The 55,898-nt window shown below is 72.1% G+C and carries 52 protein-coding genes, 1 pseudogene and 1 riboswitch (2 of these 54 only partly in view); of the genes and pseudogenes, 21 read left to right on the top strand and 32 right to left on the bottom strand.

Going from position 1 to position 55,898, the window contains the following annotated elements:
- The 4 genes from AB0I54_RS17900 to AB0I54_RS17885 all read right to left on the bottom strand — a co-directional run.
- Positions 1-4,487: the 5' portion of a hypothetical protein gene (locus AB0I54_RS17900; RefSeq protein WP_363296921.1), read on the bottom strand. It extends 217 nt beyond the left edge of the window; the window shows 4,487 of its 4,704 coding nt (coding positions 1-4,487); the start codon lies at positions 4,485-4,487; its stop codon lies off the left edge, out of view.
- A gap of 84 nt (positions 4,488-4,571) precedes the next feature.
- Positions 4,572-5,450, bottom strand: coding sequence for a hypothetical protein (locus AB0I54_RS17895; RefSeq protein ID WP_363296920.1), 879 nt, complete (start codon positions 5,448-5,450; stop codon positions 4,572-4,574).
- A 52-nt stretch (positions 5,451-5,502) separates the two neighbouring features.
- Positions 5,503-7,029, bottom strand: a complete 1,527-nt coding sequence (locus tag AB0I54_RS17890; RefSeq protein WP_363296919.1) for a hypothetical protein — start codon at positions 7,027-7,029, stop codon at positions 5,503-5,505.
- A 104-nt stretch (positions 7,030-7,133) separates the two neighbouring features.
- Entirely contained in the window at positions 7,134-7,841 is a 708-nt protein-coding gene (locus AB0I54_RS17885; protein ID WP_263206442.1) for a GntR family transcriptional regulator, read from the bottom strand.
- Between the two features lie 159 nt (positions 7,842-8,000).
- On the opposite strand from AB0I54_RS17885, the gene AB0I54_RS17880 reads away from it, so the two are divergent.
- Genes AB0I54_RS17880 through AB0I54_RS17860 form a run of 5 tightly spaced genes read left to right on the top strand, consistent with a single transcriptional unit; the run spans position 8,001 to position 12,456 of the window.
- Complete coding sequence (locus AB0I54_RS17880) at positions 8,001-9,320, top strand: MFS transporter (RefSeq protein ID WP_363296918.1); 1,320 nt, start codon at positions 8,001-8,003, stop codon at positions 9,318-9,320.
- Between the two features lie 5 nt (positions 9,321-9,325).
- Entirely contained in the window at positions 9,326-10,147 is an 822-nt protein-coding gene (locus tag AB0I54_RS17875) for a putative hydro-lyase (RefSeq protein WP_363296958.1), read from the top strand.
- Between the two features lie 34 nt (positions 10,148-10,181).
- Positions 10,182-10,940: a 5-oxoprolinase subunit PxpA gene (locus tag AB0I54_RS17870; protein ID WP_363296917.1), complete on the top strand. Its 759-nt coding sequence runs from the start codon at positions 10,182-10,184 to the stop codon at positions 10,938-10,940.
- A complete protein-coding gene (locus AB0I54_RS17865) occupies positions 10,937-11,590 on the top strand; it encodes an allophanate hydrolase subunit 1 (protein ID WP_363296916.1) in 654 nt (217 codons plus the stop codon). The genes AB0I54_RS17870 and AB0I54_RS17865 overlap by 4 nt, the downstream gene beginning before the upstream one ends.
- On the top strand, positions 11,587-12,456 hold the full coding sequence (locus tag AB0I54_RS17860; protein WP_363296915.1) for a biotin-dependent carboxyltransferase family protein: 870 nt from the start codon (positions 11,587-11,589) through the stop codon (positions 12,454-12,456). Before AB0I54_RS17865 ends, AB0I54_RS17860 begins: the two co-directional genes overlap by 4 nt.
- Positions 12,457-12,460: 4 nt before the next feature.
- Here the strand turns inward: AB0I54_RS17860 and AB0I54_RS17855 are convergent, their stop codons facing one another.
- From AB0I54_RS17855 to AB0I54_RS17835, 5 genes are all read right to left on the bottom strand, one after another.
- Positions 12,461-13,309, bottom strand: coding sequence for an SGNH/GDSL hydrolase family protein (locus AB0I54_RS17855; RefSeq protein ID WP_363296914.1), 849 nt, complete (start codon positions 13,307-13,309; stop codon positions 12,461-12,463).
- Positions 13,306-14,517, bottom strand: coding sequence for a glycosyltransferase (locus AB0I54_RS17850; protein WP_363296913.1), 1,212 nt, complete (start codon positions 14,515-14,517; stop codon positions 13,306-13,308). The genes AB0I54_RS17855 and AB0I54_RS17850 overlap by 4 nt, the downstream gene beginning before the upstream one ends.
- Positions 14,514-15,641 (bottom strand): glycosyltransferase family 1 protein, encoded by a 1,128-nt coding sequence (locus AB0I54_RS17845; RefSeq protein WP_363296912.1) that lies wholly within the window; start codon positions 15,639-15,641, stop codon positions 14,514-14,516. Before AB0I54_RS17845 ends, AB0I54_RS17850 begins: the two co-directional genes overlap by 4 nt.
- Before the next feature lie 139 nt (positions 15,642-15,780).
- Positions 15,781-17,199 (bottom strand): HEAT repeat domain-containing protein, encoded by a 1,419-nt coding sequence (locus AB0I54_RS17840; RefSeq protein WP_363296911.1) that lies wholly within the window; start codon positions 17,197-17,199, stop codon positions 15,781-15,783.
- 301 nt (positions 17,200-17,500) lie between these two features.
- Positions 17,501-17,893, bottom strand: a complete 393-nt coding sequence (locus tag AB0I54_RS17835; RefSeq protein ID WP_363296910.1) for an ankyrin repeat domain-containing protein — start codon at positions 17,891-17,893, stop codon at positions 17,501-17,503.
- A gap of 348 nt (positions 17,894-18,241) precedes the next feature.
- Between AB0I54_RS17835 and AB0I54_RS17830 the strand changes: the two genes are divergently transcribed.
- Together AB0I54_RS17830 and AB0I54_RS17825 are read left to right on the top strand one after the other, a co-directional pair.
- Positions 18,242-18,436, top strand: a complete 195-nt coding sequence (locus AB0I54_RS17830; protein ID WP_235455802.1) for a hypothetical protein — start codon at positions 18,242-18,244, stop codon at positions 18,434-18,436.
- Positions 18,437-18,476: 40 nt separating this feature from the next.
- Positions 18,477-20,069, top strand: coding sequence for a hypothetical protein (locus AB0I54_RS17825; RefSeq protein ID WP_363296909.1), 1,593 nt, complete (start codon positions 18,477-18,479; stop codon positions 20,067-20,069).
- Positions 20,070-20,079: 10 nt separating this feature from the next.
- On the opposite strand, the gene AB0I54_RS17820 is transcribed toward AB0I54_RS17825, so the two are convergent.
- A complete protein-coding gene (locus AB0I54_RS17820; protein ID WP_363296908.1) occupies positions 20,080-21,588 on the bottom strand; it encodes a PLP-dependent aminotransferase family protein in 1,509 nt (502 codons plus the stop codon).
- Positions 21,589-21,690: 102 nt separating this feature from the next.
- On the opposite strand from AB0I54_RS17820, the gene AB0I54_RS17815 reads away from it, so the two are divergent.
- The 4 genes from AB0I54_RS17815 (at position 21,691) to AB0I54_RS17800 (ending at position 25,216) form a co-directional block, all read left to right on the top strand.
- On the top strand, positions 21,691-22,344 hold the full coding sequence (locus tag AB0I54_RS17815; protein WP_363296907.1) for a hypothetical protein: 654 nt from the start codon (positions 21,691-21,693) through the stop codon (positions 22,342-22,344).
- Entirely contained in the window at positions 22,341-23,108 is a 768-nt protein-coding gene (locus AB0I54_RS17810) for a glycerophosphodiester phosphodiesterase (protein WP_363296906.1), read from the top strand. The genes AB0I54_RS17815 and AB0I54_RS17810 overlap by 4 nt, the downstream gene beginning before the upstream one ends.
- A 60-nt stretch (positions 23,109-23,168) precedes the next feature.
- Complete coding sequence (locus AB0I54_RS17805; protein WP_363296905.1) at positions 23,169-24,563, top strand: MFS transporter; 1,395 nt, start codon at positions 23,169-23,171, stop codon at positions 24,561-24,563.
- Between the two features lie 278 nt (positions 24,564-24,841).
- On the top strand, positions 24,842-25,216 hold the full coding sequence (locus AB0I54_RS17800) for an RNA polymerase-binding protein RbpA (RefSeq protein WP_003977404.1): 375 nt from the start codon (positions 24,842-24,844) through the stop codon (positions 25,214-25,216).
- Positions 25,217-25,356: 140 nt separating this feature from the next.
- Here the strand turns inward: AB0I54_RS17800 and fxsA are convergent, their stop codons facing one another.
- The 4 genes from fxsA to AB0I54_RS17780 form a co-directional block, all read right to left on the bottom strand.
- Positions 25,357-25,920 (bottom strand): FxsA family membrane protein, encoded by a 564-nt coding sequence (gene fxsA, locus AB0I54_RS17795; protein ID WP_363296904.1) that lies wholly within the window; start codon positions 25,918-25,920, stop codon positions 25,357-25,359.
- Positions 25,921-25,998: 78 nt separating this feature from the next.
- Positions 25,999-26,793, bottom strand: a complete 795-nt coding sequence (locus AB0I54_RS17790; protein ID WP_363296903.1) for a polyprenol monophosphomannose synthase — start codon at positions 26,791-26,793, stop codon at positions 25,999-26,001.
- A 534-nt stretch (positions 26,794-27,327) separates the two neighbouring features.
- Positions 27,328-28,941, bottom strand: coding sequence for an amidohydrolase (locus tag AB0I54_RS17785; protein WP_363296902.1), 1,614 nt, complete (start codon positions 28,939-28,941; stop codon positions 27,328-27,330).
- Between the two features lie 50 nt (positions 28,942-28,991).
- Positions 28,992-29,432: an Lrp/AsnC family transcriptional regulator gene (locus tag AB0I54_RS17780; protein WP_263206489.1), complete on the bottom strand. Its 441-nt coding sequence runs from the start codon at positions 29,430-29,432 to the stop codon at positions 28,992-28,994.
- Positions 29,433-29,700: 268 nt separating this feature from the next.
- Between AB0I54_RS17780 and AB0I54_RS17775 the strand changes: the two genes are divergently transcribed.
- Complete coding sequence (locus AB0I54_RS17775) at positions 29,701-30,141, top strand: hypothetical protein (protein ID WP_363296901.1); 441 nt, start codon at positions 29,701-29,703, stop codon at positions 30,139-30,141.
- Between the two features lie 27 nt (positions 30,142-30,168).
- On the opposite strand, the gene AB0I54_RS17770 is transcribed toward AB0I54_RS17775, so the two are convergent.
- Positions 30,169-31,263: a phosphotransferase family protein gene (locus tag AB0I54_RS17770; protein ID WP_363296900.1), complete on the bottom strand. Its 1,095-nt coding sequence runs from the start codon at positions 31,261-31,263 to the stop codon at positions 30,169-30,171.
- 11 nt (positions 31,264-31,274) lie between these two features.
- The gene (locus AB0I54_RS17765) at positions 31,275-32,378 is read right to left on the bottom strand and encodes a hypothetical protein (RefSeq protein WP_363296899.1); all 1,104 of its coding nucleotides are present in this window, start codon (positions 32,376-32,378) and stop codon (positions 31,275-31,277) included.
- 139 nt (positions 32,379-32,517) lie between these two features.
- Here AB0I54_RS17765 and AB0I54_RS17760 point away from each other — a divergent pair, with 139 nt between their 5' ends.
- Positions 32,518-32,745: a hypothetical protein gene (locus AB0I54_RS17760; protein ID WP_363296898.1), complete on the top strand. Its 228-nt coding sequence runs from the start codon at positions 32,518-32,520 to the stop codon at positions 32,743-32,745.
- A gap of 28 nt (positions 32,746-32,773) precedes the next feature.
- On the opposite strand, the gene AB0I54_RS17755 is transcribed toward AB0I54_RS17760, so the two are convergent.
- Positions 32,774-33,946: an acyl-CoA dehydrogenase gene (locus AB0I54_RS17755; RefSeq protein WP_363296897.1), complete on the bottom strand. Its 1,173-nt coding sequence runs from the start codon at positions 33,944-33,946 to the stop codon at positions 32,774-32,776.
- Between the two features lie 335 nt (positions 33,947-34,281).
- Between AB0I54_RS17755 and AB0I54_RS17750 the strand changes: the two genes are divergently transcribed.
- A complete protein-coding gene (locus tag AB0I54_RS17750) occupies positions 34,282-35,508 on the top strand; it encodes a glycoside hydrolase family 18 protein (RefSeq protein WP_363296896.1) in 1,227 nt (408 codons plus the stop codon).
- Positions 35,509-35,564: 56 nt separating this feature from the next.
- On the opposite strand, the gene AB0I54_RS17745 is transcribed toward AB0I54_RS17750, so the two are convergent.
- From AB0I54_RS17745 to AB0I54_RS17725, 5 genes are all read right to left on the bottom strand, one after another.
- The gene (locus tag AB0I54_RS17745; RefSeq protein ID WP_363296895.1) at positions 35,565-36,224 is read right to left on the bottom strand and encodes a TetR/AcrR family transcriptional regulator; all 660 of its coding nucleotides are present in this window, start codon (positions 36,222-36,224) and stop codon (positions 35,565-35,567) included.
- Positions 36,225-36,300: 76 nt separating this feature from the next.
- Positions 36,301-36,441: an SCO1431 family membrane protein gene (locus AB0I54_RS17740; RefSeq protein ID WP_363296894.1), complete on the bottom strand. Its 141-nt coding sequence runs from the start codon at positions 36,439-36,441 to the stop codon at positions 36,301-36,303.
- Between the two features lie 100 nt (positions 36,442-36,541).
- A complete protein-coding gene (locus AB0I54_RS17735; RefSeq protein ID WP_363296893.1) occupies positions 36,542-37,903 on the bottom strand; it encodes a peptidase C39 family protein in 1,362 nt (453 codons plus the stop codon).
- 186 nt (positions 37,904-38,089) lie between these two features.
- Positions 38,090-39,631 carry an amino acid permease gene (locus AB0I54_RS17730; protein WP_363296892.1) on the bottom strand — a complete coding sequence of 514 codons (1,542 nt, stop codon included), beginning with the start codon at positions 39,629-39,631 and terminating at the stop codon, positions 38,090-38,092.
- Between the two features lie 37 nt (positions 39,632-39,668).
- Positions 39,669-40,625 (bottom strand): hypothetical protein, encoded by a 957-nt coding sequence (locus AB0I54_RS17725; protein ID WP_363296891.1) that lies wholly within the window; start codon positions 40,623-40,625, stop codon positions 39,669-39,671.
- A gap of 250 nt (positions 40,626-40,875) precedes the next feature.
- Here AB0I54_RS17725 and AB0I54_RS17720 point away from each other — a divergent pair, with 250 nt between their 5' ends.
- The 3 genes and pseudogenes from AB0I54_RS17720 to AB0I54_RS17710 all read left to right on the top strand — a co-directional run.
- Entirely contained in the window at positions 40,876-41,496 is a 621-nt protein-coding gene (locus tag AB0I54_RS17720; RefSeq protein ID WP_363296957.1) for a hypothetical protein, read from the top strand.
- Positions 41,497-41,925: 429 nt separating this feature from the next.
- Positions 41,926-43,788 carry an AAA family ATPase gene (locus tag AB0I54_RS17715; protein WP_363296956.1) on the top strand — a complete coding sequence of 621 codons (1,863 nt, stop codon included), beginning with the start codon at positions 41,926-41,928 and terminating at the stop codon, positions 43,786-43,788.
- Between the two features lie 188 nt (positions 43,789-43,976).
- Positions 43,977-44,078, top strand: a pseudogene (locus tag AB0I54_RS17710) (IS5/IS1182 family transposase); the annotation flags it as partial.
- 364 nt (positions 44,079-44,442) lie between these two features.
- Here AB0I54_RS17710 and AB0I54_RS17705 read toward each other — a convergent pair.
- The 9 genes from AB0I54_RS17705 to AB0I54_RS17665 all read right to left on the bottom strand — a co-directional run bounded on the left by AB0I54_RS17705 (position 44,443) and on the right by AB0I54_RS17665 (position 51,861).
- Positions 44,443-45,528, bottom strand: a complete 1,086-nt coding sequence (locus AB0I54_RS17705; RefSeq protein ID WP_363296890.1) for a hemolysin family protein — start codon at positions 45,526-45,528, stop codon at positions 44,443-44,445.
- On the bottom strand, positions 45,525-46,859 hold the full coding sequence (locus AB0I54_RS17700) for a hemolysin family protein (RefSeq protein WP_363296889.1): 1,335 nt from the start codon (positions 46,857-46,859) through the stop codon (positions 45,525-45,527). Before AB0I54_RS17700 ends, AB0I54_RS17705 begins: the two co-directional genes overlap by 4 nt.
- Before the next feature lie 204 nt (positions 46,860-47,063).
- On the bottom strand, positions 47,064-47,537 hold the full coding sequence (locus AB0I54_RS17695; protein WP_363296888.1) for a PH domain-containing protein: 474 nt from the start codon (positions 47,535-47,537) through the stop codon (positions 47,064-47,066).
- Between the two features lie 20 nt (positions 47,538-47,557).
- Entirely contained in the window at positions 47,558-48,406 is an 849-nt protein-coding gene (gene hisG / locus AB0I54_RS17690; RefSeq protein ID WP_363296887.1) for an ATP phosphoribosyltransferase, read from the bottom strand.
- 71 nt (positions 48,407-48,477) lie between these two features.
- Positions 48,478-48,750, bottom strand: coding sequence for a phosphoribosyl-ATP diphosphatase (locus AB0I54_RS17685; RefSeq protein ID WP_007491392.1), 273 nt, complete (start codon positions 48,748-48,750; stop codon positions 48,478-48,480).
- Between the two features lie 33 nt (positions 48,751-48,783).
- Positions 48,784-49,269, bottom strand: a complete 486-nt coding sequence (ribH, locus tag AB0I54_RS17680; RefSeq protein WP_363296886.1) for a 6,7-dimethyl-8-ribityllumazine synthase — start codon at positions 49,267-49,269, stop codon at positions 48,784-48,786.
- 20 nt (positions 49,270-49,289) lie between these two features.
- Positions 49,290-50,612, bottom strand: a complete 1,323-nt coding sequence (locus AB0I54_RS17675; RefSeq protein ID WP_363296885.1) for a bifunctional 3,4-dihydroxy-2-butanone-4-phosphate synthase/GTP cyclohydrolase II — start codon at positions 50,610-50,612, stop codon at positions 49,290-49,292.
- Positions 50,609-51,259, bottom strand: a complete 651-nt coding sequence (pnuC, locus tag AB0I54_RS17670; RefSeq protein WP_363296884.1) for a nicotinamide riboside transporter PnuC — start codon at positions 51,257-51,259, stop codon at positions 50,609-50,611. Before pnuC ends, AB0I54_RS17675 begins: the two co-directional genes overlap by 4 nt.
- Entirely contained in the window at positions 51,256-51,861 is a 606-nt protein-coding gene (locus AB0I54_RS17665; protein WP_363296883.1) for a riboflavin synthase, read from the bottom strand. Before AB0I54_RS17665 ends, pnuC begins: the two co-directional genes overlap by 4 nt.
- Positions 51,862-52,023: 162 nt before the next feature.
- A riboswitch (FMN riboswitch) is annotated at positions 52,024-52,154 on the bottom strand.
- Between the two features lie 254 nt (positions 52,155-52,408).
- Here AB0I54_RS17665 and AB0I54_RS17660 point away from each other — a divergent pair.
- The 3 genes from AB0I54_RS17660 (at position 52,409) to AB0I54_RS17650 (ending at position 54,155) form a co-directional block, all read left to right on the top strand.
- Positions 52,409-52,615 carry a sigma factor gene (locus AB0I54_RS17660; RefSeq protein ID WP_363296882.1) on the top strand — a complete coding sequence of 69 codons (207 nt, stop codon included), beginning with the start codon at positions 52,409-52,411 and terminating at the stop codon, positions 52,613-52,615.
- Complete coding sequence (locus AB0I54_RS17655) at positions 52,525-53,298, top strand: sigma factor-like helix-turn-helix DNA-binding protein (RefSeq protein ID WP_363296881.1); 774 nt, start codon at positions 52,525-52,527, stop codon at positions 53,296-53,298. Before AB0I54_RS17660 ends, AB0I54_RS17655 begins: the two co-directional genes overlap by 91 nt.
- Positions 53,299-53,399: 101 nt before the next feature.
- On the top strand, positions 53,400-54,155 hold the full coding sequence (locus AB0I54_RS17650) for an NAD(P)H-binding protein (protein WP_363296880.1): 756 nt from the start codon (positions 53,400-53,402) through the stop codon (positions 54,153-54,155).
- Positions 54,156-54,172: 17 nt separating this feature from the next.
- On the opposite strand, the gene AB0I54_RS17645 is transcribed toward AB0I54_RS17650, so the two are convergent.
- On the bottom strand, positions 54,173-55,684 hold the full coding sequence (locus AB0I54_RS17645; RefSeq protein WP_363296879.1) for an ROK family protein: 1,512 nt from the start codon (positions 55,682-55,684) through the stop codon (positions 54,173-54,175).
- Positions 55,685-55,837: 153 nt separating this feature from the next.
- On the opposite strand from AB0I54_RS17645, the gene AB0I54_RS17640 reads away from it, so the two are divergent.
- Positions 55,838-55,898: the 5' end (the start) of an MFS transporter gene (locus AB0I54_RS17640; protein WP_363296878.1), read on the top strand. It continues 1,154 nt past the right edge of the window; only the first 61 of its 1,215 coding nucleotides appear in the window; its start codon is at positions 55,838-55,840; the stop codon falls past the right edge of the window.

Below are 55,898 nucleotides of genomic sequence, written 5' to 3'. Positions count from 1 at the left end.
GTGTAGAGGAGCTGGACACCGAGTGCGTCCGACACAGCTCGCTGGAGCTCCAGCAGATACGTGGCGTTGGCTCGTCCGATCGGGTTGTCCAGGAACAGCGTGCCGGCGTGACGGTGCTTGTCCCGGCCCCGGTCGTTGCTCCTGAGCGCGGCCATCGTGCAGTACAGGGCGATGGCGGCGGTGAGCAGCTGGCCTCCGGAGAACACGTCGCCCATCTGGCCGACGGGGACGCGCTCGGCGCGCAGCACGGCGTCGGGCTTGAGGATCTCGACCGCGATCCCCTTGGGCTGGAGTGCCGCGGCGACACCGCGCAGCAGCAGGGACATGCCGTCGCGCCGCAGGTCGGAGTTCTTCTTCACCGCCGCGCGCGTCGCCTCGTCGATGACCTCGCCCAGCCGCTCGGTGAGCGTCGCCTGGTCGGGCTCCTCGAAGCGGATGCGCAGGAACTCCTGACCGGACCACTCGCCCAGCCCCTCGGGCAGCCGGGACAGCCGCTGCGCGGACCGCAGGGTGGCGAGGGCCGACTCCACGAGCCCCCGCAGCCGGTCCACGATCGAGTCCCTGTTGCGCTCCAGCTGCGCCAGCTCGTCCGTGAGGACGCGGAGCCGGGGTGCGAAGGCGTCCGCCCACTTCTGGGCGTGCTCGGGCAGCGCGGAGGCCGGCAGCTCGCGGATCTGCTGACGGGCGGGGGTGCGGACCTGCTCGTAGCGGGTGGAGTTGGCGTGCCGGACCAGGACGTCGCTCGCCTCGCGCACGGAGGACTCGGCGGCGGACAGGTCGGCGGCGCAGCCGCGCAGCGAGCGGCGGGCCTCGGCGGCCGACCGGCGGGCCTCCTCCAGGCTGCCGGGGTACGGCTCCGGTTCTTCCTGCTCCTCCTCCACGGTGTGCTCGCGCAGCAGGTCGCGGAGCATCGCGGCGATCTCGTCGAAGCCGCCTGCCGCGTCCTCGGCGGCCCGGTGGGCCTCCAGCAGTTCGGCGTGCGCCTCGCGTGCCTGGGTCAACGCCTCGGTGCGGGAGGTGAGTTCGGCGGTGGCGGTGCGCAGCAACGCCTGTGCGTGCTCGGCGTCGCGCGGGAGCAGTTCCTCGGGCAGTTCGGTGTGTGCCTCGCCGTCCTCCGGGGCATGCCGCTCGGACTCGCCGCGCAGCCGTCCGAGCTGCTCGCTCGCGGTCGACATACGGGTCTCCAGGAGCTGCACCAGCTCCTCCGCGCGCGCGGCGGCGGCCTGCCGGGAGGGGCCGTCGGATCCGTCGGGCGACTGAAGCAGCTGCTCGGCGCGGGTCCGCACCTTGTTGCTGAGCCGGTCCAGCTCGGCGTGGGCCGCACTCTCGTCGCTCTCGGCGCGGGCCTGTTCGGCGCGCAGGTCGGCACCGACGCCGACCTTCTCGTACACCTGGGAGGCGGCCCGGTAGGCCTCACGGAGCGCGGGCAGGGGGGCCTTGGGCCCGTCCGAGTCGTCCTGGGGAACGTCGTCGGGGGCGCCGGCGATCTCGGAGCGCTCGGCGCGCAGCGCACGGGCGGTGCGCCGGGCGTCGTCGGCGGCGCGCTGAGCGGCACGTCGGTCCTCGTCGGCGGCGCGGGCCCGCTCCAGGCAGATCTGGGCGCGGGCCTCGGACTCGGTGGCCTCGTCGGCGAGTTCGCGCAGTCGGACCTGCCAGCCGGAGCGCTCGCGGAGCCGGAAGGCGAGTCCGGCGAGGGCGTCGGCGGCCCGCCGTGCCTTCTGGGCGGCCTCCTGCCGCTCGTCGCGCGCGTGCGCCGCCTCGGCGGCGGCCTCGTCGGCCTCGGCCCGTACGGTCCGCGCCTCGGCCAGTTCGGCCTCGGACTCCTCGGCGAACGCGCGCGAGATGCGCGCGGCCTCCGCCAGCTCCACGAGCCGCCCGGCCGGACAGCCCGTACGCCAGGAGGCCAGACGGGCCGCCAGCTCCCGGTCCTTGCCGAGCCGGGCGGCCAGCGTCCGGATCTCCTCGTCCCGCTCGGTCGCCCGCGCGCGCAGCGCCTGCCGCTCCTCGTCGGCGGCGTGCTCGTCGTGCATGGCCGGGTTCGGCGGCACCAGGAACACGTCGCCGGCGGACGAGTCGGCGGCCGGGGTGGGAGCCAACAGGGCGGCCGCCGTGCCCACGGCCACGGCGGAGCGCGGCAGCAAAGCCGCCTCGCCGAGCGCCTCGCGGGCACGCGCGTGCGTGTCCGGGTCGGTGATGATCACGCCGTCGACCAGCTCCGGACGGGCGGCGAGCACGCGCGCGTGGTCGGCCGGGTCGACGGCCTGGGCGAGATAGCGCCAGCCGGGCAGCGCGGGGATGCCGTGCTCGCCCAGGAACTCGACGGTGGCCAGCACGTCCGGGCCGGGAGGCAGCAGTCCGCCGTCACCGAGCGCGCCGAGGATCCGGGCGTCGTCCGCCGCGGCGGTGCGCAGGTCGAAGAGCTGGCGTTCGGCGGAGGAGACGGTGTCGTCGAGGAGTTCGCGCAGTTCATCCGCGAAGCGGTCCAGGTCCTCCGGGGCCATGGGGCCTTCGGCGAGGTCGTGGGTGGCACGCGAGCCGTCGGCCTCGGGGGACGAGCCGGTCGCCGCGCCCCCGCCCCGCGCCGTGCCGCCATCGGCTCCGGTCCGCGGGCCGGGCACCCCGGCGCGCGCGGCGCCGAAGGCTCCCGGCAGGCTCAGTAGCTCGCCCAGCCGTTCCTCCTCCGCCAGTGCCTCGGCGAGGCGGCGCTCCGCCTCGTACGTCCGCTCCGCCGCCGTCGCCGCGTCCGCGGCCCGGGCCGCCGTCAGCTCCGCGCGGGCCTCCGCGGAAGCCGCTTCGCGCGCGTGCTCCGTCGCCTTCCGGGCGGCCTCGCGGACCGTGTCCCAGGCGGCGACGGCCGTCTTCTCGGCGTCGCTGGCCGCGAGGGCGGCGCGGGCCGGGTCGGCGTCGGGCGCGCTGTCGTCGAGCCAGCCCGCCCGCACCGCCTCGGCGGTCTCCTGCTCGACCTCGGTCAGGCGCTGGCGCAGATGTCCGGCCTCGCTGCGGGCGCGCTGTGCCTCCGTGGCGGCGGCGGTCGAGTCGCGGTACGCGGACTCGCCGACCTCCTGGAGGGCGGCGGAGCGCTCCTCCCCCTCGTTGGCGAGGGTCTCGGCGCTCTCGGCGGCCGCGTGCAGGGCTCGTACGAGATCCACGGCGGCCTTGGCCCGGGCGGCGAGCGCGGGCGCCGCGTCCCGCTCGGCCTCCTGGATGGCCGCGGCCACGCGGGCGACCCGGTCGGCGGCGGCACGGTGGCGCAGCACGGCCTCGGCGGCCTGCCAGGCGGAGTGCAGCGTGCGCGCGTCGGCCAGCTCGCGCTTCTGCGCGGCGGCGGCCTTCTCTCCGGAGGCCAGCGCCAACGAGGCGTGCCGGTAGGCGAGTTCGGCGGCGATCAGCGCGCTGCGCTCCCGCGCGCCTTCGGAGTGCGTGACGGCGTACGCGGCGGCCGTGACCCGCTGGGCGAGGTCGGCGGCGCGCACCCGCTCCCGTACGCCCCGCGCGGACAGCCGGCGCGCGAGCGTGCGCGTACGGCGCTCGGCTCCCGCGTGGATGTCACGCGCGTGAGAGCGGGCCTGTGCGGCCTCGACGATCCGGCCGAGGAGATCGACCGACCCGGCGGTGAAGTCCCGCTCGGCGATCAGCTCGGCCCGTCGGCCCAGTTTGTTGCCGAAGCCGCCGACCAGGTCGGCGAGCCCGTCGGTGTCACGGGTGTCGGTGACCGCGCGCAGCAGCAGGTCGGTGAAGTCGGAGTCCTTCTTCACCGCGAAGAGACCGGCCGCCTCGCCCTCGTCGGCGTTCATCTCCCGCTGGTAGCGGAAGAGTTCGGGGTCGAGGCCGAGGTCGCCGAGGTGCTCGATCCAGCGGTCGTGGATCTCCTCCCAGTGCACCTCCAGGTGCGGGTACGCCTTACCGGCCTCAGTGATGGCGTCGCGGAAGCCCTTCATCGTGCGGCGGCGGCCCTGCGCGCCGGAGGCGCCCTCAACGGGCGGACGTACGGCCGTGGACTCGGCGACGGGGAGGTTGTCGAGGCTCAGTCCGGGACCGGGACGGAAGGAGTACCAGGCCTCGGCGAACTTCCGGGGGTCGTTGGAGACCTGCCGCCCGCGCCATTCGCTGACCTTGCCGACGACCACGCACTCGCCGGTGAGGGTGTGCTGCCACTCCAGTGCCACGTGTCCGCAGTCGTCGGCGAGCAGGAACTTGCGCAGCACGCCGGAGCTGGCGCCGCCGAGGGTGTTGCGGTGACCGGGCAGCATCACCGAGAAGATCAGCTTGAGCAGGACCGACTTGCCGCCGCCGTTCTCCAGGAAGAGCACGCCGGCCGGAGCGGGCCGGCGCGGTGGGCCGACGGACTCCTCCTCGAAGAACTCCGCCTGCATCGGGGCAGGGTCGGGCACCGGCTCGCCCACGCCCCGCAGGTCAAGCACGGTGTCGGCGTAGCGTGCACCGGCGGGCCCGATGGAGTAGAGGCGGACCCGGGACAGCTCGTACATGGCGGACTCTCGTCGTCATTCTTCGGAAGGAACGGTGGGTTCGGACGGTTCGGAGGCTTCGGCGGCTTCGGTGCCGCGCGAGCCTCAGGAGTGGAACGGCAGCCCGGCCTCGGCGACGAGCTCCAGATCCTCGGTGTTCTCGGCGGGCAGCAGGCTCGCGGTGCCGTCGGTGACCGGGACGACGCCCAGGTCGAGGAGTTCGGCCAGCGCGGCGCTGCCTGCCATGTCGCGCACCTGGAGCTGGTAGCGGGCCGTCGTGCGGTAGGTGCCGCCGTTGTCGTCGCCCGTGCGCTGCAGGAACCCCGAGTCGGTGAGGAACGCAGCCGCCTTGCCGACGATGCCGGTCGTCGAACCGGCCAGCCGGCGCGCGTCCTTGGTGGCGCCGGCCGCGCTGCGTCTGGCCCAGATCCGCCAGGCGGTCTCCAGACCGGGCGCGTCGGTGGCCGGGTCGGTGTTCTCGCCCCGTTCGTCGGCCCGTTCCTCCAGGCGCCGGCAGGCCTGCCGGACGAAGGCGTCGACGCCGTTGACGGTGATCCGGCCGATGTACCCGTCGTCGGCGAGGTCCTCGGGGCGCGGGAACGCCAGGGCGGCGACGGCGAGATGGGCGAGTCCGTGCAGGAACCGGTCCCCGGCGTCGGTGGACGCGCGACGCGCGTAGTCACCCATGCGCACGGCGAACACCGAGTCCTCGGCGGCCGTCACGGCCATCCCCGCGCGCGGGGACACTTCCAGCACGATGAGTCCGAGCCCGGCGGCGACGGCGTCCGCGAGCCGCGCGAAGGGCGGGTCCTCGCGGTACCGGCGCAGCAGTTCGGTGTACTCCTGGTCGCGCGCGGGCTGCAGCTTGGGCTGGAGTCCGAAGGCGACGAGCCGCGCCGCGTCGGCGGCGTCGGCGGGCGTGACGGCGGCGCCGGCCGGTGCGGCGGCAGGCTCGGGCTCGCTCCAGTCGACGTGCTCGGTCACGGCTCCAGCTCCTTGTTGCTCTCACACTCGTACGTACGTCGGGCGGCTCCGTTCACGCCGCCTCCGTCCGGTCCGCCGCCATCCCCGCGGCGTCCAGCAGGGCGGTGCCGACGATGAGGTCGGCGCCGCCGAACTCGGGATCGTCCAGCTCGGTGCCGTCGTCCACGGCGAACAGCAGCTTCTCCTCGCCCTGCCGGTATGCCGTGCCGACCGCCGGGCTGGCCGCGTGCACCGCGAGCAGCGCCACCAGGTACGGGAGGTCGGGGTCCTGCCGGCGCGCCTCGGCGAGCAGTCCGGACAGTCTTCTCGGCGCGTCCGCGGGCAGATCCAGCAATTCCTTCGCGGCCGCCAGCTGATCGTCGCTGAACCGGCTGTCGTCCGGCGTGGCGATGAGGTCGGGCTCGGGCATCTCCACGCCCAGGTGCTCCCGTTCCACCGGCGGTGTAAGGAGCAGGTCGACGAGGTCCGCGACCCGTACCGAAGCGGGCGTGCGCAGCCCGGTTCCGCGCGCGAAGAAGGCGTCCGTGACCCGGATCGCCTGCTCCAGGGGCAGGGGCAGCACCGGCGCGACGAGGTGGCCGTAGAGGTCTATCCCCGAGGTCGTCATGGGCGTGGCGAAGGCCTGCCGGTCCTGCTCGGCGCGGAACAGGGGGCCCGCCTCCAGCAGCCGGGACTGCAGCTGTGTGTGCCGTCGGATGCAGTCCTTGACGATGTCGACCAGTTCGGCGGCGCGGCGCTTGTGCTCGGGGTCCTCGGTCTCGTCGCGGGCCTTGCGGATGTTGGTGAGGATGGCGTTCTCGTGGCGATAGCGGTCGGCGACGTGGTCCAGGGCCTCGGCGATCATGTCCGGAACGGCGTTGAGCCAGTCCACGGCCCGGACGTTGCGCCGGGTCGCCTCCAGGGCCCGACGCAGGGTCTCCGAGTACTGCACGGTCCGGTACCTGGCCTGCTCCGCGGCGAGCTGGGCGTCGGCGAGACGGCCGCGGTTGATCAGGACCTCCAGCTTGACCTCGGCGGCGATCTGGGCGCTGGTGACGTCGGTGTCGAGCGCGCCGACCAGGACGTTGACCGCCTCGTCCGTCGTCCGCAGATAGACGGTGCCGCCGGGGCCGGGGACCTCCTCGATCAGCTTGAAGTCGTAGTCACGGCGGACATAGGTCCCGTCCGGCGCGAACGTGCCGTACACGGCCCGGAAGCCGCGGTCGACGCTGCCGACGTTGATCAGGTTCTCCAGGACCCAGCGGGCCACTCGCTCGTGCTCGGCGACGGGCCGCCGCGGGGCCTGGGCGGCGATGCGCGGGATGAGCCTGGCCACTATCTGCTCGTGGTCGGCGCCGGTGTCGAAGTCCATGTTGAGCGTGACGAGGTCGATGGCGGCGAGGGCCACCTCCGCCATGCCGTACACCGAGTACTCGCCCGCCAGGTTCGCCTTGCGCGCGTCGAGGTCGTGCAGCGGCGCCGTGCAGGCGAGCGCGCGCAGCCGCCGCGCCAGTCCCTCGTCGGCGGCCGGGCCCGGAGCCGGGCGCGGCCCCGCGCTGAACTGGGGCGGAACGCTGTCCGTCGATGCAGGCGAAGTCACGGTGCACAGACTAGGTCCTCGGTCTGACAACGACCCAAACGGCGCAGAAGCGACCGCCGTCACAGCAGCACGAGACGACCTCGGCGCTCACCCCGGCCGGGCCGTCAGCCGTCGCCCCGCACGTCCTCCCCGACCCGCCTCCTGTACACCTCGACGACCCGTTCGAGCGAGTCCGCGAGATAGGTCTCCAGGAGCTTCTCCGCCTCGCGCCGGTCCCCCGCCTGGAGCGCCTGGAGGATCAGGCGGTTGCGGGCGAGGTAGGGCTCGTGCAGCCGGCGCGGGTCGTCCACGACGTGGAAGGCCAGCCGCAGCTCGGCGAAGACGCTGCGCATCAGTTCGTCGGTGCGTTCGCTGCCGGCCAGGGCGACCAGTTCCCGGTGGAAGTGGATGTTGGCCGTACCCAGTCCTTTCCAGTCATTCTCGACGGCGGCCACCTGTCCCTCCGTCACCGCCGAGGCCGGCCCGTCCAGGACGTACGGCGGCTCGCCCAGCCCGCGTACGACGGCGCACTCGACGAGGGCGCGGGTGCGGTAGATGTCCTCGACGTCCTCGACGGTCAGGACCCGGACGAAGACGCCCCGGTTGAGTTCGTGGACGAGCAGGCGCTCGTGGGTGAGCAGCCGGAACGCCTCGCGCAGGGTGTTGCGGGAGACGCCGAGCGCCCCTCCGATGCTGTCCTCCGACAGCCGGGTCCCCGGCGGGAAATAGCCATCCGCGATGCGGCTTCTGAGGATGTCCGAGACCCGCTCGGCGGTGCTGGTACGGCCCAGGAGGGCGCGGTCGTCGGCCAGTCCCGTCAGCTGCTCTGCCATGCCCGGAATTCAACCGCAGACACAAGGACGAAACAACATGGGTATTGAAGGATCGTTGAACGATCCTCTACGGTGCTCCGCACGGCACGGCTTCTCCACCGCTCGACTCACGGCACGGCTCAGTTCCCGCACCCTCCGTCCCTCATCTGCGAGGTGCTCATGAGCTCGACCCCTCCACCCCAGGCCCTGTCCTCCGGCACCCGGCACGACAGGGGTGAACACGGCCCCGACGACGGCGCGTTGGGCTGGCTGCGCGCCCTCGGCCCCGGTGGCCGCCGCGCCTTCGCGGGCGCTTTCGGCGGATATGCCCTGGATTCCTATGACTACTTCACCCTGCCGCTGAGCATGGTCGCGCTGGCGGCGTACTTCGGTCTGGACAGCGGCCAGACCGGTCTGTTCACCACCGTCACCCTGGTGGTCTCCGCGATCGGCGGGGCCGTGGCGGGCGTGTTCGCGGACCGGGTCGGCCGGGTCAGGGCGCTGATGATCACCGTGATCACCTACGCGGTGTTCACCGTGGCGTGCGGCTTCGCGCCCGACTACGAGACCCTGCTGGTGTTCCGCGCCCTCCAGGGGCTCGGTTTCGGCGGCGAGTGGGCGGTCGGCGCGATCCTGGTCGCCGAGTACGCGAGCGCGAAGCACCGGGGTCGTACGCTCGGCGCGATCCAGAGTTCATGGGCCGTGGGCTGGGGACTGGCCGCCGTCGTCTACACCCTGGTCTTCTCCTTCGCCGGCGACGACCTGGCCTGGCGCATCATGTTCTGGACCGGCGCGCTGCCCGCGCTGCTGGTGGTTTGGCTGCGCCGCCGGGTGCACGACGCCCCGGAGGCGACGGCCGCCCGCGAACAGAGCGCACAGCGGGGCTCGTTCACCGCGATCTTCCGGCCGGGCACGGCGGAGTCCCCGGGTCTGCTGCGCACGACGGTCTTCGCGGGCCTGCTCTCGACCGGCGTCCAGGGCGGCTACTACACCCTGGCGACCTGGGTGCCGACGTATCTCAAGACGGAGCGCGGCCTGTCCGTCGTCGGCACCGGCGGCTATCTGACCTTCCTGATCTCGGGCGCCTTCCTCGGCTATCTGACCGGCGGCTACCTCACCGACCGACTGGGCCGCCGCCGCAACATCTGGCTCTTCGCGCTGCTCTCGGCCCTGTGCATCCTGGCGTACGCGAACATCCCCCAGGGCGCCAACACCCTGCTGCTCGTGCTGGGCTTCCCGCTCGGGTTCTGCATGTCGGCGATCTTCAGCGGCTTCGGGTCCTTCCTGAGCGAGCTGTACCCGACGGCGGTCCGCGGCACCGGGCAGGGCTTCACCTACAACACCGGCCGCGCGGTGGGTGCCGTCTTCCCGACCCTGGTGGGCTTCCTGGCCGACAGCTGGGGCGTGGGCGGCGCGCTGGTCTTCGGTGCGATCGGATACGGCATCGCGGCCCTGGCGCTCCTCGGGCTGCCGGAGACGCGCGGGAAGGAACTGGCGTGACCGCGGTGGACCGTACGCAGGACCGTCCCCTGACCCTTGTCGACGAGCACGCGCACGCGTGGAGCGCGAAAACCGCGCGGGCCCGCTTCCGGGCGGGCCTGGCGGGACCCACGGCCGGGATCGCGGCGGGCCACACCCAGGCCAACCTCATCTCGGTGCCCGCCGACTGGGCCTACGACATGCTGCTGTTCTGCCAGCGCAACCCCAAGCCCTGTCCGCTCCTGGATGTCACGGACGCCGGTTCCTGGACCACGGTCCTGGCCGAGGGGGCGGACCTGCGCACCGATCTGCCCCGCTACCGGGTGTGGCGGGACGGGGAGCTGGTGGACGAACCGACGGACGTGCTGGCCCACTGGCGCGACGACCTGGTGTCGTTCCTGATCGGCTGCAGCTTCACCTTCGAGTGGGCACTCGCCGGGTCGGGCGTCCCGATCCGCCATGTCGAGCAGGGCCGCAACGTCCCGATGTATGTGACCGGCCGGCAGTGCCGTCCCGCGGGGCGGCTGAGCGGGCCCATGGTGGTGTCCATGCGTCCGGTGCCACCGGAGCACCTGGCCACCGCGATCCGGGAGAGCAGCCTGTTCCCGGCGGTGCACGGCAGCCCCGTGCACTGCGGCGACCCTTCGGCGCTCGGCATCGACGACCTCGGCAGCCCCGACTTCGGCGACCCCGTGGCTGCCGGACCGGACGACATCCCGGTGTTCTGGGCCTGCGGGGTGACGCCCCAGGCGGCGGTGATGGCCTCGCGTACGCCGTTCGCCCTCACCCACGCGCCCGGCCAGATGTTCCTCACGGACGCCCGCGACGAGCAGTACCGCGTCGCCTGACAGCACGACACGAAGACCGGAGGCACACGGTTCCATGACCGCGATCGATCTGAACGCCGACCTCGGCGAGGGCTTCGGCCGCTGGCGGCTGACCGACGACGAACAGCTGCTGTCCGTCGTCACCAGCGCCAACGTGGCCTGCGGCTTCCACGCCGGGGACGCGGCCACCATGCGCCGGGTGTGCGAGCTGGCGGCCGAGCGAGGTGTGACGATCGGCGCGCAGGTCTCCTACCGGGACCTGGCGGGGTTCGGGCGGCGCGCGATGGAGGTGCCGCCCGCCGAGCTGGCGGCCGAAGTGGCGTACCAGATCGGTGCCCTGGAGGTCTTCGCGCGCGCGGCGGGCGCGTGCGTGGCCTATGTGAAGCCGCACGGCGCGCTCTACAACCGGGTCGTGCACGACGAGGAGCAGGCCCGGGCGGTGATCGACGGCGTGCTCCTGGCGGGCGCCTCGCTCCCCGTCCTCGGGCTGCCCGGCTCGCGCCTGCTGGAGCTGGCTCAGAAGGCGGGGCTGCCGGCCGTCGCGGAGGCGTTCGCGGACCGTGCGTACACCGACGAGGGGACGCTCGTGCCGCGCGGGCAGGACGGCTCGGTGGTCAGCGACCCGGAGGCGGTCGTCGAGCGCTCGGTGGATCTGGCGCGCTCCGGCGCTGTCAACGCTCAGTCCGGCACACGCATCGAGGTGCGCGCCCGCTCGCTGTGTCTGCACGGGGACACTCCGGGTGCCGTGGAGCTGGCCCGCCGCGTGCGCGCGCGGCTGGTGGAGGCGGGCGTCCGGGTGGAGGCCTTCGCATGAGGGCCCTGCCCGTCGGCGACAGCGGGCTGCTCGTCGAGGTGTCGTCCGGCGCGCAGGCCCAGGCGTTGCACGCGGAACTGCTGCGCCGGCGCGCGGAGGGCTCCCTGGCGGTCCGCGAGATAGTCCCGGCGGCCCGTACGGTCCTCCTCGACGGCCTCGACGACCCGGTCCGTTGGGCATCCGAACTGACCGCCTCCGAAGTACCGCCCACACCTCCACGCGCGCGTGCGGCGATCGAGCTCCCCGTGCGTTACGACGGCCCGGACCTGGCCGAGGTCGCCGCGCACTGGAAGGTGTCCGAGCAGGAGGTGGCCCGCATCCACGCCGCCACCGAATTCACCGTCGCCTTCTGCGGTTTCGCGCCCGGCTTCGGCTACCTCACCGGTCTCCCGGACCGCTACGACGTGCCACGCCGGGCCACTCCGCGTACCGCCGTGCCGGTCGGGGCCGTGGCGCTCGCCGGCCCGTACACGGGTGTGTATCCGCGTTCGTCGCCGGGCGGCTGGCAGCTGATCGGGACGACGGACGCGGTCCTGTGGGACCACGCGCGCGTGCCGGCCGCGCTGCTGTCACCGGGGACGCGTGTCCGTTTCATACCGGCGGGCGACTTCGTACCAGCGGATGCCTTCGTACCGGCGGACGACGCATGACCGACCGCGCGCTCGTCGTCGTACGGGCCGGTGCGCTGACCACCGTGCAGGACAGCGGGCGGCCCGGGTACGCCCACCTCGGTGTGCCCCGTTCCGGAGCGCTCGACGCACCCGCCGCGGCGCTCGTCAACCGGCTGGTCGGCAACCCGCCCGACGCCGCCGTCCTGGAGACGACCCTCAACGGCTGCGCCGTACGGCCCCGTTCGACGGTAACCGTGGCGGTCGGGGGCGCCCCGTGCCCCGTCATGGTTGGCGGGCGGCCGGTCGCCTGGGGCGCCCCGGTCGTGGTGCCGGGCGGGGAGGTGCTGGAGGTGGGCACGGCCGTCGCCGGGGTGCGCGGCTATGTGAGCGTCTCCGGCGGCATCGCCGTCGAGCCGGTCCTCGGCAGCCGTTCCACGGATCTGCTGTCCGGCCTCGGCCCGGCGCCGCTCACGGACGGCGCGGTGCTGCCGCTGGGCACTCCCACCGGTTCGCACGCGCGCGTGGACGTCGCCCCGCAGCCTCGGCCACCGGCCGAACTCGTCCTGCGCGTGACGCCGGGTCCGCGCGACGACTGGTTCACGCCACGGGCCGTTCGCGACTTCACCACGCGCGCGTACCGGGTGTCGTCGGCGAGCAACCGCATCGGGCTGCGCACGGAGGGGCCCGCGCTGGAGCGGGCCGTTCCCGGCGAACTCCCCAGTGAGGGCATGGTGCTGGGCGCGGTCCAGGTGCCGCCGGACGGCCGCCCGGTGGTCTTCCTCGCGGACCACCCGACCACCGGGGGTTACCCGGTGATCGCGGTGGTCCGCGCCGCCGACCTCCCGGCGGCAGCACAGGCGGTGCCGGGCACCCCGGTCCGCTTCGTGGCCGTACGCCGCCGTTGAGCCGTCATGCCGCGTCCGGCTGCTCCGCGACGGACAGGGCGGCCAGCGCGGCCGAGACCGCGGCGGAGGTCCGCAGGTCGAGGCGGGCGCTGGTGCCCCGCGCGCGGTGCCGCATCTCGTCGGCGGCCAGCCTCAGCAGCTGCGGCAGCAGGTCGGTGCACCGCCTGGCCACCCAGGCGGTGCCGGCGGTGGCCAGCCACCACAGGCTCGCCGACCTGGTGGGTGCCGCGAACTCCGGCTCGGGCGAGGGCGTGGTCCCGGTCGCGAAGCCCGCGTCGGCGAGCAGCGCGTGGAAGCGCAGGGCCAGTTGCCGGTGGCCGCGCTCGCCGGGGTGGAGCCGGTCCGCGCTCCACATGGCGCGGTCGGTGAGCCAGAGGCCCTCCGAGGCGTGCAGGTGGACGGCGCCGTAGCGGTCGGACAGCGCGTGCACGACCGCGTTGACGGCCCGCTGCCGCCGGGCCAGCGGTCGGGCGAGGGCGCCCGGGAGCCCCAGCATCGCGCCGGGGTCGGGCAGGCAGGCCGTGAGCAGGACCGCGCCCTGCCTGGTGAAGGCCGCGTAGACCTTGTCGAGCCGCGCGGCCACCGCGTGGATGTCGAAGGTGCAGCGCAGGGTGTCGTTGACGCCGATGACGACGGACACGACGTCCGGGCCGAGCTCCAGTCCGGCCGGGGTCTGGCGCTCCAGGACGTCGCGCGTCTGGGCCCCGCTGACCGCGAGGTTGGTGAACTCGACCCGGTTCTCCGAGAGCCCGCCGGCCAGCAGTGCGGCCCAGCCGCGCCATCCGTCGCCGGCGGGGTCGCCCACGCCCTCGGTCAGCGAGTCACCGAGGGCCACGAAGCGGACGGGTCTCATACGACGCCCTCCGGGACGACGCGCCGGGACGGTGCCGGGCTGTGCTGCCCTTCCGTGCCCTCACCCGCACCACGGGACAGCACCGGCGCGTCGTGCGCCGCGAGGAACGCCTCCACCGCCGTTCCCCACCCGAAGCACTCCGCCCGCGCGCGTGCCGACTCCCGGCGCCCGGGCTCGGCCCGCTCCAGGAGCGTCTCGATCGCGTCGGCGAAGGCCTCGCCGTGGTCGGCCGCCGTGGCGCCCGCGGACCCGATCACCTCGGGCAGCGCGGACGACGCGCTCGCCACCACCGGCGTACCGCACGCCATGGCCTCCAGGGCGGCGAGCCCGAAGGTCTCGGCCGGCCCGGGCGCCAGGGACACGTCGGCGGAGGCCTGGAGGGCGCCCAGGGCACCCCGGTCGGACACATGCCCGAGGAAGGTGATCGGCAGCCCGCGCTCGCGCGCCCGCTGTTCCAGGCGCGCCCGCAGCGGTCCGTCCCCGGCCACCACGAGCACCGCCCGCCGCCCGCGCCGCAGCAGCGCGTCCAGAGCGTCGAGCGCGGTGCCCGGCCGCTTCTCCACGGACAGCCGGGAGCACATCACCAGCAGCGCCTCGTCCGGGCGCGCGTGCCGGGCGCGCAGGCCCGGGTCCCGCAGGGCGGGGTGCCGCTCCATCAGATCGACGCCCAGCGGAGCCCGTACGACGTTGCGCGCGCCGATCCGCACGAACTCGCGCTCGGCGAACTCCGTGGTGCACACGACCCGCGAGTACGTGTGGGCCGTACGGATGTTGAGGGAGTCGGCGGCCCGGCGGGACAGGTTCTCCGGCAGGCCCCAGGTGCGCAGCACGCCGTCGGCGGTCTCGTGGGACACCATCACGGCGGGGACCCGGGCCCGCCGGGCCCACCTGCCGGTCCAGCGCAGCGTCGTCCGGTCCGAGACCTCCAGGCGGTCCGGGCCCAGTTCCTCCAGGAGGGCGGCGACGCGCCGCTTGTCGGTGAGGACGCGGTAGCCACCGGTGCCCGGCAGCAGCGGGCCGGGCAGGGTGATGACCCGGCCCTGCTCGGTGTCCTGGTCGGTGTGCCGCTCGCCCGGCACGATCAGCACCGGCTCGTGGCCGGCGGTGCGAAAGCCCTTGCCCAGCTCACGCAGCGCGGTGCGCAGACCGCCCGAGGCGGGGGCGACGAAGTTGGCGAGCCGCACGATGCGCAGGGAGTCGGTGGTCATGCCGCCACCACCGCCCGGCGCCCGGCGAGCACATCGTCGTAGTGGGAGATCAGCTGGTCGCCGACGGCGGACCAGGTGCGGCCCTCGACCGTGGCCCGCGCGGTGGCTCCGAAGTCGGCACGCAGCACCGGGTCGGCGGCCAGGGCCCGTACGGCGTCCCGTACGGCGTCCGCGTCGCGCGGCGGCACCAGGAACCCGGTGCGGCCGTGGTCGACCAGGTCGAGCGGGCCGCCGGCGGCCGGGGCGACCACCGGCACGCCGCTGGCCATGGCCTCCTGGACGGTCTGGCAGAAGGTCTCGAAGGGACCGGTGTGCGCGAAGACGTCCAGCGAGGCGAAGATCCGGGCGAGTTCGTTGCCGGTGCGGCGCCCCAGGAAGACCGCGCCGGGCAGGGCCTCGGTCAGGTGCTCCTGGCTGGGTCCGTCGCCCACCACCACGACCCGCACGCCCTCCAGGCCGCAGACACCGGCCAGGAGTTCGACCTGCTTCTCGGGGGCGAGCCGGCCGACGTAGCCGACGATCAGCTCGCCGTTCGGGGCGAGTTCGCGCCGCAGCGCTTCGTCACGGTGGTCGGGACGGAAGCGGACGGTGTCCACACCGCGCGCCCACAGCCTGACCCGGGGCACACCGTGCGCCTCCAGGTCGTGCATGGCCGCGCTGGAGGGGGCGAGGGTGCGGTCGGCGGCGGAGTGGACGGAGCGGATGCGCCGCCAGGCCGCCGCCTCGCCGGCGCCCACGTAGGTACGGGCGTATCCGGCCAGATCGGTCTGGTAGACGGCCACGGCGGGGACACCGAGCCGGGCGGCGGCGGCCATGCCGCGGACGCCGAGGATGAACGGGCTGGCCAGGTGCACGACATCGGCGCGGTGCTCGATGAGTGCCGCCGCGAGGCGCCTGCTGGGCAGGGCGACGCGGACCTGGGGGTAGCCCGGGAGCGGGAGGGAGGGGACATGGACGACGGGGCACGGCGCCGAGGCGTCGGGCTTGTTCCCGGGAGCGGGGGCCGGGGCGACGACGAGGGGAGCGTGACCGCGGTCGACGAGGTGCCGGGCGGTCTGGAGCGCGCAGTGGGCCACGCCGTTCACATCGGGGGGAAAGGATTCGGTCACGATGACGACACGCATACCCGTGTTCTCGCCGCACTGGACGTGGCCGCGTCAACGTGGATCTTTCCGGACGACAAACGTCCCATGAGCGTTGCGCTGCACACCCGAGCAGGTCAGACCGTGTCCATGCCCTCCTGACCCGCGAGTCACCTCGTGTTCACGAGACCGGCCCGTCGGGCGTGATCCGACTGCGTACGGCTGTCTGGACCTCGTCCTCCTCGGCCGGATCCGCGGCCAGCCGGCGCAGTTGTTCGACGACCCGGGCGTCGCCGGTCTCGGCGTGCCGGGCGGCGACTTCGCGGGTGGTCTCCTCGCAGTCCCAGAGGCATTCGACGGCGAAGCCCGCGGGGAACGAGGGGTCGGTGGCGGCCAGGGCGCGGGCGGCGCGGCCGCGCAGGTGCGACGAGGCCGTCTCGCGATAAATATGGCGCAGAACAGGCGCCGCACAGACGATGCCGAGGCGTCCGGTGCCTTCGACGAGGGTCCACAGGGTCGGCGCGTCGGGGCCCTCGCCCCGTACGGCCTCGCGGAGCGCGCCGAGGACGAGGTCGCTGTCCTGGGTTCCGCCGCGGCAGGCGAGCATGCGTCCGGCGGCGGCGCCGAGGGCGTCGGGCCGGTGGGCCCAGCCGCGGGCCCGGTCGACGGCGGCAATGCTGCGCATCCGCTCGAAGGCGTCGACGGCGGCCTCCACGACGGGTGTCGTGCCGTCGGTCACCGCGGCCTCGATCAGGTCGAGGGCGTCGCGGTCGTTGCTGTCGGCCAAGTACCGCAAGGCGGTACACCGGGCGCCCTCGTCGCCCTCCCGGGCGGCCCGGACGATCTCCGGCCGGTCCTCGGGGCCGGCAACGGCGACGAGGCAGCGGGCGGCCGGGACATGGAGGGCCGCACCGCGTTCGACGCCCTGCTGGGCCCATTCGAACACCGCCTGCACGCTCCACCCCGGACGGGGCCCGCTCGGTCGCATCTGGCGTTGCCAGCGGTCGAAGCAGCCGGCCTCCTGGGCGGCACGCACGCGTGTGGCGACGGACTCGCGCGAATCCTCGGCCCACAGCCGCCAGGGCCGGGGCTCGAAGGCGTCCCGCACGGCCACGGCCAGCTCGGCCTCGCCCTCCGGGTCGGTGGCGAAGCGGGCCAGCACGGGTGCGGCGAGGGCGCGCAGGCCCGCGTCGTCGTCCCGCAGGGCGAGTTCGTCCAGGGCCCAGGCCCAGTTGGAACCGATGGCGGCGTACCTGCGCAGCAGGTCGAGAGCGTCCCGCCTGCCGTACGAGGCGAGGTGGCCGAGGACGGCGAGCGCGAGGCCGGTGCGGGACTCTTCGGAGTCGAGCACGTCCTCGGGGTCGAAGAGGTGGGCCTCGATGGCGTCCAGCTCTCCGTCGAGGTCGAGGTAGAGCCGGGCGTAGTAGAGGGAGCGGTTCTCCACCTGCCAGTCGTGGCGGGGGTCGCGGAGCACACAGTGGTGCAGTGCCGCGAGCGCCTCGGCACGCGGGGCGGTGAGCGCGTGCAGCGTGCCGTCACCGCGGCCCCGCTGGAGCAGGCCGAGCAGCGTACCGCTGGGCGCTATGACCGGATCGAACATGGGAAACAGCCTCACATCAAGCGTCGACGCAACCGGGGAACACGCACTACCTGGCCGCGTGACACAACGTCGGGGCGCCCGCCGTCTTCTGCTTGCTGCTGACCATTTCTCTCTGCCTCTCGTCAGTGGCCCATGCGGACCGCATCACGGTCCGCGTGGTGCGGCAACACCTGCCCAGCCATCGCGTCCGTGAATCACGACGTCATGATGACTCGCGGGTTTCTCCTGCCGCGACCGTATTTCCGGCGGCCCTTTACCGCCTCCCCCGTTTTGTGTGTCGTACCTGATCAGGACGTTCGGATCACTGTGCGCCGAACAATTCCAGGAGTTCCTTCTTGTCGAACATACGCGCAGTGTCGATGGCCGACGGAGTACCCGTGGTGGGGTCGGCGCCGCCTTCGAGAAGAGCCTTGATCACTTCTTGTTCGCCCTTGAACACCGCACCGGCGAGCGGGGTTTGACCCCGGTCGTTCACCCGGTCCGCGTCGGCGCCCCGGGCAAGCAGTTCGCGCACCGCGTCGGCGTGACCGTGGTACGCGGCGAGCATCACCAGACAGTCCCCACGGTCATTGGTGAGGCTGGCCGGAACGCCCGCGTCGACGTACGCCACGAGCGCCTCGGTCCGGCCCTGGCGGGCCAGATCGAAGATCTTGGTCGCCAGCTCCACGACCTCGGGGTCGGGGGCTTGTGTCATCGGACGGACCGCCTTTCCTGTGCGCTTCGGGACTGAGGGAGCGTACGGCAGCGAGCGATTGCGGCCGTACGAGTGAATCGCCAGCGTACTGGCTTCCGCGGCACATGACCCGTTCTGCCCGAGGTAAAGATCACCGCGAAGGCCGCCGGACGCAAGAGTGCCGGTCATCGGACGCCATGGATCCGGTCGTCCGAGGCCATGAGCGCTGCTCCAGCGGGCCGGATCGTTCCACCAAGAGAGGGAAAACGGGCGAAAACCACCCAGTTGCACCTTTTGTCGTATGGATACATGCTGTGATCCTGGAAGAACTCATGGTGACTGTCCCCCCTCGACACCAGGAGACCTCAAATGATCCTCTCCATGTCAGGCGTCGTCCTGCTCGGCATCATCGTCTTTCTCTTCTTCCGGAAGGACGGCCTCAAGGCATCGCACGCCTGTGTCTCATCACTGTTCGGGTTCTACCTCGCCAGTACGGCCATCGCCCCGAGCATCAAGGCAGGCGGCGAGAGCCTGGCGAGCCTGCTCGGCGGCATCAAGTTCTGACGCCGCCCCTCACGCCCGTACGCACCAACAGGAGACAGCAGTGGCCCGGCGCCCCCTCCCCCGCATCCTGAGCAACGGCAGCGCACAGATCGCCCGGAGCCGGGAGCTGGCCCGGACGGCGGCCGACAGTGCCACCGACGTCCTCCATCCGCTGATCACCGTCACCCGCGGACTGCGCCGGCTGGCCACGGCCGGGCGGCGCAAATGGGCGGACACGCCCAAGGACAAACGGGGGCCGCTGCTGTTCCTGGCGGCCTCGATCGTCCTGGTCGTGGCACTGATGCCGTACGGACCGCTGCTCGCCGTCATCACGCTGATGGCGGCGGCAGCCTGGCAGGGCCGGGGGCGGGCCGAGCCCGAGCCCGAGGGCCCCGACGAGTCCCAGGTGCAGCGGCTGACGTCGCTGTACGAGGCGCTGGTGCCCTACTTCTCGCACCCCGACGACCCGGCACCGCAGTACACCCACGGCGGGGAGTGGGAGAAGTCCTTCTCCGCCACCGAGTTCGACGACGCGGGACGGGTGTCCCACCTCGTCATCCGCTACCCGGCGTACTTCCCGGACGGGGAGGCCGAGGCCCGCGCGCGCATCGAGCATCTGCTCGCCGCGAAGGCCGGACGCGGCCGCGAGTACCACTTCGCCTGGGACGAGGAGGGCAACCAGCTCACCGTCACCGTCCTCGCTCCGCTGCCCACCGACATCGCCGCCCAGCACTTCGTCACCGCGCCCGGCGAAACCGTGCTCGGCTTCACCGATCCCTCCGAGGTCCAGCGCACGCTTCCCCTCGACTACGGCGAGGAACAGCGCGACGTCCCGCCCGTCGTCTGGCGCACCGGCATCCGCTCCACCGAGCCGCATCTGCTGGTCGTCGGCCAGCCCGGCAGCGGCGCCTCGACGCTCCTGCGCTGTGTCGCCCTCCAGGCGCTCCAGCACGGCGACGTACTGATCGTCGAGGGCGGCAGCACCGGCGAGTACGCCTGCCTCACCGGCCGGAACGGGGTCCTGGCCGTCGAGTGCGGACTCACCGGGGCACAGGCCAGCCTGGAGTGGGCCGCGCACGAGACGGAGCGACGGCTCATCGCGGCGAACAGGGCCCGGCAGGCGGGACAGCCGACACCGGACGACGCCAAGCGGCCGCTGTGGATCCTGCTGGACCGCCCCAGCGTCTTCAGCCACCTCGCCGCCGCGGACGGCCGCAAGGACCCGCAGGCCCTGCTCCAGGTTCCGCTGCGGCACGGCCGTGCGGCCCATGTGACCGTCGTCGTGGCCGAGCACTTCGACAGCGCTGACGCGCTGAGCGAGGCGGTACGGCAGCACACGCGCGCGCGGGTCGTGCTGGGCCCGGCCGCGCCGGAGCAGCTGGAGGCGGTGCTCGGGGCGCCGCCGCACACGACGCCGCTCACCCATGTCCCGCCGGGGCGCGGCTATGCCCGTCTGGGCAACGGGCCCGTCCACCGGCTCCAGGTCCCGTCCACCCCCGACCCGTACGACGACGCCGCGAGCGACGCCGACCGTCAGGCGGTGCTGGCGCTGCTGCCCGCACGCACGACGCCGGCGGACGCCGAGCCCACGCGGCCGGTGGAGACCGGGGCCGAGCCGGTGCCGGTGGAGGCCGTGGCCGCCGAGCAGGCCTGACCGCGCAGACCTACGCGACGAACGTCCGCGGTGGCTCGGTCCCGCCGGTCGCCCCGGCCTCGACCAGCCGGGCCGCCGCGGCCAGGCGCGCCGCCGCCTCCTCGGCCACCGCTCCCCCCACGGTGAACGGCAGGCGCACATACCCCTCGAAGGCGCCGTCGACCCCGAAGCGGGGGCCGGACGGGACACGGACCCCGACCCGTTCCCCGGCCTCCGCGAGCCGCGAGCCCGACAGACCGCCCGCGCGCACCCACAGCGTCAGGCCGCCCTGGGGCACCTCGAACTCCCAGCCGGGCAGTTCCCGCCGTACCGCCGCCACCAGCGCGTCCCGGTTCTCACGGGCCTGACCGCGCCGCAGGTCGACCGCCTGCTCCCAGCCGCCCGTGCTGAACAGCCAGTTCACGGCCAGCTGCTCCAGTACGGGGGTGCCCAGGTCGGCATAGGCGCGCGCGGCGACCAGGCTGCGGATCACATCCGGTGCCGCGCGCACCCAGCCGATGCGCATGCCCGCCCAGAAGGCCTTGCTCGCCGAGCCGACCGTGATCACCGTGGAGCCCGCCGGGTCGAAACTGCACACCGGGCGCGGCATCGGTCCGCTCGCGAACTCCTCGTCCAGCCACAGTTCGCTCATCGTCTCGTCGGCGACGAGCACCGTGCCCGCCGAGCGGGCCGCGTCCACCAGCCGGCGCCGCTGGTCCTCGTCCGCCAGCGCCCCGGTGGGGTTGTGGAAGTCGGCGACGACATAGGCGATCCGGGGCGCGGCGTCCCGCAGCACCTGCCGCCAGCGGTCCATGTCCCAGCCGGACAGCCCCTCGGCCATCGCGACCGGCACCAGCCGGGCGCCCGCCTCCCTCATCAGCTGGAGGATGTTGGCGTAGGAAGGGGACTCGACGGCGATGCGCTCGCCGCGGCCCGCGAAGAGATGGCAGATCGCGTCGATGGCGCCCATCGCCCCGGTGGTCACCATGATCTGCTCGGGCATGGTGGAGATCCCGCGCGCGGTGTAGCGCTCGGCGATCATCGCGCGGAGGGCCGGCAGTCCGGCCGGGTAGTCGCCATGGGTGTGGGCGTACGGCGGCAGCTCCTCCAGCGCGCCCTGCACGGCCCGGGTGAGCCAGGGTTCGGGGGCGGGCAGCGCGGCGCAGCCCAGGTCGATGACGGAGCCCAGCGCCTCGGGCGGCAGCGGCTCAAGACCCCGCGCGGGCAGCGGGTTCCCGGCGGGTACGGCCGTCCAGCTGCCGGCGCCGCGCCGTGATTCCAGGAAGCCCTCGGTGCGCAGTGCCTCGTAGGCCGCCGCGACCGTGGTGCGGCTCACGGAGAGGGCGAGCGCCAGCTCCCGCTCGGCGGGCAGCCGGGCGGCCACCGGCACCCGGCCCTCCAGCACGAGCAGCCGGATGCCGTCGGCGAGCGCGCGGTAGGCGGGCGGGCGGCGGGTGCCGGGGCCCGCCGGGCGCTCCTGCTGGGAGGTGAGCAACCGGCCGAGCTGCGCGGCACCCACCGCCGAGGTCCACTGCGCCATGAAGATCAGTCCACCTTCCCCGAATTGGCCATGGATGCCGTTCCTTCGCAAGCCACAGGGTGTCATGCGTCAGGCCACTACCACCACACCAGGGGGCACGTCTTGTCCACACAGGGCCGTCTCGGGCGACGGTTGATCCAGTTGTATGCGGGGCTCGCGCTGTACGGCGCGAGTTCCGCCCTTCTCGTCGAGGCGGGCCTGGGCCTGGAGCCCTGGAACGTGCTGCACCAGGGGCTCGCCGAGCTCACGGGGCTGACCATCGGCGTCGTGTCGATCGTCGTGGGTGCGGCGGTGCTGCTCCTGTGGATCCCGCTGCGCCAGCGCCCGGGGATCGGCACCGTCTCCAATGTCTTCGTCGTCGGCATCGCCATGGACGGCACGCTCGCCCTGCTGCCCGAGGCGCACTCCCTGGCGGTGCGGATTCCCCTGCTGCTCGCCGGAGTCGTGCTCAACGGCGCGGCGACCGGCCTCTACATCTCGGCCGGCCTCGGCCCGGGCCCGCGCGACGGCCTGATGACGGGGCTGCACCGCCGTACGGGCCGTTCCGTCCGGCTGATGCGGACCGGGATCGAGATGGCGGTCGTGGTCACCGGCTTCGCGCTCGGCGGGAACGTCAATGTCGGCACGCTGCTGTACGCGCTGTCCATCGGCCCGCTGGCCCAGCTGTTCCTGCGGGTCTTCGTGGTCCCGTCGGCATCGGAAGGCAGTGCGGTCGTTGCCAGCGGTACACCCGAAAGGGTGATACTGCGTCCGTGACCACGCTCATACGCCACCCGTACCTCGACCATCCCGGCCCCATTCCCTTCGCCCATAGGGGCGGGGCCGCCGACGGCCTGGAGAACACCGTGGCGCAGTTCCGGCGCGCGGTCGAACTCGGCTACCGCTACATCGAGACCGATGTCCACGCCACCGCCGACGGCAAGCTGGTCGCCTTCCACGACGACACCCTCGACCGGGTCACCGACGGGGCGGGCCGGATCGGTGACCTCCCCTGGGACGACATACGGCACGCGCGCGTGGCGGGGCGCGAGCCGGTGCCGCTCTTCGAGGAGCTGCTGGAGACCTTCCCGGACGTGCGCTGGAACGTGGACGCCAAGGCGGAACCGGCCCTGCGGCCCCTGCTGGAGCTGATCGAGCGCACCGACGCCTGGGACCGGGTGTGCGTGGGCTCCTTCTCCGAGGCGCGTGTGCTGCGCGCCCAGCGGCTGGCCGGGCCGCGCCTCGCCACGTCGTTCGGTGTCCGCGGGGTGCTCAGCCTGCGGCTGCGCTCCTGGGGGCTGCCCGCCGCGGTGCGCCGGTCGGCGGTCGCCGCACAGGTGCCCGAGTCGCAGTCGGGCGTCCCGGTGGTCGACCACCGCTTCGTACGCGCGGCCCATGCGCTCGGGCTGCAGGTCCATGTCTGGACGATCAACGAACCCGAGCGGATGCACCGACTGCTCGACCTGGGAGTCGATGGCATCATGACCGATCACATCGACACGTTGCGCAAGGTCATGGAGGACCGGGGCGTCTGGGTCTGAGCGCCCCGGGGCACGGCACGAGCCTTCGCACGGCACTTCTGCGGGGAAGCGAGGGCACGGGTGAGCACCGAGACCGTGCGGGTGGGGGCGGCCGACGAGGCCGGCGAACGGCGGCGCGAGCAGCGCGGCTGGTATTTCTACGACTGGGCCTGCTCCGTCTACTCGACGAGCGTGCTGACCGTGTTCCTCGGCCCCTATCTCACATCGGTGGCCGAATCGGCGGCGGACGCGGACGGCTTCGTGCATCCGCTGGGCATCCCGGTCCGGGCGGGTTCCTTCTTCGCCTATTCGGTGTCCCTGTCGGTGATCCTGGCGGTCGTGGTGATGCCCCTGGTGGGCAGCGCGGCGGACCGCAGCGGCCGTAAGAAGCCGCTGCTCGCGGCGGCCGCGTACACCGGCGCCGCGGCGACGACCGGCATGTTCTTCCTCGACGGCGACCGGTATCTGCTGGGCGGGCTGCTGCTGATCGTCGCGAACGCGGCGCAGTCCGTGGCGATGATGCTCTACAACGCCTACCTGCCGCAGATCGCCCCGCCCGAGGAGCGCGACGCGGTCTCCTCGCGGGGCTGGGCCTTCGGCTACGCCGCGGGCTCCCTGGTCCTGGTCGCCAACCTCGTCCTGTACTCGGCGCACGACAGCTTCGGCGTCTCCGAGACGACGGCGGTCCGCATCTGCCTGGCCGCGGCCGGCCTGTGGTGGGGCGCCTTCACGCTCGTACCGCTGCGACGGCTGCGCGACCGCCGCTCGACGGCGACAGCGACGGCGACGGGAGCGGGTGTGGAAGCGGGTGCGGGGGCAGAGGCGGGGGCCACCTCCGCCGGACTGCGGCAACTCGTCGCGACCGTCCGCGACATGCGCCGGCATCCGCTGACGCTCGCCTTCCTGCTCGCGTACCTCATCTACAACGACGGCATCCAGACGGTGATCTCCCAGGCATCGGTCTACGGCTCCGAGGAGCTGGGGCTCGGGCAGTCGACGCTCATCGGGGCCGTACTCCTGGTGCAGGTGCTCGCGGTGGCGGGCGCGCTGACGATGGGGCGGCTGGCCCGGACCTACGGCGCGAAGCGCACGATCCTCGGATCGCTGGTCGCCTGGACGGTCACGCTGGGGGCCGGGTACTTCCTGCCCGCCGGGGCCCCGGTCTGGTTCTTCGTGCTGGCCGCCGGGATCGGGCTGGTGCTGGGCGGCAGCCAGGCGTTGTCCCGGTCACTCTTCTCGCATCTGGTCCCGCCCGGCAAGGAAGCCGAGTACTTCTCCGCTTACGAGATGAGCGATCGGGGCATGAGCTGGCTGGGCCCGCTTCTGTTCGGGGTGACGTACCAGCTGACCGGCAGCTATCGCTCTGCGATCATCTCGCTGGTGGCGTTCTTCGTCATCGGGTTCGCGCTGCTCGCGCGGGTTCCGGTACGGCGGGCGATCGAGGGCGCGGGCAACCCGGTTCCGGAAAGGATCTAGTACTGATTTAGCGCTCAACACGAAAGGGCGGTAGTGTACGCGTTTGGCCTGCCAGGCGTACCGTTACTGCGCGTCAAAGGTGCCGAAACGCTGGGTGACATCTGCTAGCAGATGTGACAAACCGGGCGCCGGTGGGTACAACAAGGGGCGGCTACGACGGCGACGCATGACCCGGAACGGGACACGGAACGGGAATCTTTACCGCCGACCGGACGTTGACCGGATGACGACGACAGCGACACCTGTCCTGTGGGCGACAAGCCCGGGAGGCACGATTCATGAGTGAGCGAGCTCTTCGCGGTACGCGCCTCGTGGTGACCAGCTACGAGACGGACCGCGGCATCGACCTGGCCCCGCGCCAGGCCGTGGAGTACGCATGCGAGAAGGGGCACCGCTTCGAGATGCCCTTCTCGGTCGAGGCGGAGATCCCGCCGGAGTGGGAGTGCAAGGTCTGCGGTGCCCAGGCACTCCTCGTGGACGGCGATGGCCCTGAGGAGAAGAAGGCCAAGCCCGCGCGTACGCATTGGGACATGCTGATGGAGCGGCGGACCCGCGAGGAACTCGAAGAGGTCCTCGAGGAGCGCCTTGCGGTGCTCCGCTCCGGGGCGATGAACATCGCGGTTCACCCTCGGGACAGCCGCAAGAGCGCGTAGTCCCTGCGGGGCTTGGGCCGCGACAACAGCGCACGTGAGTAACCGCGGGCGCCGTACGTGAAGTCGACGTACGGCGCCCGCGGTTTTTCGTTCTTTCCTGCGGCTGTGTGGTGGGTGGCCGCCGACCGGAGCCGGAGAACTCAGCTCGTCAGCGGCGGGCGCTGCTCCCATGCCGTGTCGCCCGGCTCGTCCCCGTCGGTCCTGATGACCTCGCCCTGGACGATCTTGCCGTCGGGGCGGTGGATGCGGGCCTGCTGGAAGGCGTCGCCCAGCGAGCCGGGGGCGGCCCGGCGGAGTCTGCGGTCGAAGGTGCGCTCCGCGTAGCTGCTCAGCCCCTTCTGCACCGGGGGGATCAGCAGCAGCAGACCGGCCGCGTCGGAGATCAGGCCGGGGATCATCAGCAGCAGGCCGCCGAGCATCATGAAGCCGTTGCCACCGCCGCGCTCCGGGGAGCCGCCGCGCTGCAGCGCCTCGTTGAGGCTCTTGAACGCGCGTCGGCCGGCCCGCTTGATGACCACGGAGCCGGCGACGAAGCCCGCGAGCAGGAGCAGGAACACCGTGAGGCCGCCCGCCGCGTTCGCGACCAGGGTCAGCAGCCAGATCTCCAGCACCAGCCACGCGGCCACGCCCAGCGGCAGGAACCTGCGCAGCCGCGAGCGCCGGGGCCGGGTGGAGGGCGAAGAGGTCGGAGCACCAGTCGTCATGCTCCCAGTGTGCCTGGGCCCGGCTCAGTGCGGGATAAGGGGGCGATCAGCGGGGCCTGTGCGATCCCGGGGACCGGGCTATGCCTGCTTGCCCTTGCCCTTGATCCTGCCGACCCGCTCCCCCAGGCCCCACGCCGTGACCCGCCACAGGGCCTCGACGACGATGTCACGGCTCATCTTGGAGTCGCCGAGTTCCCGCTCCACGAATGTGATCGGCACCTCGACGACGTGGTAGCCGGCCCTGACCGCGCGCCGGGCCAGGTCGACCTGGAAGCAGTACCCCTGCGAGGCCACCTCGTCGAGCCCGAGGCCTTCCAGGGTCTCGCGGCGGAAGGCGCGGTAGCCGCCGGTCACATCGCGGATCGGGACGTCGAGCATGATGCGCGAGTAGGTGCTGCCGCCGCGCGAGAGGAACTCGCGGGACCTGGGCCAGTTCACGACCCGGCCGCCGGGCACCCAGCGCGAGCCGAGCACGAGGTCGGCGCCCTTGAGGGCGGTGAGCAGGCGCGGCAGTTCCTCGGGCTGGTGGGAGCCGTCGGCGTCCATCTCGACGAGCACGCCGTAGCCGTTGTCGAGGCCCCAGCGGAAGCCCGCGAGGTAGGCGGCGCCGAGGCCCTCCTTGCCCTTGCGGTGCAGCACCTGGACGTGATCGTCCTCGGCGGCCAGCTCGTCGGCGAGCTTGCCGGTGCCGTCGGGGCTGTTGTCGTCCGCCACGAGAACGTGCGCCTCGGGGACGGCCTTGCGGACCCGGCCGACGATGGACTTGATGTTCTCCGCCTCGTTGTAGGTCGGGATGATCACCAAGGCCGTGCCGAGCGGGCCGAACTGCCTCCCCTGGGCCTGTGCCGCGAGGGTCCCGTCGCCGTCGTTCACTGCTGCCCCTTCATGTCGTACGCAGGGGTCCCACCATAGTGGCCGCGGCCTGCGCCGACGTGACAGCTCGTTCGTATGGTGGTGTCGATTCCACAAGAGCGGGGTAAGAAGCTTCATTTCGGCTACTCTGCGCGCTGCGGATGGGGGCCCGGCGCCCTTCGGGCCGACCTGGGACCCGCTGGCTGCGGGTCGACCTGAAGCCGTTGTCTACTGAGCGTCCGGGCCCCATCCGGGTCACACCTCCCCGACCGGCCGGAACGTTCCCTCGTCGGCGCGGGCGCTGAGCCTGGCTCCCAGTGACGATGCCCCGGTGCGGCACACCGTCCCTGACCCAGCGGCGCTGCGACGAGTGCGCGGAGGTTCTCCGGTCGGGCGTCCCGTGGTGGACTCGCCGAACCTACCGGCCGCCTGCGGCTGGCTGTCAACACCCGTTTGACCTGCGAAAACACCCCCGAAGACCTGGTCGGTGCGGAGGATGCGCAGGTCGCGCGACGGGGCGGCGGCGGCCGATCCCGACCGCGCCACCCCGGGAGATCACTCGCCCGGCCGTACGAACACGGTCCGTCCGCCCACCACGGTGCTCAGGCAGACCGGAAGGTCGTTGCCCGGCGTCAGATCGGGCAGCCCAGGTGTACCCGAACGAGGGTCGGTCGACCAGCGGGCGACGCGGTCGTCGGGGGCCTGGACGACCAGTTCGTCGGTGCGCCACACGGCATAGTCGGCAGGCGCTCCGGGCACCAGGACCCCCGCGTCGTCGCGGCCGATGGCCCGCCAGCCGCCGCGCGTGTGCGCGGTGAAGGCGGCGCGTACGGAGACGCGGTGCTCCGGTGTCCGGTGGAAGGCGGCCGAACGGACCGTGCCCCACGGGTCGAGGGGGGTGACCGGGCTGTCGGAGCCGAAGGCGAGCGGGACACCGGCCCGCAGCAGCTCCGCGAAGGGGTTCAGCAGCCGGGCCCGCTCCGCGCCCAGGCGCTGGGCGTACATGCCGTCCTCGCCGCCCCACAGCGCGTCGAAGGCGGGCTGCACGGAAGCCGTCAGACCCAGCTCGGCGAAGGCGGCGACGGTCTCGGGGGTGAGCATCTCGGCGTGCTCGACACGGTGCCGGGCGGCGCGTACGCGGGCCGGGCCGAGCTTGTCGGCGGCGGCGCGCACGCCCTCGACCACGGCGGTCACGGCGGCGTCGCCGATCGCGTGGAAGCCCGCCTGGAGGCCCGCCTCGGTGCAGGCCACGACATGCGCGGCGACGGCGTCCGCGTCGAGGTAGGCGGTGCCGGTGTGGCCGGCGTCGGCGTACGGCTGGTGCAGACAGGCGGTGTGCGAGCCGAGGGCGCCGTCGACGAACAGGTCTCCGGCGGCGCCGAGCGCGCCCAGTTCCCGTGCCCTGGCGACGCCCACGTCGCCCTGCTCGGCCCAGTAGCCGACGACCCTGGGGCCCGGCATCTCGGCGGCGAGCCGCAGCAGGCTCGTGAAGTCGTCCTCGGACGAGATCTTGGGGCCGCCGCACTCGTGGACGGACCCGATGCCCAGGGAGGCGGCGTGCGCGAGGGCGGCCCGCTGGGCCTCGGTGCGTTGGGCCGGTGCGAGGGCGCCGAGCGCGGCGGCGCGGACGGCGTGGTGGTCGTCGCTGGTGAGCGGGGCGTCGTCGCGGACGACGAGGCCGGGGACCAGGTCCAGCAGGGCCGTCGTGACGACCGCCGAGTGGACGTCGATACGGGAGAGGTAGAGCGGGCGTCCGCCGGTGGCCTCGTCGAGCTCCGCGCGCGTCGGCGGGCGGCCGCCGGGCCAGCGGGCGGCGTCCCAGCCGTGACCGAGCAGGACACGGTCGTCGGGGCGGGCGGCGGCGAAGTCCCGTACGAGGGTCAGGGCCGCATCCAGGGACGGCGCGCCGGAGAGGTCGAGACCGGTCAGGGCCAGGCCGGTGGACGTGGTGTGGACGTGGGCGTCGCTGAAGGCCGGGGTGACGAGGGCACCGTCCAGGTCGACGACCTCGTCGGCACCGTCCGCGAAGGCGTCGGCGGCCCCCTCGGAACCGACCCACGCCACCTGGCCGCGCTCCACGACCATCGCGGTGGCGAAGGGGTCCGCGGGACTGTGCACCTCCCCGCGGCGCAGCAGGACGGTCTTCGGGTCGGCCGGGCGCTCACTCATGCCGAACAGTGTCTCGCGCGAGGCGACGCGCACCGCACTCGGGGCGCCTGTCAGATCATCGGCGGCCGCGCCTCGTACGGCGTGGAGAGCACCACCGTCGTGCGCGTCGACACGCCCGCCAGCGAGCGCAGCCGGGCGAGCAGTTCCTCCAGTTCGTGCGGAGTGGCCACACGGACCTTGAGGATGTAGTTCTCGTCGCCCGCGACGCTGTGGCAGGCCTCGATCTCCGGGACGTCGGCGAGGCGGTCCGCGATGTCGTCGGGCGCGCTGGGGTCGAACGGTTTCACCGAGATGAACGCGGTCATGGGCAGCCCGACCGCCTCGGGGTCGACGACGGCGGCATAGCCGCGGATGACGCCACGCTGTTCCAGCCGGCGCACCCGCTGGTGCACGGCCGACGTGGACAGCCCCGTGGCCTTGCCCAGGTCTGTGTAGCTCATCCGCCCGTCCTTGACGAGCAGCTGCACGATCTGACGGTCCAGCTCCTCCATGGCGCAAGAACCTACAGTGCGCCTGACCTCCTCGGATACCCGAGCAGCCCAGGTCATGGCCGGTTCGTGATGTCCCGGAGCGCAGGCTGTGCGCCGTCCGGGGGACAAACCCGCCGCACCGGGCACCTGCAAGCGGCATGTGACGAACGCCACAGCGGTTGAGCGCGCTCCGTGATGCACTCACGATTACCGCCCAGAGGGGACGGGAAGTGCTTGCTGTGGTCGAGGCCGCAGTGCCTTCACGGCCCAGCCCGAGGGGGAGAATCCCATGCAGAATCCCAAGCGCCCTGGTCGTACCGCGCCCAAGCGCCCGCAGTTGGTCGTCGAGCCCGAGCCGGAGGGCGTCGAACCCGACGCCTACGACGCCGAGGACGCCGACGACTACGACACCTTCGAGATGTACCGGGTGATCTGCCCGGACTGCGCGCAGCCCATCGCCGTGCTGGCGGACGAGGACGTCCTGCCGGAGCACGCGCTGTGCGCCTCGCCGTGGAACCCGTTCGGGCTGACGGTGTGTGCCGGCACGGGCCGTGCCGCGGCCGACGCCCGCCCCGCGGAGGAGTCCCTCGGGCAGCAGGAGCAGGGCACCGCCGTCGTGCTGACGCTTCCCCAGGGCCTGAACTGGAGGACACAGCCCTTCTCGCACGTCGGCGGCCCGGGCTCACGCCCGATGCGCGTACCGGCGATGCGCCGCCAGGCCGCCGCCTGAGCCGACCGGCTCCGCGCACGGCCTCGCTCAGTCCCAGTAGCTGCCCTGCACCATGGCACGCAGGCTGCCGTGGTGCAGGATCAGTGTGTCCGGGTCCGCCGGGACGGCGACCTCACCGAAGTACGCCTGGCGGTAGGCGACCCGCAGCATGACGATCGCGTGCCGCAGGGCGGCGTACAGGGTGTAGAAGTCCATGTCCCGCGGGGTGTGGCCGGTCAGCCGCGCGTACCGTTCCTCGACGCGCTCGCGGCGCAGGAAGCCGGGCAGTCCGCACTGGCCGGAGGCGACCGTGAGGTCGTGGAAGAAGCGGTGCAGATAGACGGTCCAGCCGAGGTCCACCTCGCGCGGGGCGAGTGCCGCCATCTCCCAGTCGAGGACGGCCACGGGTTCGAAGCCGTCGTAGACGACGTTCCCGATGCGGGCGTCGCCCCAGTTGAGCACGGGCGCGCCGGGCTCGTGCGGCCACAGTTCGGCCAGCCGGTCGAAGGCGGCCTCGATGAGCGGTGAGCGGGACAGACCGCCGACGACCCATTCGTAGTAGGCGCGTTGGGACGCGACGTGGTTGTGGAGCGGGTCGCCGTCGCCGGGCAGGGCGAGGAACGCGGCTTCCCCGGCCGGGACCTGATCGTGCAGTCGGGCCAGGAGTGCGACGGAGGCCGCCTCCAGGTGCTCGCGCTCGGTGTCGGTCGCCGCGTGCAGCCAACTGCCCTCGTACGTATAGGGCATGACGTCGGGTGGCACACGTCCCTCGACCCGCTCCATGACGAAGAACGGCGCGCCGAGCGGCCCGGGGTCCTCCTCCAGCCAGAGTGCTTTCGGCACGGGAAGGTCCGAGCGGTCGGCCACCAGGCGCATCGTGCGGTACTGGCGGACCATGTCGTACTCGGGGAACACCGTGTACGCCGCCGGGTCCGCCGCGAGCCGCAACGCGCAGGCAAGCAAGGGTGGTTCGGGGTGCTCGATGTTGAAGAGGAGGGTCTCGCTGGACATTCCGTTGGAGGCCGGGACGCTCACCCCGACGGCCTTGGCGCCGGGCAGCCGGGTGCCGAGCCAGTCGGTGAGACGGCGGGCGAGTTCCTCGGGGTCGCGGGTGGTGGTGCGGGGTCGGGGTGCCGTGGCCATCTCCGCCTCCCTCAGGGCGCGACCGAGTCGAATCCGGTGAAGCCGCTCGGGTCGTGCCGCCCGAACGAGCCGTGTTCGAAGATGCCGTGGCCCACCCGGCCGTCGAGCGTGAAGCGGGCCGCGTGGTCCGTGACGCCGAAGGACGCGAGCCGATGGGCGGTGGGGTCCGAGAGGTCGTAGGTACGACGGTCCGACCAGCCGCGGCCGCGCCAGGTGCCGTGCTGCCAGTCGTCGGCGGGTGGATAGCCGGCGCCGAGGGCGAGCGGGGACGACGTCAGGATCTCCGCCTCCAGTTCCAGGGGCTTTCGCGGGTCGCCGAGATGGATGAGCGCGCGCTCCGGGTGGCGGGTGCCGGAGCGGTAGCCGATCTCCGCCCGGGGCCAGCCGAGTTGGCGGTCGCGACGGCCGGGGACGACGAGTGTCGCGTCGTTCAGGGTGCGGTAGCCGTCGGCGTCCTCCTGCACGACGACCATCAGGAAGCGGTCCTCGAAGCGGACGGGGCACCAGATCCAGTGGAAGCCCTCGGGCGGGTGGTCCTCGGCGAGCCGTCCGCCCTCCTCCCCGGGGATCGGCCGCACTCCCCAGCTGCGGTCGCGGGTGCCGGTCCATTCCTCGGCGGTGACGCGGAACTCCTCGTCCCCGGCTCGGACGACGCCCTCCACGTGGCCCGCCTGGACGAAGCGGCGCCCCTCCAGGGTCAGCCGCCCGCCCCGGCGCTGGAGGTGGTGGGGTTCCCACAGGGCCGGGAAGCCGGCGGTCCAGGTGAGGTCGTACGAGAGGGAGTCCTCGCAGGTCAGACGGAACCGCCGCAGGGGCTCCTCGACCTCGATGCGCAGCGGTCCGACGGCGAGCCGCATCCGGTCGTCGCCGAGCGCGTCCGAGGCCCGTACGGCGTGCAGGGTGTCCCCGGTGCGCAGGGTCGCGTACGCGTCGATCACCCCGGCGTTCGGGTAGACGCCGAGGCCGAGGATGAGCAGGGCACGTCCCTCGTGGTCGAGGACGTGGAAGATGCAGCGGTCGTAGGCGTTCCGGTCTCCGGTCGCCACATGCCTCATGGACAGCGGGACCTGGTGCACCGGGTATTCGTCGAGCGGTACGGGACGGTCGTCAGCCACCGGCGGACCCCCTTGAGGAAGTGCGCCTGACGGTACGTCAGACCGCTGGGGGTGGCCAGAGGTGCGACCGGACGTCCGTGAACTCACGCACGATTCGGCGCACCGGTGACCTGTCCGGCCACCCGGGCGTTGCCCAGGCATGACCGTCACGTACTCGGGGACCGGGCGTCAGCGCCTTCTCTTCGTGCCCCCGCCTGCAGGATCGGTTCCGCCGCCCCAGCCCCAGGACCCGCCCATCTACCGCGCGCTGATGCGTGCCTGGGCCGACCGGGGACGCACCCTGCCGGGCCGCCACGATCCGGAGTGGATCAAACTGGCGGCCCCCACGGTCATGCAGGGGTACTTCAGCGAACTCATGGACCGCTGAGCCTGCCCCGCGGCGTCGCCCGACCGGTTCAGCGGCTCTCGGGACCCGCCAGATGGCGGGCGATGACCATCCGCTGGATCTGGTTCGTGCCCTCGACGATCTGCAGGACCTTGGCCTCGCGCATATAGCGCTCGACGGGGAAGTCGGCGGTGTAGCCGTACCCGCCGAGTATCTGCACGGCGTCCGTCGTCACCTTCATCGCCGTGTCCGTGCAGTGCAGCTTGGCCATGGCCGCCTGCTTGGCGAACGGCCGGCCCGCGTCGCGCAGCCGCGCCGCCGCGAGGTACAGCGCCCGGCCCGCCTCGATCTGGGTGGCCATGTCGGCGAGCATGAACCGCAGGCCCTGGAAGTCGGAGATCGGGTGCCCGAACTGGCGCCGCTCGGTGGCGTAGGCGATCGCCTCGTCCAGCGCCGACTGGGCCAGGCCGATCGCGCAGGCCGCGATGCCGAGCCGGCCGGAGTCGAGCGCGGACAGGGCGATGGCGAAGCCCTGGCCCTCCTCGCCGATGAGCCGGTCGTCGGGGACGCGTACGCCGTCGAAGTGGACCTGGGCGGTGGGCGAGCCCTTCATGCCCATCTTCTTCTCGGGCAGCGCGCCGCTCAGTCCCTCGGCGTCCCCGGGCACCAGGAACGCGGAGATGCCGCGGGAACCGTCCTCGCCGGTGCGGGCCATCACGGTGTAGAAGTCGGCGATCCCGCCGTGGGTGATCCAGGCCTTGGTACCGCTGATCACCCAGCTGTCGCCGTCCCGGACCGCCTTGGTCCGCAGGGACGCGGCGTCGGAGCCGGAGGCCGGCTCGGAGAGGCAGTACGCGCCGAGCAGTCCGCCGCCGAGCATCGCGGGCAGGTGCTCGACCTGCTGCTGCTTGGTTCCGTAGGCGGCGAGCGCGTAGCAGGACAGGGTGTGCACGCTGACGCCGAGGCCGACGGTGAGCCGGGCCGTGGCGAGCTCTTCGAGGACCTGGAGGTAGACCTCGTACGGCTGGTCGCCGCCGCCGTACTCGGAGTCGTACGGCAGGCCGAGCAGGCCGGAGTCCGAAAGGAGGCTGAAGACCTCACGGGGGAAGCGTCCGGCGTCCTCCTCCTCTGCCGCCCTCGGGGCGATCTCTCGCTGCGCGATGTCGCGGACGAGTGAGATCAGGTCCCTGGCCTCGTCGGTGGGCAGCTGACGCTCCACCGGCTGCGGGGCGCGGTCGGACATGGCGACGGTCTCCTCCCTGTTCGGGCGCATCGGCGACGTGCGCCTGGGGTCCGGCGGCGCCGCCTGGTCTTCCACGGGTTCGGCCGCTGCGCGCGCTTCCGGGTCTCGGAGGCTGCTGACCAGCGGCTCTGCGCTGTGAGTATGCCCGATCAGCGACCTCCAGTCACCAGTTAACGACCGCTTACTTCAAGAAGTCCACCCCAGAATTCCACGGGCCCGAAATTGGTCCGAACCATTGACCAAGTGGTCTAGTCCTCCTAATCTCTCGAACCAACGCTTCACCGCGTTCATGCCAATCGGCGCGCGTTCCCCTCTCCCCCACGAGGAGACACCCGATGCACCCTCCCCGCACCCGATTCCGGGCGCTCGTGTCCGCCGCGTGCTGCGCCGTCCTCGGCGCCGGACTGCTGGCCGACGCGGGTACCGCCACCGCCGCGGCCCCCGACGCCCCGAAGGCCGCAGGCTCGAAGGTCGTCGGCTACTTCACCGAATGGGGCACCTACGACCGCAAGTACTACGTCAAGAACATCGAGACGTCCGGTTCGGCCACCCGGCTGACCCACATCAACTACGCCTTCGGCAATGTCACCGGCGGCAAGTGCGCGATGGGCGACTCCTACGCGGCGACCGACCGCGCCTACACCGCGGCCGAGTCGGTGGACGGCGTCGCCGACACCTGGGACCAGCCGCTGCGCGGCAACTTCAACCAGCTCCGCAAGCTGAAGAAGAAGCACCCCGGACTCAAGATCCTTTGGTCCTTCGGCGGCTGGACCTGGTCCAGCGGCTTCGGCGAGGCCGCGCGCAACCCCGCCGCGTTCGCCCAGTCCTGCTACGACCTCGTGAAGAACTCCAAGTGGGCGGGTGTCTTCGACGGCATCGACATCGACTGGGAGTACCCGAACGCCTGCGGCAACACCTGTGACACCAGCGGCCGGGCGGCCTTCCGGAACCTGCTGGCGGCGCTGCGCTCCAAGTTCGGCGGCAGCGCGCTGGTCACCGCGGCGATCACCGCCGACGCCACCAGCGGCGGCAAGATCGACGCGGCGGACTACGCGGGGGCGGCGCAGTACGTCAACTGGTACAACCCGATGACGTACGACTACTTCGGCGCCTGGGACCCGACGGGCCCGACGGCCCCGCACTCGCCGCTGAACTCCTACTCCGGCATCCCGAAGGCGAACTACTACACGTCGGCGACCATCGCGAAGCTGAAGGGCCTGGGCATCCCGGCCTCGAAGCTGCTGCTGGGCATCGGCTTCTACGGGCGCGGCTGGACCGGCGTCACCCAGGCGGCACCGGGCGGCTCCGCGACCGGGCCGGCGGCCGGGACGTACGAGCAGGGCATCGAGGACTACAAGGTGCTCAAGTCCAAGTGCCCGGCGACCGGCACCGTGGGCGGTACCGCATACGCCAAGTGCGGCAGTAACTGGTGGAGTTACGACACCCCGTCGACCATCGGGACGAAGATGACGTACAAGAACCAGCAGGGCCTGGGCGGCACCTTCTTCTGGGAGCTGAGCGGGGACACCGCGAACGGTGAGCTGATCAAGGCGATCAACTAGCCGGGCACCGGCGCCATCGGCTCGGGGCGGAGGCGGCGGCCTCCGCCCCGTCGGTGTCAGTCCTCCCGGCGGGCGGGCTGCGGAGCCGGGTAGGACGGGTCCAGTTCCTCGATGGCGCGCAGGGCTCCGCCCAGTGTCTTCACCAGCAGTTCGCGCATGGTGTCGCGGGAGAGTTCGAGGTGGTCCATCCAGTCGAGGGTGGCGCCCTCGACGCTGCACACCCAGGCGAGCAGACCCATCCGGGCCAGCGGCGCGATGTCGCTGCGGCCGTAGGCACCCTCGGCTATGGTGCCGACGATCGCCTCGCGCACACCGTCCCGGATGGCGTGCACCTCGGCGTCGAAGCCGACGCCGCCGCTGACGATGGTCCGGAAGGCGGCCTGGTTGTGCTCGGCGTAGCGCAGATAGCTGTCGATGGTGCGGTGGACGCGGTCCACGGCCGCCAGTTCACGGCCGCTCGCGGCAAAGGTGACCAGGTCGGCGACGGAGTCGTGGATGATCGCCAGGTAGTAGCCGCGCTTGGACTGGAAGTAGTAGTAGATCAGCCCCTTGGCGACATGCGCCTGCCGGGCGATGTCGTCCATGGAGAGCGCGTCGTAGGACGTGTCGGCGAACAACTTCCGCCCGATGCCGATGAGTTCTGCCCGACGCGCCGAAGAGCGCTCGGTTCCGCGCGCCCGGGGGCGGACGACGGCAGGCTGCTGGCGCATATTCAATTTCGACCTGGTCTCAACGGGCGGCGGGACACCCGAAGTATGTCAGGTCGGCAATGTGTCAGGTCACGGCGTCAGGTCACAGCAGTCCGAGCCGGGTGACGAGCATCGCGACGACCGCGACCAGGACCCACCCCAGGATGTGCTCGACGATCTTCGGGCCGTCGTCCCTGGGCCCGCCGGTGCGGGCGCGGGTGGCGGTGGCTGAGTGTGCGGTCATGGTGTCTCGCTGAGGTCGGACGTACAGGTGGACTCCCCCCACCGGTCTGTCCACCTTGCCACCCGCGACGGCTTTTGCGGCGGAGACGTCGGTCACACGGTCAGCGCACCCCCACCGCGGCGAGCGCCTTGCGCTGGCGCGGGCTCGGACGGTCCGGGAAGTACAGGTAGCACACGCCACCCGTGCCGGAGACGACCTTGCCGCTGGCGTTGTACCGCTTGGTCCGCAGCCAGATGTTCTCGAACTCCCTCCTCAGGTACACCCGCCGCACCGCCTCGTCGCTCGGCGAGGCCGGGTCGTTGGCGATCACATCGCCCTCGGCGGTGAAGCCGATCACCGTCATCAGATGGCCCGAGGTGCCGTAACCGGCGCCCGTCAGCTCGGTCTTGAGGAAGGACTGGGACGTTATGGCCGGGATACCGGCCGCGATCAGCAGCTCCAGGTCGGTGAGCGAGCCGAGCCGGGTGACCACGCCCTGGAGGCCGTCGAAGGTGGCGGCGTAGGCGGCGTTGAACGGCCAGTTGCCGCAGCCCGCGTACTGATAGTCGTAGGTGTACCGGGCCGCGTGGCACACCTGCGGGTCGGCGTACGACGGATCGACCCAGGCGAGCTGCTCGGGGGTGAGCCGGCCGCCCCAGTACTCGATGATCATCTGCGAGGAGGTGGGGCTGCACCAGGCCTCGCCGCCGTTGTCGTACTCGGGGTACTGCCCCTTGTGGATCTCCTGCGAGTAGCGCGGGACGCTCAGTTCCTGGGCCAGCCCCGGCGTGGAGGCCGCGACGGTGAAGCGGTCGGGGATGTCGGAGCCCATGGCCCCGAGCCGCCAGACGGTGGGGGTGAGCTTGGTGCCCGGCCTGCGGTACAGGGTCAGCCGCAGCCGGTACGACACCAGGCGCAGGCCGGTGGAGGCGTCGTCGATGGCGAAGGTGTCCGTCCAGATGGTGCTCTTGCCGTCGGTCTGGTCGTCCACCGAGGTCCGCTTGATGTCCTGGTCGCCGGCCGCCCAGCGGCCCATCACGTACCAGGGCGTCGCCGTGCCGTCGGAGTAGGTGCCGGTCAGCTCGACCTGGAGCCAGGTGCCGGCCGGGGTGTGCGCGTTCCAGGAGGCGATCGCCTCGGTGGCGGGGACGCTCAGCCGGTGGACCGGCGAGGTCCAGGTCGCGTACTCCCAGGCGGCCGTGGTGCCGGTGTGCGGGTCCGGGTAGTCCACGGTGCCCGCCGGGGCGGCGATCATCACGCCCGGGCGGCTGCCCGCGACGGCCCGGACGCCCTGGCAACTGCCGGAGCGCCAGTCGCTGTAGGTGATCCAGGCACGGTTGTCGACAAGGCGGGTGGGGCCCGCGTCGTCGGTGTCGTGCGCGGTGGCGGTCACGGCGGCCGCAGGGCCCGTGCCACCGGCCACCGCGGCGGCGACCGCCGCGGCCAGAACGGTTCTGCGGGACGGCTGTTCGGCTCTGCTCATGGGCAAAAGACCCCCGGTGTCCGAGTGGCAGCAGTGCGCCAACTATGGCCGAGACGCCATGCCCCTGCCAGCACTTCGGCCCATGCCACGCCCAGCAATATTGGTCTCACCCACTGGCAGTACCCGGGTGATCCGCACGGTCCCGGCGCACGTTGGTGACGTGCGCCGGAATCCGTGGCGCGTGGGTCAGATGAGGTCCATCGCCGCGACCTCGTCCGGCCGGCCGTAGCTGACCGGCCCCTGGAAGCGGCGGCGGGCGGTGGCGAACCACCACACCGTGGCCACGATCAGGACGACGGCGAGCGCGATCGGCGCGTAGTTGAAGGAGTCGACGGTGATCGGCGAGGCCTGCGGCAGCATGAAGAGGACGCTGCTGAGCACGATCCAGGTCACCGCCAGCCAGCCGATCGGCCGGCCCCAGCGGCCCAGGTGCCAGGGCCCGTGCTGGAACTCGTCGCCGAGCCGCAGCCGCAGGAAGATCGGCACGGCGTAGGCGAGGAAGAGCCCGACAACGTTGACACTGACGATGGCGGTGAACGCGGTGTGCGACCACCAGCCCGGCAGCACCAGGGCCAGGGAGCAGGCCACCGCGAGCCACACGGCCTTCACGGGGGTACGGGTGCGGGGCGAGACCGAGTGCCACAGGCGCGAGCCGGGCATGGCGCCGTCCCGGGAGAAGGCGAAGATCTGCCGGGTGTTGCTGGTGAGGTTGGCCAGGCCGCAGAAGAGCATCGCGCCGATCACGACCAGCAGCAGCGCCTTGGCCCAGCCCATGCCCAGTCCGTCGATGAGAATCTGCACGGGCGGCGCGGACGAGCCCGCGACCTTGTCGTAGTCGCTAATGCTGTAGACCAGTGCAAGCATCAGGATCAGGCCGGTGATCGCCGAATAACCTATCGAACGAGTGATCCCCTTCGGCGCGTTGACCGTCGCGCGCACCGTTTCCTCCGACATGTGGAAGCTGCCGTCGAAGCCGGTGAACGTCCAGCTGGTGACCAGCAGTCCGAGCATGCCGCCGTAAAGCCCGTTGGTGAAACCTGTGTTGTTCACGAAATGCGTCACGAACGACGCCGACTGGTGGTGGTCCGGCATCACGATCAGTGTGGTCACGATCACCACGAGTCCGATCAGCAGCCACCACACGGAAATCCGGTTCAGGACGGCGACCAGCTGGACGGTGTAGGTGTTGGCGAGCCCCTGGAGCACGATGATCAGGGCCGTGATCAGGACCGTCTGATGCGCGGTCGGCACGTACGACGACCACTGCAGGGCGATGAAGGCCTGGATGAAGGTGGCGGCCGCGTATCCGGTGGCGGCGGTGCCGCCGATCTGGCCCACGAAGTTCAGCCAGCCCGTGTACCAGGACCAGGCGCCCTTGTGTCGCTTGGCGAGTTTACCGGCGGAGAAATACAGCGCCCCGCTCGTCGGATAGGCCGACGCGACCTCCGCCATGGCGGCACCGATGAACAGCACCATGACGGAAACGCCGATCCAGCCGAAGACGAGAACACGGGGGCCACCCGCGTTCATACCGAAGCCGAAGGACGAGAAAATACCCGAGAGGATATTGATGATGGTGAAGGAGATCGCGAAATTGTCGAACGCCTGGAATCGGCGGGTGAGTTTCCGCGGATAACCCATCGCATGCAGGGTCGCATCGTCGTCGAGCACGATCGGGTCTTCTCCCCCACGAGCCCTGGCCCGTGGAGTCGATATCCGTTCTGACACTGATCGACCTTTCTCTCAGTAGGGGACGAGCGGGACGTCAGGCGGCACCCGGCACGGGCAGACCGCATGCGCGCCGGGCCCGGGAGAGCTGTTCCTCGGGTTCGCCGAAGACGCTCCAGGGCATGCGCGAGGCGTACGGCCCCATCGCCGCGAAGACCGCCCGGGCCTCGAACGCGCACTGGGCCATGACCAGCGCGTGTGCGAGGTAGGCCAGGTCGAGCACCGGGGTGAAGCGGTAACCGGCCACCGTGGGCAGCCAGTTGTGGTAGATCGCGAGGGCGGTGGAGCGCCACTGGGGCTGCTCCCAGACGCGGTCGGCGAGCAGCTGGGTGGGGTTGTAGCTCTCCACCAGGGCGACCAGGGGAAGCAGCCGCAGCGGGGAGTCGGCGGGGGCCCGCTGGCTGAGGAAGGCGGCCACGTCCCAGGCCGCGTTCACCGAGCCGCCGTGGCGGGTGAAGAAGAAGGAGAGGAAGCGGTGGTGGGCCTCGCGGTTGAACGGGTCGAGCGTCAGGATGTGCGCGAACAGCCGCCACGGTCCGGGCGGGGCGGTGAGCAGGCCGTTGGGGGCGGGATCGCGCAGGCGGTGCAGCCGGGTCATGGCCAGCTTGGCGACCCAGGGCGTGGGGTCGGCGGGGGCCATGACGGTGGCCCGGTCACAGGCGGCCAGCGCGATCCGTTCCAGGGCCTCGGCCCGCTCGTCACGGGCGTCGGCGGCACGGATCGCGCGCAGTACGGCCACCCGGGCCCACATCAGGGCCGCTTCGGGGGTCGTCTCCTCGGCGAGCCAGCGCTCGACGAGGTCGGTGCCGGCGGCCTCGGAGGCCATGACGAGGGAGCGGTGGGCGCGCAGGCCGAAGTCGGTGCGGGTCTCGGTCAGGGCTTCGTGGGCACTCAGATATCTTCCGGCGCGTACGTCGACGCATACGCTCGCGAGGACACGGTCGTCGGCCGCCGGATGCCACACATACTGCCCCTCGAATAAGTCCGCGGCCATCTTCCCCTGTCCGTCCCCGTTACGACGCGTCGCAGTTGTGCACCAGGCACCCTACTCAGCGCCGGGCACACCGGATACGGCGAATTCGACATATCGGTCAGCCGATTCAGAATATTAATGAACCGATTGGCGGCCGACTCGCGAGTAGTTCAAGGTGATACGTTTTTCCGTCAGCGCCCCGGCCGCTATACGCCGCTACTAGAATGTTTCCGGAAAACACCCCACACCGCATCACACCTCGGGAATCGCCATTCACGACCTCGCCGCCCGCCTGAGCGAACTCCCCCCGTCCTGCGGACCGGTCCGCCTGATCGCCGTCGACGGGCACGCCGGCTCCGGGAAGTCCACGTTCACCGGCCGCCTGGCCGCCGCGCTGGGCGGGGCGCCGGTGCTGCATCTCGACGACATCGCCAGCCACGAAGAGCTCTTCGAGTGGACCGGGCGCCTGCTGGCGCAGGTGATCGAACCGCTCGGCCGCGGCGAGACTGCGTCGTACGCACCCTACGACTGGCACGCCCGCGCCTTCGGCCCGCCCCGTGCGCTGCCGCCCGCGCCCGTGATCCTGATCGAGGGCGTCGGCGCGGGCCGCCGGGCGCTGCGTCCGCATCTGGCGCGACTGCTGTGGATGGAAATGCCCCACGAGGACTCCTGGACGCGCGGCCGTCTGCGGGACGGGGCCGAGCAGCGGGACTTCTGGGCCGGGTGGGTCCGGGCGGAACACCGGCACTTCGCCGAGGACCCCTCACGGCCGTACGCCGACCTTCTGGTACTGCAGTCACAGAAGGGGTACGAGGTGCTGCCGGGCCCTGGAGAGGCCAATGGACCGGACCAGGAAGTCACCCACCGTGACGGACCGTCCGCTGTGTGCTGAACTTGTGAAGACCCTTCCTGGGAACTTGTTCGACTGCCTCAACTCGGCTTGACCCGGGGGCCGTACAGGACTTACGTTCTGAATGAGCGGTCATTGGCGCCGCCCCATGAACGCGAAGCCCCCGGTTGTTCCCCCGTGATCGGGGGCTTCGTTCTGCCCGGAGCCCGTTTTCCGGAAGCCACGCGCACCGATTCGCTCACCCTCGGTCACCGAACCCTGTGCGCCCCGTCTGCTCCCACCTCGTCGAACGGCCCGTGCGGCACCCTTCGGCGGGCACCCGGCCCGCAGGTACGATGCCCTCGGTGCGACCTTCGTACGGCTGCTTCGCGCACCTTCAACTCCGGTCCGCGGCACAGCGGTTCGACCACGGCGGCCGTCGGGCGACCGCCCGGTGGTGAACCTATGGGGGCGCGGTTTGTGGGGGACGTGATGGACTTCGGCACGCAGGGCCCCGAGGCCCCGGCCGACCTCGCCTGGCTGCGAGGAGTGGACGCCTACACGATGGGCGCCTATCCGCAGGCGGAGGAGGAGTTCCGCACCGCGGTGCGGATGGATCCCGGCATGGCCGACGGCTGGCTCGGGCTGCACGCGTTGCGCGTCGACACGACGACCGCGCTGCTCAGGATGTTCCGGCACCGGGACCGCTTCGGGGAGCAGCGCGCCCGCCACCGCCGCACGCTCAACTCCTGGTACTGGCTGGGCTGGTGGGTGCAGCCGGTGCTGGAGAGCCCGCGCGACCTGCTGCTCGCGCACGCCTCGCACTGGCTGGACGGCCGTCACGTCCCGGAGCTGGACCGGGCGCTCGCCGGACTCCCGCCCGTGGACACCGACCCGCAGGTCCGCTTTCTGCATGCCTGCCGGGCCTATCTGGTCAAGGACTGGGAGCAGCTGGTCCGGCACACCGACACGCTGCTCGACGACGCCATGCTGGGCATCGAGGCGGGCCTGTTCGGCGGCATGGCACGGGTCCGGCTGGAGATGTACGGGCAGGCGGAGCCGCTGCTGTCGGCGGCCCTGATGCGGTGCCGCAGCGAACAGCCCCAGCGCAAGGAGCTGCGGTACTGGCTGGCCCGGGCCCATGAGGGCACGGGGCGCAGTGCGGCGGCGCTGCCGCTGTACCGGGCGGTGCACCGGGTCGACCCCGCGTTCATGGACACCTCGGCCCGGCTGGCCGCGATCGCCGAGGGCGACGGGTACGACGACGCGGCCGACCTCGCGGCGATCACGCTCACCGGCGCCGGGCAGGACAGCGTGGACGGCCCCGATGTGCTCGATCCGCTCTTCGGCACCGAGGCCCGCGACCTGCGGTTCCCGGAGCCGGATCTGCCGGCCGCCGGTCCGCTGTCGCCGGTGAGCGACCCGGCGGTGCGGGAGAAGACCGTCGTACCCTCGCCCCTGCCCGCCGGGCCCACCGACCCCGCGCTGCTGGAGGAGGCGCTCGCCGAGCTTGAGCGCATGGTGGGGCTGGAGCCCGTCAAACGCCAGGTCAAGGCGCTGTCCGCCCAGTTGAACATGGCGCGGCTGCGGGCCGGGCAGGGGCTGCCGGTGCAGCCGCCGAAGCGCCACTTCGTCTTCTCCGGCCCCTCGGGCACCGGCAAGACCACGGTGGCCCGCATCCTGGGCCGTGTCTTCTACGCCCTCGGCCTGCTCGGCGGCGACCATCTGGTGGAGGCCCAGCGGGCGGACCTCGTCGGCGAGTATCTGGGCCAGACCGCGGTCAAGGCGAACGAGCTGATCGACTCCGCGATCGGCGGAGTGCTGTTCGTCGACGAGGCGTACTCGCTCTCCAACTCGGGCTACGGCAAGGGCGACGCGTACGGCGACGAGGCCCTGCAGGTGCTCCTCAAGCGGGCCGAGGACAACCGGGACCACCTGGTGGTGATCCTGGCCGGTTACCCGGAGGGCATGGACCGTCTGCTGGCCGCCAACCCGGGCCTGTCCTCCCGCTTCACGACCCGCGTCGACTTCCCCTCGTACCGGCCCCTGGAACTCACCTCGATCGGTGAGGTGCTCGCCGCGGAGAACGGCGACGTGTGGGACGAGGAGGCCCTGGACGAGCTGCGGTCCATCGCCGGGCACGTCGTCGACCAGGGGTGGATCGACGAGCTGGGGAACGGGCGGTTCCTGCGGACGCTGTACGAGAAGAGCTGCGCCTACCGGGATCTGCGTCTGTCGACCTACCCCGGCGTACTGTCCCGCGACGACCTGGCGACCCTCCGACTCCCGGACCTGATGCAGGCATACGGCGAGGTCCTGTCGGGCCGGGGCCCACAGGACCCGTCGCCCATGTGACACGCCCCGTGGTTCGCCCCTCCGCGGGCCGCGGGGAGCCATGAGACCGGCGGCCCGCGGCGTACGGGGCGCTGGACCGGCCGGTGGCCGACGGGGCACCGTCACATACGAGGTGGATCTTCGTGGTCGGTCCGCCTCGGGCCCCTGGCCGGCCGACGGCACCCGGGACCGGCCCGCCCCCGGACCGCGTCCAGCAGCACTCCGATGCCGTCGGAGCCGTCGACTGGTCGATCGTGTGCGTCGACTCGACCGCCTTGCGAACCGATCAGCACTCGGCCGGGGCCCGAAAAGGGGCCGCGGCCACACGAAGCGACGGGCCGGGGCACCGCCCACGCCTGATCACTCAGCGAGTGACGACGCACCACTGTGCGAGCACGGCTCAAGGCCGCAGGCAGCCGCTAACCGCACAGGCCCGCGGCCGACACGCGCCCGCACGCACCCGGGAATCCACGAAGCGCCCGCACACGCGCCCACCGACCCGTGCGGCCCACCGGCGCCCACCGACCCATCGGCCGGCACGCACCCGTACCCCCGGGGCCCACGCGCACCCGCGAACCGCACAGGCCCACGGTCGGCGCGAGCCCGCAGACCCGGCGGTACCGCAGGTCCTGGTGGCCGCGGTCGCCCGCGGCACCCAGGGCCCGTCGGACGCGCTCAGCCGGCCAGGGCCTCCTCCGGTTCGTCGCTTGCTCGGGGTTCTGCCACCTTCGGTTCCGGGGTCGCGCGGTGGGCCGGGTCGCGGACCTCGCCGACCAGGAGTTCCAGTACGTCCTCCAGCGCGACCAGTCCGAGTACCTTGCCGGACGCGTCGGCCACCTGGGCCAGGTGGGTGGCGGCGCGCCGCATCACCGTGAGCGCGTCGTCGAGCGGCAGCTCGCACCGCAGGGTGGTCATGGGCCGCCAGACGTGCTGCGGTACGGCCCGGTCCGAGTCCTCCAGGTCCAGTACGTCCTTCACGTGCACGTACCCCATGAAGGCGCCCTTCTCCGCGGCCACGGGGAAGCGCGAGTACCCCGTCCGGGCGGTGAGCCGGACGATCTCCCCCGCGGTGACCGACGGAGCCACCGTCACCAGTGACTCACGCCTGAGCAGCACATCGGTGACCGGGCGCGAGCCCAGTTCCAGCGCGTCCTCCAGGCGCTCCTGCTCCTCGGGGGCGAGGAGGCCGGCCTGCCCGGAGTCCTCCAGCAGCCGGTTGAGCTGCTCGCTGGTGACGACGGCCTCCACCTCGTCCTTCGGCTCGACGCGGAAGAGCCGCAGGATGCCCTGGGCGCAGGCGCCGAGGGCCACCGTGATCGGCCGGCAGACGCGGGCGAAGGCGACCAGCCCCGGGCTGAGCCACAGCGCGGCCTTCTCCGGCGCCGCCATCGCGAGGTTCTTCGGCACCATCTCGCCGATGACCAGGTGGAAGAAGACCACGGCGGCGAGGGCGATGACATACCCGAGCGGGTGAATCATGCCGTCGGGAAGATGAATCGCCTCGAACACGGGTTCAAGCAGATGGGCCACCGTGGGCTCGGCGACCGCGCCCAGGGTCAGCGAGCAGACGGTGATGCCGAACTGGGCGGCGGCCATCATCTGCGGCAGCCGCTCCAGGCCGTACAGCACCTGGCGGGCCCGTGCGGTGCCGAGCGGTTCGATCTGGCTGCGGCGCACGGACACGAGCGCGAACTCGGCGCCGACGAAGAAGCCGTTGGCGAGCACGAGCAGCATGGCGAAGACCAGTTGGAGCACGCTCATCGCACGGCCTCCACTACGTTCACCGTCGCGGCCGTGCGGACCAGCCGGACCCGCTCCGCGCGGTAGTGCCCGACCTGGCGCACCGACAGCCGCCAGCCGGGCAGCTCCGCCTTGTCGCCGGGCGCCGGGATACGGCCGAGCAGATCGGCCACCAGGCCGGCGACGGTCTCGTAGGGGCCCTCGGGCACGTCGAGGCCTATGCGCTGCAGGATGTCGACCCGGACGCTGCCGTCGACGTCCCAGGCGGGCCTGCCGTCCTGCGGCGGGGCCACGGCGAGCTCGGGCGCGTCCGGGCGGTCGTGCTCGTCGCGGACCTCGCCGACGAGTTCCTCGACGATGTCCTCCAGGGTGACCACGCCCGCCGTGCCGCCGTACTCGTCGACGACGACCGCGATGGGCTGCTCGCTGCGCAGACGCGCGAGCAGCGGCTGTACGGGGAGCGTCTCGGGCACCAGCAGCGCCTTGCTCGCGATTCGGCCGACCGGGGTACGCAGCCGGTCGCCCGACGCGATCGCCAGGGCGTCCTTGAGGTGGACCATGCCGACGATCTCGTCGATCTTCTCCCGGTAGACGGGGAAGCGGGACAGGCCGGTGGCCCGGGTCAGATTGACCACGTCCTCGGCGGTGGCCGAGTCCTGGAGCGCGCTGACCTTCACGCGCGGGGTCATGACGTGCTGCGCGGTCAGTTCGCCGAGGGACAGCGTCCGTACGAACAGGTCGGCCGTGTCCTGCTCCAGGGCGCCGGCCTGGGCGGAGTGCCGGGCCAGCGAGACGAGCTCGCCGGGGGTGCGGGCGGAGGCCAGCTCCTCGGTGGGTTCCACGCCCAGGGCGCGCACGAGCCGGTTGGCGACCGTGTTCAGGCCGGAGATCACCGGGCGGAACAGCCGGGAGAAGCGGTGCTGCGGACCGGCGACGAACCGCGCGACCTGCAGGGGCTTGGACACCGCCCAGTTCTTGGGTACGAGTTCGCCGATCACCATCTGGATCGCCGAGGCGAGCAGCATGCCGACGACCACGGCGACGCCGGACACCGCCCCGTCCGGGACGCCGATCGCGGCGAACGGGCCGCGCAGGAGCCCCGCGAGGGCCGGTTCGGCGAGCATGCCGACGACGAGGGAGGTGATGGTGATGCCGAGCTGGGTGCCGGAGAGCTGGAAGGACAGCTCCTTGAGGGCCTCGACGACCGTACGGGCGCGTTTGTCGCCCTCGGCGGCGGCCTTCTCGGCTTCCGGTCGCTCGACCGTCACCAGGCCGAACTCGGCCGCCACGAAGAATCCGTTGGCCAGGATCAGCAGGAACGCCGCTCCGAGGAGCAGCAGGGGGATGGTCATGATGCCGCCGCCTCCGCGCTATGTCGGTAGGGGGCGGCGCAGGTACTACAGGACGATCCGTCCATCGCTGGAGGGAGTCACTCCTCGGGTAGCAGGAACCCCTGCGCGCCGGCCGGCGCCACAGGGGCGGAGGCGCAACGTAAACGCCTCCGCCACCAGATTAATCAAGACACGGGCCGATGCGGCAGGGTGGACGACCCCGAGTCAGCCCCGATCTTGCCCGGGATCGTGTATGGCGCGGGCCTCGGCGAGCGCCCGCAGCGTACGCGCGTCGGCGATGGCGCGCTGCTTGGCGACGCCCGGCTGGATGCCGAGCGCGGGCAGGCTGGTGCCGTCGCTGAGGTTCAGGAACACCCAGGGGTCGCCGGGGCGAAGGTTCACCTGAAGGATTTCCGCCCATTCCAGGTGCCGTTTGCCGGCGATGTTCACCACGGTGACGCCGGACTCTTCGGCGACGACCTTCACCCGGGCGAGCAGGGCCAGCACCCAGAAGATGAGGCCGCCGGTGAGGATGAAGCTGAGCCGCTCCCCCGGGCCGAGCTGCTCCAGCAGCAGGGCGACGCCCGAGATGACCACGAAGATCGTGATGCCGGCTGTGAGCAGAATCGCACGGGTGCGGCCCGGCCGGAAGGTGACCGGGAGGGCGGGAAGGGCGGGAAGGGGGGTCTGCTCGGACATCGGTGCGCGGCCTCCCGGGATCAGAGGCGGCAGGCGTGGATGGCCGTGGTCAGGATGGCCCGGGCGCCGATGGCGTACAGGTCGTCCATGATCCGCTGGGCGTCCTTGGCGGGGACCATGGCGCGGACGGCGACCCATCCCTCGTTGTGCAGGGGGGAGATGGTGGGGGACTCCAGGCCCGGGGTGAGGGCGACGGCCTTCTCCAGCTGTTCGACGCGGCAGTCGTAGTCCATCATCACGTACGTCCGGGCCACCAGGACGCCCTGGAGGCGGCGCAGGAACTGCTGGACCTTGGTTTCCTCGGCGTCGGCACCGGTGCGGCGGATCACCACCGCTTCGGACGTCATGATCGGCTCGCCGAAGACCTCCAGGCCGGCGTTGCGCAGCGAGGTGCCGGTCTCGACGACGTCCGCGATGATCTCGGCGACCCCCAGCTCGATGGCGGTCTCGACGGCGCCGTCGAGGTGGACGACGGAGGCGTCGACGCCGTTGTCGGCGAGGTGCTTGGCGACGATGCCCTCGTAGGAGGTGGCGACCGTCAGGCCGTTCAGGTCCTCGACGCTCTTGGCCGTGCCGGGCTTGGTGGCGTAGCGGAAGGTGGAGCGGGCGAAGCCGAGCGGCAGGATCTCCTCGGCGTTGGCGCCGGAGTCCACGAGCAGATCACGGCCGGTGATGCCGATGTCGAGCCGGCCGGAGGACACGTAGATCGCGATGTCGCGGGGGCGGAGGTAGAAGAACTCGACCTCGTTCGCCGGGTCGACGATCCGCAGTTCCTTGGACTCCCGGCGCTGCCGGTAGCCGGCCTCATGCAGCATCTCCGCCGCAGGGCCGGACAGTGAACCCTTGTTGGGGACGGCGATGCGCAGCATGAGGTCGGCTTCCTTTGTTCGTGCGTACGGTGTGCTGTTCGTGCGTACGGTGTGCGACGTGCTCTTACGGCTCAGAGGTGGGCGTAGACGTCGTCCAGGGAGATCCCGCGGGCGACCATCATCACCTGGACGTGGTACAGCAGCTGCGAGATCTCCTCGGCGGCCGCCTCCTTGCCCTCGTACTCGGCGGCCATCCAGACCTCGGCGGCCTCCTCGACGACCTTCTTGCCGATGGCATGGACGCCCTTTCCGACCAGTTCGGCGGTGCGGGACGTGGCGGGATCGCCGTGGGCGGCCTTGTGCTGGAGCTCGGTGAAGAGCTCCTCGAACGTCTTCTTGGACATGATGGCCCCACCCTACGCGGTTCGGGCGATCCCCTAGTGCCAGGGTTCAGATACTGAGCGGAGGGTGATCGCGGTCGCCACCGCCGCCGTCACCGCCTCGTGCCCCTTGTCCTCGTTGGAGCCCTCCAGACCGGCCCGGTCCAGGGCCTGCTCCTCGTTGTCACAGGTGAGCAGGCCGAAGCCGACGGGGACGCCGGTCTGCACGGAGACCTGGGTCAGGCCCTGGGTGACGCCCTGGCACACGTAGTCGAAGTGGGGGGTGCCGCCGCGGATGACGACGCCGAGCGCGACGACCGCGTCGTAGCCGCGGCCCGCGAGGGCCTTGGCGGCGACCGGGAGCTCCCAGCTGCCGGGGACCCGCAGCAGGGTCGGCTCGTCGATCCCCAGGTCGCGCAGGGCGCGCAGGGCGCCGTCCACCAGACCGTCCATCACCTTCTCGTGCCACTGCGCCGCGATGACGGCGACCCGCAGGTCGCTCGCGTTGCGTACGGACAGTTCCGGTGCACCCTTGCCGCTCACGTCTCTCCTCAGTGCTGTTCTTACTGGTTGCCACAGGTGGCCGCGGACGCGGCCACGGAAGCTGTCACGGCAGGCGTGTCCAGCCAGGGCAGGTCGTGACCCATCCGGTCCCGCTTGGTGCGCAGGTAGCGGAGGTTGTGCTCGCCCGCCTGCACGGGCATCGGCTCGCGCCCGGTGACCTTGAGTCCGTGGCGCAGCAGCGCTTCGGTCTTGTCGGGGTTGTTGGTCATCAGCCGCAGGCTGCGGACACCGAGGTCCGCCAGGATCTCGGCGCCCGCGCCGTAGTCGCGGGCGTCGGCGGGCAGGCCGAGTTCGAGGTTGGCGTCGAGGGTGTCGTGGCCCTGTTCCTGCAGTTCGTAGGCGCGCAGCTTGGACAGCAGTCCGATGCCGCGGCCCTCGTGCCCGCGCAGGTAGACCACCACGCCCCGGCCCTCCTCCTGGATGCGCTCCAGCGAGGCGTCCAGCTGGGGACCGCAGTCGCAGCGCGCGGAGCCGAAGACGTCGCCGGTGAGGCATTCGGAGTGGACGCGGACCAGGACGTCCTCGCCGTCGCCGATCTCACCGTGGACGAGGGCGACGTGCTCGACGCCGTCGGCGGTGGCGCGGTAGCCGTAGGCGGTGAACGCGCCGTGCTTGGTGGGCAGATGGACCTCGGCCTCACGGCGCACGGTGGGCTCGGCGCCGCGGCGGTAGGCGATCAGATCCTCGATGGAGATGATCGTCAGGCCGTGCTTGCGAGCGAACGGGATCAGCTCGGGCAGGCGCAGCATACGGCCGTCCTCACCGGCGATCTCGACGATCGCGCCGGCCGGGCGCAGGCCCGCGAGGCGGGCGAGGTCGACGGCCGCCTCCGTGTGGCCGTTGCGGACCAGGACCCCACCGGGCCGGGCGCGCAGCGGGAAGACATGGCCGGGGCGCACGAAGTCGGTGGGCTCCGCCGCGCCGCTCGCCAGCAGTTGGAGCGTGGTCGCGCGGTCCGAGGCCGAGATGCCGGTGCTCACACCGTGGGCGGCGGAGGCGTCCACGGAGACGGTGAACGCGGTCTTCATCGACTCGGTGTTGTCCTCGACCATCTGCGGCAGCCGCAGCCGGTCCAGTTCCTCGCCCTCCATGGGCGCGCAGATCAGTCCGCGGCACTCGCTCATCATGAAGGCGATGATCTCGGGGGTCGCCTTCTCTGCGGCGATGACGAGGTCGCCCTCGTTCTCCCGGTCCTCGTCGTCGACGACCACGATCGGGCGGCCGGCGGCGATGTCGGCGATGGCCTGCTCGACGGAGTCGAGCCTGAAGTCCTCGATGTGCTCGGGGGAGTCGGTGCTGTAGACCAGCGGGGCCGCAGTCATGCCGGCGCTCCTTCCAGGACGGGCCGCGCGTCCTTGCGGGAGCGCAGCCACCAGTCGCGCATGCCCCACAGGACGAGTGCGCCGTATATGACGTAGACGAAGCCGGAGAAGGCGTAGCCGTTGGCGAAGTTCAGCGGCACGCCCACGAGGTCGACGAGCAGCCAGGCGATCCAGAACTCGACCATGCCGCGGGCCTGCGCGTACATGGCGACGACGGTGCCGACGAAGATGTAGGCGTCCGGCCAAGGGTCCCAGGACAGGGTCGGGTACGCCTTGAAGAGCAGGGCCACCGCGACGGTGCCGACGGCCGCGGCGGCGGCCATCGCGGCGCGCTCGCGCCAGGTGGCGAACCGCGGGGTGATGTGGCCGTCGCCGCCGTCCTCGGTCCGGCCCTTGTTGCGGTTCCACTGCCACCAGCCGTAGAGGGCGACGGCCATGACGACGACCTGCTTGCCGGCGCTGCCCGCGAGGTGGCCGTAGAAGGCCGCGAAGAGGACGAGGCCGGAGAGGAACTGCACCGGCCAGGTCAGCAGGGAGCGGCGCCAGCCGAGGGCGAGTGTGATGAGGCCGAGGATGTTGCCGGCCATGTCCGACCAGATGATGTGCTGGCCGAACAGGACGAACGCCTCGGAGTTCAGCCAGCTCACCGGTCCGCCCCCCGACCGGCCGCGAGCAGCCGCTCGACGTACTTGGCGATGACGTCGACCTCGAGGTTGACCGGGTCGCCGGGCTGCTTGAGGCCGAGCGTGGTCAGGGCGAGGGTGGTGGGGATGAGGCTGACGGTGAAGTAGTCGGGGCCGGCCTCGACGACGGTGAGGCTGATGCCGTCGACGGTGATGGAGCCCTTCTCGACGACGTAGCGGGCGAGGTCCGCGGGCAGCGAGACCTTCACGATCTCCCAGTTCTCGGAGGGCTTGCGCTCCAGTACCCGGCCGGTGCCGTCCACGTGCCCCTGGACGATGTGCCCGCCGAGGCGCGCGCCGACGGCGGTGGGGCGCTCCAGGTTCACGCGGGAGCCGACGGTGAGGACGCCCAGGCTGGAGCGGTCCAGGGTCTCGGCCATGACGTCGGCGGTGAACTCGTCGCCCTCGTGCTCCACGACGGTGAGACAGACCCCGTTCACGGCGATGGAATCGCCGTGCTGCGCACCCTCGGTCACTACGGGGCCACGCAGTCGGAAGCGGGAGGCGTCGCCGAGGTTCTCGACGGCGGTGACTTCACCCAGCTCTTCGACGATTCCGGTGAACACTTCCCGGGTCCTCCTGCCACATTGGGGCACGGACTCCGGGGCCTGTCGATGACGACAGAATGTACGGGTGAGCAGGACCGTCAGCTCGCCGACGCCGAAAGGGACCCGTCCAACCGCGGACGAGCCCAGATACGGCGGCGCGCACAGGTGCATGCCCGCCCGCCGCGCACTGCCTCCCATCCGGACTTTAACCGTCGGTCCAGGAATTTCACCTGGTCAACCGGCCGCTGGAAGCGACCGGGTCGCGGACTGTAACCGCCGGTTCGGACTTTCACCGACCCCGGAGTGCGCTGCTTCTGGTACAGGGCCAGTGTGCCACGCCCGATAGTCATCCATACAGACGAGGCGTGTGGGGTGGCTCACAGACCGTATCCCTGGACTTCCACGGTCCACTGACGATGCGTCGGATCCCGGTGCGCAACCCATTGACTGAATGGTCTAGTCCTTTTAGTGTTCGGGCGGGCCCGGCGGCGGTGACGACGGCCCTTGCCCGCCGCCGGGTCGCCGCGCGCTGCGGCCGTTCCGGCCGCTCTGGCAGGGTGAGCGCATGACGACGACGCCGATCGCCGAGGAATTCGAGGCCCACCGACCACGCCTGTTCGGTCTGGCCTATCGGATGCTCGGTTCCGCCGAGGAGGCCGAGGACACGGTCCAGGAGCGTTCGTGCGTTTCGACGGCGCGGACCGCGCGCACATCGAGCATCCGTCGGCCTGGCTGGCCAGAACGGTCACCAACCTCTGCCTCAACCGGCTGACCTCGGCCCGCGCCCGGCGCGAGCAGTACGTCGGGGACTGGCTGCCGGAGCCGGTGATCACCTCCGACGGCACCCTCGGGCCCCTGGAGTCGGCGGAGCAGCGCGACGCGGTGTCCATGGCGATGCTGGTCCTGCTGGAGCGGCTGACGCCGACCGAGCGGGCGGTGTACGTGCTGCGGGAGGCGTTCGGCTACGGACACCGGGAGATCGCCGGCCTGCTGGACCTGGGCGAGGCCAACTGCCGTCAGCTGTACCGGCGGGCCGTGCAGCGGGTGGCGGCACCACAGGGGCGCTTCGATCCGGCTCCCGAACAGCAGGAGAAGCTCGTCGCCTCGTTCATCACGGCGTCCCGTGACGGCGATCTGGCCGGCCTGGAGAAACTGCTCGCGGCCGAGGTGACCTGGTGGAGCGACGGCGGCGGCAAGGTCTCGGCGGCCCGGCGGCCGATCGAGGGCCGGGACAAGGTCCTGCGCTTCCTGGCGGGCGGGGCCGTGCGGTTCATGGCGGGCTTCTCCTACACGGCGGCCGAGGTCAACGGCGCGAGCGCGCTGGTCGTGCGGGACGGCGACGCACTGGTCGGTGTCGTCTGCTTCGAGGTGCGGGACGGGCTGATCGCGCACGCGCGGGCCGTGGTGAACCCGGACAAGCTGGACTTCGTACGGCGTCAGCTGGCACGTTCCTGAAAATGTTCCGCGGGACTGTCACATCTCGCGGGGGCTGTCCGGTCTCAGCTGACGAAGGGCGCTCCACCCCGGGGCGCCCGGCGTCCGAAAGGCTCAACAGCATGACCACGATCCTGGTGACCGGCGGCACCGGAACCCTCGGCCGGCTCGTCGTCGAGCGGCTGCGCGCCGGCGGGCACGAGGTGCGGGTGCTCAGCCGGAGCGCCCGGCCCTACGCCGTCGACCTGCGCAAGGGCGGAGCCGGCCTGGACACGGCCGTCGCGGGCGTGGACACCGTCGTGCACTGCGCGAGCTCGCCGAGGGGCGGGGACGAGGAGGCGGCGCGGCACCTGATCGCGGCGGCGCGGCGGGCCGGTGTCCGCCATCTCGTCTACATCTCGATCGTCGGCATCGACCGGGTGCCGCTCGGCTACTACAGGTCCAAGCTCGCCGTGGAGAGGCTGGTCGAGGAGTCGGGGCTCGGCTGGACGGTGCTGCGAGCCACGCAGTTCCACGATCTGCCGGCGCAGCTGTTCCAGGCACTGGCCAAGCCGCCCGTGATGCTGCTTCCGGCCGGGATCTCGGACCAGCCGATCGAGGTGGCCGAAGTGGCGGAACGGCTGGCCGAGTTGGCGGCCGGGGCGCCCGCCGGGCGGGTCGCGGACATGGGCGGACCCGAGGTACGGACGCTCGACTCCCTGGCCCGCGCCTATCTGAAGGCGACCGGTCGGCGCCGTCCGGTGGTGTCGCTCCCCCTGCCCGGCAAAGCGGCCCGGGCCTTCCGGAACGGCGGCCATCTCACGCCGGAGCGTGCGGTGGGAAAGGGGACGTTCGAGGAGTATCTGGCGGTCCGATTCGGGGACGGCAGCGGCAGGTGAGGGCAGCGGGCCCGGGGCTACCGCTCCGGCGGTGCGAACAGCTCGTCCTGGGCCCGCTCCCGCGCTGTCAGCAGGGCGCCGCGCAGTACGGCCGAGCCACCGAGGCCACTCGCCCGCACCTCGGTGACCAGCGGCGACATCCGACGGATCCGCTCCTCCACCCGCCTGGCGAGCACCTCTCCCCCGGCCTTCCCGACCTCCCCGCCAAGAACCACGCACCCCGGATCGAGGATGGCGACGACAGAAGCCACCCCGAGGGCAATCCGCTCGGCAAGGTCATCGAGAAAACGAGCGGCGACCACGGGGTCCACAGCCACGGAGGGAACACCACGGCCTCCGCCACCGACATCACCACCCTCGCCATGCCTTACGGCCTCGCGGCCCGCACCGCCGCTCCCGTCACCCACACCACCGACGCCGGAAGCCACGCGACCCACATCACCGGCCTCACCACCCTCGCCGCAGGCCAAGACGCCGAGACCCGCGCCACCACCGCCGCCGTGATCACCTTCGGAGCGGGCCGAGACCAGGCGTTCCGCGCCGCCGTCCCCGCGGCCGGAGGTCGCGTGGCCCTCACCGCCATCCGCGCCCGCACCTCCCGCGCCACGGCCGGCGGCATCCCCGACCACCTGCACCAACCCCCGCACCAACCCCGCCACCGCGCCCGGCTCGGACGGGTCCGCGGTGCTGTCCCACAGCCCGTGGTCGGTCGCCAGTTGGACGATTGCCGTCGATCCGACCAGTGAGTGGTAGCCGCCCTCGCAGTCCGTGGCGGAGGGGAGGGCCCGGGTGCCCGGGACCGGTAGGAAGCCGATCTCGCCCGTGCCGCCGGAGGCCCCGCGGCGGAGGCTGCCGTCGAGGACGACGGCCGCGCCCGGGCTGTGGCCCAGCCAGAGGAGGACGAAGGTGTCGCGGTCCCGGGCCACGCCCTCCTCCTGCTCGGCCAGGGCGGCGAGGTTGGTCTCGTTCTCGACGCTGACGCGGGCCTCGGGGAAGCGTTCCTGGAGCGCGGCGACCAGCCGGCGGTGCCAGGCGGGCAGGCCCGCCGAGTCGCGGAGCTCCCCGGTGGCGGGGTCGATGAGCCCCGGCGCGCCGATCCCAACCGTGTGCAAGTGCTCGACCTGGGCTTCCTTCACCGCCCGTTCCACCAGCGCCGTCGCCTGCTCCAGCGCGGGACCGGTCCCGGTGTCCCCGCCGATCGGCCCGGCGGCCTCGGCGAGCACCCGGCCGAGCAGGTCGGACACCAGTACGGAGACGCTCGCGGTGCGGACGTCGAGCGCGGCCAGATGGGCCCGGTCGGCGACGATGCCGTACAGCCGGGCGTTCGGGCCGCGGCGCTGCTCACCCGCCTCCCCGACTACCGTGATCAGGCCGGACGCGGTGAGGCGTTCGACGAGGTCGGCGACCGTGGGCCGGGACAGCCCGGTCAGCTGTTTCAACTGGCCTGCCGTCAGTGGGCCTTCGCGCTGCAACAGCCGCAGGGCGAGCCGGTCGTTGATGGCCCGGGCGGTGCTCGGTGATGCGGGCATGACGGGAATCCTCCCAGACCGGCGCTCCGTGCCCGGCCGCATAGTGCCTATCTATCAGGAAGGGTCCCTGATAGTTTACGGCGGAACAGTGCGGAACAGTGCGGAACAGTGCGGAACAGTGGGGTGTCACCCGTCCGGGGAGGGGCTGCAAACATGAGTGACGTGGTCTACGACCAGCGTGAGGTGAGGCGCGCCCGGTACGCCGTGGCGGCCG

Source organism: Streptomyces sp. NPDC050625, assembly GCF_040654755.1.
In the GTDB taxonomy this organism is placed as follows: Bacteria; Actinomycetota; Actinomycetes; order Streptomycetales; family Streptomycetaceae; genus Streptomyces.
The sequence above is the reverse complement of the archived record's forward strand: the minus strand, read 5'-3'. Positions and strand labels throughout refer to the sequence as shown.

Excerpts from the sequence above, each read along its gene's own strand:
- AB0I54_RS17820 (WP_363296908.1), bottom strand. The coding sequence starts at position 21,588 with ATGGCGCAGTGGACCTCGGCGGTGGGTGCCGCGCAGCTCGGCCGGTTG.
- AB0I54_RS17845 (WP_363296912.1), bottom strand. The coding sequence starts at position 15,641 with ATGCGTGTCGTCATCGTGACCGAATCCTTTCCCCCCGATGTGAACGGC.
- AB0I54_RS17740 (WP_363296894.1), bottom strand. The coding sequence starts at position 36,441 with ATGACCGCACACTCAGCCACCGCCACCCGCGCCCGCACCGGCGGGCCC.
- AB0I54_RS17770 (WP_363296900.1), bottom strand. The coding sequence starts at position 31,263 with ATGGCCACGGCACCCCGACCCCGCACCACCACCCGCGACCCCGAGGAA.
- AB0I54_RS17785 (WP_363296902.1), bottom strand. The coding sequence starts at position 28,941 with ATGAGTGAGCGCCCGGCCGACCCGAAGACCGTCCTGCTGCGCCGCGGG.
- AB0I54_RS17705 (WP_363296890.1), bottom strand. The coding sequence starts at position 45,528 with ATGAGCGTGCTCCAACTGGTCTTCGCCATGCTGCTCGTGCTCGCCAAC.
- AB0I54_RS17715 (WP_363296956.1), top strand. The coding sequence starts at position 41,926 with ATGGACTTCGGCACGCAGGGCCCCGAGGCCCCGGCCGACCTCGCCTGG.
- AB0I54_RS17685 (WP_007491392.1), bottom strand. The coding sequence starts at position 48,750 with ATGTCCAAGAAGACGTTCGAGGAGCTCTTCACCGAGCTCCAGCACAAG.
- AB0I54_RS17725 (WP_363296891.1), bottom strand. The coding sequence starts at position 40,625 with ATGGCCGCGGACTTATTCGAGGGGCAGTATGTGTGGCATCCGGCGGCC.
- AB0I54_RS17780 (WP_263206489.1), bottom strand. The coding sequence starts at position 29,432 with ATGGAGGAGCTGGACCGTCAGATCGTGCAGCTGCTCGTCAAGGACGGG.
- AB0I54_RS17850 (WP_363296913.1), bottom strand. The coding sequence starts at position 14,517 with ATGACCACCGACTCCCTGCGCATCGTGCGGCTCGCCAACTTCGTCGCC.
- AB0I54_RS17840 (WP_363296911.1), bottom strand. The coding sequence starts at position 17,199 with ATGTTCGATCCGGTCATAGCGCCCAGCGGTACGCTGCTCGGCCTGCTC.
- AB0I54_RS17755 (WP_363296897.1), bottom strand. The coding sequence starts at position 33,946 with ATGTCCGACCGCGCCCCGCAGCCGGTGGAGCGTCAGCTGCCCACCGAC.
- AB0I54_RS17800 (WP_003977404.1), top strand. The coding sequence starts at position 24,842 with ATGAGTGAGCGAGCTCTTCGCGGTACGCGCCTCGTGGTGACCAGCTAC.
- AB0I54_RS17645 (WP_363296879.1), bottom strand. The coding sequence starts at position 55,684 with ATGCCCGCATCACCGAGCACCGCCCGGGCCATCAACGACCGGCTCGCC.
- AB0I54_RS17700 (WP_363296889.1), bottom strand. The coding sequence starts at position 46,859 with ATGACCATCCCCCTGCTGCTCCTCGGAGCGGCGTTCCTGCTGATCCTG.
- AB0I54_RS17870 (WP_363296917.1), top strand. The coding sequence starts at position 10,182 with ATGACCGCGATCGATCTGAACGCCGACCTCGGCGAGGGCTTCGGCCGC.
- AB0I54_RS17775 (WP_363296901.1), top strand. The coding sequence starts at position 29,701 with ATGCAGAATCCCAAGCGCCCTGGTCGTACCGCGCCCAAGCGCCCGCAG.
- AB0I54_RS17855 (WP_363296914.1), bottom strand. The coding sequence starts at position 13,309 with ATGAGACCCGTCCGCTTCGTGGCCCTCGGTGACTCGCTGACCGAGGGC.
- AB0I54_RS17695 (WP_363296888.1), bottom strand. The coding sequence starts at position 47,537 with ATGTCCGAGCAGACCCCCCTTCCCGCCCTTCCCGCCCTCCCGGTCACC.
- AB0I54_RS17760 (WP_363296898.1), top strand. The coding sequence starts at position 32,518 with ATGACCGTCACGTACTCGGGGACCGGGCGTCAGCGCCTTCTCTTCGTG.
- AB0I54_RS17860 (WP_363296915.1), top strand. The coding sequence starts at position 11,587 with ATGACCGACCGCGCGCTCGTCGTCGTACGGGCCGGTGCGCTGACCACC.
- AB0I54_RS17835 (WP_363296910.1), bottom strand. The coding sequence starts at position 17,893 with ATGACACAAGCCCCCGACCCCGAGGTCGTGGAGCTGGCGACCAAGATC.
- AB0I54_RS17885 (WP_263206442.1), bottom strand. The coding sequence starts at position 7,841 with ATGGCAGAGCAGCTGACGGGACTGGCCGACGACCGCGCCCTCCTGGGC.
- AB0I54_RS17865 (WP_363296916.1), top strand. The coding sequence starts at position 10,937 with ATGAGGGCCCTGCCCGTCGGCGACAGCGGGCTGCTCGTCGAGGTGTCG.
- AB0I54_RS17660 (WP_363296882.1), top strand. The coding sequence starts at position 52,409 with ATGACGACGACGCCGATCGCCGAGGAATTCGAGGCCCACCGACCACGC.
- AB0I54_RS17735 (WP_363296893.1), bottom strand. The coding sequence starts at position 37,903 with ATGAGCAGAGCCGAACAGCCGTCCCGCAGAACCGTTCTGGCCGCGGCG.
- hisG (WP_363296887.1), bottom strand. The coding sequence starts at position 48,406 with ATGCTGCGCATCGCCGTCCCCAACAAGGGTTCACTGTCCGGCCCTGCG.
- AB0I54_RS17830 (WP_235455802.1), top strand. The coding sequence starts at position 18,242 with ATGATCCTCTCCATGTCAGGCGTCGTCCTGCTCGGCATCATCGTCTTT.
- AB0I54_RS17750 (WP_363296896.1), top strand. The coding sequence starts at position 34,282 with ATGCACCCTCCCCGCACCCGATTCCGGGCGCTCGTGTCCGCCGCGTGC.
- AB0I54_RS17650 (WP_363296880.1), top strand. The coding sequence starts at position 53,400 with ATGACCACGATCCTGGTGACCGGCGGCACCGGAACCCTCGGCCGGCTC.
- fxsA (WP_363296904.1), bottom strand. The coding sequence starts at position 25,920 with ATGACGACTGGTGCTCCGACCTCTTCGCCCTCCACCCGGCCCCGGCGC.
- AB0I54_RS17880 (WP_363296918.1), top strand. The coding sequence starts at position 8,001 with ATGAGCTCGACCCCTCCACCCCAGGCCCTGTCCTCCGGCACCCGGCAC.
- AB0I54_RS17675 (WP_363296885.1), bottom strand. The coding sequence starts at position 50,612 with ATGACTGCGGCCCCGCTGGTCTACAGCACCGACTCCCCCGAGCACATC.